52 protein-coding genes (1 of these 52 running past the window's edge) are annotated in these 57,671 nt (G+C 50.2%); 17 read left to right on the top strand and 35 right to left on the bottom strand.

Features of this window, described 5'->3' with window-relative positions; all coding sequences use genetic code 11:
• The 4 genes in view from BZG20_RS12405 to BZG20_RS12390 are tightly spaced (at most 32 nt apart) and all read right to left on the bottom strand, a layout consistent with a single transcriptional unit that may run on beyond the window.
• On the bottom strand, positions 1-298 hold the 5' portion of the coding sequence (locus BZG20_RS12405) for a Slp family lipoprotein (protein ID WP_158010043.1). It extends 248 nt beyond the left edge of the window; 298 of the gene's 546 nt are visible here — the first part of the coding sequence; it begins with the start codon at positions 296-298; its stop codon lies beyond the left edge, outside the window.
• 22 nt (positions 299-320) lie between these two features.
• Positions 321-623: a hypothetical protein gene (locus tag BZG20_RS16280; RefSeq protein ID WP_046073539.1), complete on the bottom strand. Its 303-nt coding sequence runs from the start codon at positions 621-623 to the stop codon at positions 321-323.
• Positions 624-655: 32 nt separating this feature from the next.
• Complete coding sequence (gene tsaB / locus BZG20_RS12395; RefSeq protein WP_077579209.1) at positions 656-1,351, bottom strand: tRNA (adenosine(37)-N6)-threonylcarbamoyltransferase complex dimerization subunit type 1 TsaB; 696 nt, start codon at positions 1,349-1,351, stop codon at positions 656-658.
• The gene (locus tag BZG20_RS12390) at positions 1,352-3,316 is read right to left on the bottom strand and encodes an ATP-dependent DNA helicase (RefSeq protein WP_046073541.1); all 1,965 of its coding nucleotides are present in this window, start codon (positions 3,314-3,316) and stop codon (positions 1,352-1,354) included.
• A 159-nt stretch (positions 3,317-3,475) separates the two neighbouring features.
• Here BZG20_RS12390 and purU point away from each other — a divergent pair, with 159 nt between their 5' ends.
• Positions 3,476-4,309, top strand: a complete 834-nt coding sequence (gene purU, locus BZG20_RS12385) for a formyltetrahydrofolate deformylase (protein WP_046073542.1) — start codon at positions 3,476-3,478, stop codon at positions 4,307-4,309.
• 26 nt (positions 4,310-4,335) lie between these two features.
• Here the strand turns inward: purU and BZG20_RS12380 are convergent, their stop codons facing one another.
• Positions 4,336-4,881, bottom strand: a complete 546-nt coding sequence (locus tag BZG20_RS12380; protein WP_158010042.1) for a VOC family protein — start codon at positions 4,879-4,881, stop codon at positions 4,336-4,338.
• A gap of 314 nt (positions 4,882-5,195) precedes the next feature.
• Between BZG20_RS12380 and argS the strand changes: the two genes are divergently transcribed.
• The gene (gene argS, locus BZG20_RS12375) at positions 5,196-6,926 is read left to right on the top strand and encodes an arginine--tRNA ligase (RefSeq protein ID WP_046073544.1); all 1,731 of its coding nucleotides are present in this window, start codon (positions 5,196-5,198) and stop codon (positions 6,924-6,926) included.
• Between the two features lie 74 nt (positions 6,927-7,000).
• On the opposite strand, the gene BZG20_RS12370 is transcribed toward argS, so the two are convergent.
• Positions 7,001-7,606, bottom strand: coding sequence for a DUF924 family protein (locus tag BZG20_RS12370; RefSeq protein ID WP_046073545.1), 606 nt, complete (start codon positions 7,604-7,606; stop codon positions 7,001-7,003).
• Between the two features lie 180 nt (positions 7,607-7,786).
• Between BZG20_RS12370 and BZG20_RS12365 the strand changes: the two genes are divergently transcribed.
• On the top strand, positions 7,787-8,215 hold the full coding sequence (locus BZG20_RS12365; protein WP_077579207.1) for an HIT domain-containing protein: 429 nt from the start codon (positions 7,787-7,789) through the stop codon (positions 8,213-8,215).
• A 306-nt stretch (positions 8,216-8,521) separates the two neighbouring features.
• Here the strand turns inward: BZG20_RS12365 and BZG20_RS12360 are convergent, their stop codons facing one another.
• From BZG20_RS12360 to znuA, 3 genes are all read right to left on the bottom strand, one after another.
• Complete coding sequence (locus BZG20_RS12360; RefSeq protein ID WP_158010041.1) at positions 8,522-11,164, bottom strand: AraC family transcriptional regulator; 2,643 nt, start codon at positions 11,162-11,164, stop codon at positions 8,522-8,524.
• A 188-nt stretch (positions 11,165-11,352) separates the two neighbouring features.
• A complete protein-coding gene (mepM, locus tag BZG20_RS12355) occupies positions 11,353-12,687 on the bottom strand; it encodes a murein DD-endopeptidase MepM (RefSeq protein WP_077579205.1) in 1,335 nt (444 codons plus the stop codon).
• Positions 12,671-13,567 carry a zinc ABC transporter substrate-binding protein ZnuA gene (gene znuA, locus BZG20_RS12350; RefSeq protein WP_231637394.1) on the bottom strand — a complete coding sequence of 299 codons (897 nt, stop codon included), beginning with the start codon at positions 13,565-13,567 and terminating at the stop codon, positions 12,671-12,673. The genes mepM and znuA overlap by 17 nt, the downstream gene beginning before the upstream one ends.
• An 80-nt stretch (positions 13,568-13,647) precedes the next feature.
• Between znuA and znuC the strand changes: the two genes are divergently transcribed.
• Entirely contained in the window at positions 13,648-14,412 is a 765-nt protein-coding gene (gene znuC / locus BZG20_RS12345; protein ID WP_077579204.1) for a zinc ABC transporter ATP-binding protein ZnuC, read from the top strand.
• On the top strand, positions 14,405-15,193 hold the full coding sequence (gene znuB / locus BZG20_RS12340) for a zinc ABC transporter permease subunit ZnuB (protein ID WP_077579203.1): 789 nt from the start codon (positions 14,405-14,407) through the stop codon (positions 15,191-15,193). The genes znuC and znuB overlap by 8 nt, the downstream gene beginning before the upstream one ends.
• Before the next feature lie 81 nt (positions 15,194-15,274).
• Here the strand turns inward: znuB and sucD are convergent, their stop codons facing one another.
• The 8 genes from sucD to sdhC form a co-directional block, all read right to left on the bottom strand.
• On the bottom strand, positions 15,275-16,147 hold the full coding sequence (gene sucD, locus BZG20_RS12335) for a succinate--CoA ligase subunit alpha (RefSeq protein WP_046073551.1): 873 nt from the start codon (positions 16,145-16,147) through the stop codon (positions 15,275-15,277).
• A gap of 2 nt (positions 16,148-16,149) precedes the next feature.
• Positions 16,150-17,316 (bottom strand): ADP-forming succinate--CoA ligase subunit beta, encoded by a 1,167-nt coding sequence (gene sucC / locus BZG20_RS12330; RefSeq protein WP_046073552.1) that lies wholly within the window; start codon positions 17,314-17,316, stop codon positions 16,150-16,152.
• Positions 17,317-17,423: 107 nt separating this feature from the next.
• Positions 17,424-18,632, bottom strand: coding sequence for a 2-oxoglutarate dehydrogenase complex dihydrolipoyllysine-residue succinyltransferase (gene odhB, locus BZG20_RS12325; RefSeq protein ID WP_046073553.1), 1,209 nt, complete (start codon positions 18,630-18,632; stop codon positions 17,424-17,426).
• Between the two features lie 28 nt (positions 18,633-18,660).
• The gene (gene sucA / locus BZG20_RS12320; RefSeq protein ID WP_077579202.1) at positions 18,661-21,471 is read right to left on the bottom strand and encodes a 2-oxoglutarate dehydrogenase E1 component; all 2,811 of its coding nucleotides are present in this window, start codon (positions 21,469-21,471) and stop codon (positions 18,661-18,663) included.
• 114 nt (positions 21,472-21,585) lie between these two features.
• Positions 21,586-22,296, bottom strand: a complete 711-nt coding sequence (locus BZG20_RS12315; protein WP_046073555.1) for a succinate dehydrogenase iron-sulfur subunit — start codon at positions 22,294-22,296, stop codon at positions 21,586-21,588.
• 14 nt (positions 22,297-22,310) lie between these two features.
• Entirely contained in the window at positions 22,311-24,077 is a 1,767-nt protein-coding gene (gene sdhA, locus BZG20_RS12310) for a succinate dehydrogenase flavoprotein subunit (RefSeq protein WP_046073556.1), read from the bottom strand.
• Complete coding sequence (gene sdhD / locus BZG20_RS12305) at positions 24,078-24,428, bottom strand: succinate dehydrogenase, hydrophobic membrane anchor protein (protein WP_046073557.1); 351 nt, start codon at positions 24,426-24,428, stop codon at positions 24,078-24,080.
• Complete coding sequence (gene sdhC / locus BZG20_RS12300) at positions 24,422-24,814, bottom strand: succinate dehydrogenase cytochrome b556 subunit (RefSeq protein ID WP_046073558.1); 393 nt, start codon at positions 24,812-24,814, stop codon at positions 24,422-24,424. Before sdhC ends, sdhD begins: the two co-directional genes overlap by 7 nt.
• A 399-nt stretch (positions 24,815-25,213) precedes the next feature.
• On the opposite strand from sdhC, the gene BZG20_RS12295 reads away from it, so the two are divergent.
• Positions 25,214-26,503, top strand: coding sequence for a citrate synthase (locus BZG20_RS12295; protein WP_046073559.1), 1,290 nt, complete (start codon positions 25,214-25,216; stop codon positions 26,501-26,503).
• 112 nt (positions 26,504-26,615) lie between these two features.
• On the opposite strand, the gene BZG20_RS12290 is transcribed toward BZG20_RS12295, so the two are convergent.
• Both BZG20_RS12290 and BZG20_RS12285 read right to left on the bottom strand, forming a co-directional pair.
• The gene (locus BZG20_RS12290; RefSeq protein ID WP_077579201.1) at positions 26,616-27,374 is read right to left on the bottom strand and encodes a Nif3-like dinuclear metal center hexameric protein; all 759 of its coding nucleotides are present in this window, start codon (positions 27,372-27,374) and stop codon (positions 26,616-26,618) included.
• Between the two features lie 176 nt (positions 27,375-27,550).
• Positions 27,551-27,748, bottom strand: a complete 198-nt coding sequence (locus BZG20_RS12285) for a DUF2517 family protein (protein WP_046073561.1) — start codon at positions 27,746-27,748, stop codon at positions 27,551-27,553.
• A gap of 147 nt (positions 27,749-27,895) precedes the next feature.
• On the opposite strand from BZG20_RS12285, the gene BZG20_RS12280 reads away from it, so the two are divergent.
• Positions 27,896-28,705 carry a DUF1853 family protein gene (locus BZG20_RS12280; RefSeq protein ID WP_077579200.1) on the top strand — a complete coding sequence of 270 codons (810 nt, stop codon included), beginning with the start codon at positions 27,896-27,898 and terminating at the stop codon, positions 28,703-28,705.
• 55 nt (positions 28,706-28,760) lie between these two features.
• Here BZG20_RS12280 and pgm read toward each other — a convergent pair whose 3' ends face one another.
• Together pgm and seqA are read right to left on the bottom strand one after the other, a co-directional pair.
• Entirely contained in the window at positions 28,761-30,407 is a 1,647-nt protein-coding gene (gene pgm / locus BZG20_RS12275) for a phosphoglucomutase (alpha-D-glucose-1,6-bisphosphate-dependent) (protein WP_077579199.1), read from the bottom strand.
• A gap of 28 nt (positions 30,408-30,435) precedes the next feature.
• Positions 30,436-30,981 carry a replication initiation negative regulator SeqA gene (gene seqA / locus BZG20_RS12270; protein ID WP_046073564.1) on the bottom strand — a complete coding sequence of 182 codons (546 nt, stop codon included), beginning with the start codon at positions 30,979-30,981 and terminating at the stop codon, positions 30,436-30,438.
• A gap of 99 nt (positions 30,982-31,080) precedes the next feature.
• On the opposite strand from seqA, the gene BZG20_RS12265 reads away from it, so the two are divergent.
• From BZG20_RS12265 to fldA, 3 genes are all read left to right on the top strand, one after another.
• On the top strand, positions 31,081-31,854 hold the full coding sequence (locus tag BZG20_RS12265) for an alpha/beta fold hydrolase (protein WP_077579198.1): 774 nt from the start codon (positions 31,081-31,083) through the stop codon (positions 31,852-31,854).
• A gap of 60 nt (positions 31,855-31,914) precedes the next feature.
• The gene (locus BZG20_RS12260; RefSeq protein ID WP_021022467.1) at positions 31,915-32,136 is read left to right on the top strand and encodes a DUF2788 domain-containing protein; all 222 of its coding nucleotides are present in this window, start codon (positions 31,915-31,917) and stop codon (positions 32,134-32,136) included.
• A 111-nt stretch (positions 32,137-32,247) separates the two neighbouring features.
• On the top strand, positions 32,248-32,775 hold the full coding sequence (gene fldA / locus BZG20_RS12255; protein WP_046073566.1) for a flavodoxin FldA: 528 nt from the start codon (positions 32,248-32,250) through the stop codon (positions 32,773-32,775).
• A 70-nt stretch (positions 32,776-32,845) separates the two neighbouring features.
• Here the strand turns inward: fldA and BZG20_RS12250 are convergent, their stop codons facing one another.
• Positions 32,846-33,346: a DUF4442 domain-containing protein gene (locus BZG20_RS12250; protein WP_046073567.1), complete on the bottom strand. Its 501-nt coding sequence runs from the start codon at positions 33,344-33,346 to the stop codon at positions 32,846-32,848.
• A gap of 184 nt (positions 33,347-33,530) precedes the next feature.
• Between BZG20_RS12250 and fcrX the strand changes: the two genes are divergently transcribed.
• Positions 33,531-33,977, top strand: coding sequence for a ferric iron uptake transcriptional regulator FcrX (fcrX, locus tag BZG20_RS12245; protein ID WP_046073568.1), 447 nt, complete (start codon positions 33,531-33,533; stop codon positions 33,975-33,977).
• Positions 33,978-34,029: 52 nt separating this feature from the next.
• Here fcrX and glnS read toward each other — a convergent pair whose 3' ends face one another.
• Positions 34,030-35,697: a glutamine--tRNA ligase gene (gene glnS, locus BZG20_RS12240; protein WP_046073569.1), complete on the bottom strand. Its 1,668-nt coding sequence runs from the start codon at positions 35,695-35,697 to the stop codon at positions 34,030-34,032.
• A gap of 211 nt (positions 35,698-35,908) precedes the next feature.
• On the bottom strand, positions 35,909-37,417 hold the full coding sequence (gene nagE / locus BZG20_RS12235) for an N-acetylglucosamine-specific PTS transporter subunit IIBC (protein WP_046073570.1): 1,509 nt from the start codon (positions 37,415-37,417) through the stop codon (positions 35,909-35,911).
• A 317-nt stretch (positions 37,418-37,734) separates the two neighbouring features.
• On the opposite strand from nagE, the gene nagB reads away from it, so the two are divergent.
• The 5 genes from nagB (at position 37,735) to asnB (ending at position 44,719) form a co-directional block, all read left to right on the top strand.
• Complete coding sequence (gene nagB / locus BZG20_RS12230) at positions 37,735-38,535, top strand: glucosamine-6-phosphate deaminase (RefSeq protein ID WP_077579197.1); 801 nt, start codon at positions 37,735-37,737, stop codon at positions 38,533-38,535.
• Positions 38,536-38,546: 11 nt separating this feature from the next.
• The gene (nagA, locus tag BZG20_RS12225) at positions 38,547-39,683 is read left to right on the top strand and encodes an N-acetylglucosamine-6-phosphate deacetylase (RefSeq protein WP_077579196.1); all 1,137 of its coding nucleotides are present in this window, start codon (positions 38,547-38,549) and stop codon (positions 39,681-39,683) included.
• A 7-nt stretch (positions 39,684-39,690) separates the two neighbouring features.
• Positions 39,691-40,905 carry an ROK family protein gene (locus tag BZG20_RS12220; RefSeq protein WP_046073573.1) on the top strand — a complete coding sequence of 405 codons (1,215 nt, stop codon included), beginning with the start codon at positions 39,691-39,693 and terminating at the stop codon, positions 40,903-40,905.
• A 297-nt stretch (positions 40,906-41,202) separates the two neighbouring features.
• Entirely contained in the window at positions 41,203-42,783 is a 1,581-nt protein-coding gene (locus BZG20_RS12215) for a cation:proton antiporter family protein (protein WP_077579195.1), read from the top strand.
• Positions 42,784-43,051: 268 nt separating this feature from the next.
• Positions 43,052-44,719 (top strand): asparagine synthase B, encoded by a 1,668-nt coding sequence (gene asnB / locus BZG20_RS12210; RefSeq protein WP_046073575.1) that lies wholly within the window; start codon positions 43,052-43,054, stop codon positions 44,717-44,719.
• A gap of 74 nt (positions 44,720-44,793) precedes the next feature.
• On the opposite strand, the gene BZG20_RS12205 is transcribed toward asnB, so the two are convergent.
• The 9 genes from BZG20_RS12205 to BZG20_RS12165 form a co-directional block, all read right to left on the bottom strand.
• Positions 44,794-46,095: an inosine/guanosine kinase gene (locus tag BZG20_RS12205; RefSeq protein ID WP_046073576.1), complete on the bottom strand. Its 1,302-nt coding sequence runs from the start codon at positions 46,093-46,095 to the stop codon at positions 44,794-44,796.
• An 89-nt stretch (positions 46,096-46,184) separates the two neighbouring features.
• The gene (gene hemH, locus BZG20_RS12200; RefSeq protein ID WP_077579194.1) at positions 46,185-47,159 is read right to left on the bottom strand and encodes a ferrochelatase; all 975 of its coding nucleotides are present in this window, start codon (positions 47,157-47,159) and stop codon (positions 46,185-46,187) included.
• 205 nt (positions 47,160-47,364) lie between these two features.
• Positions 47,365-48,009 (bottom strand): adenylate kinase, encoded by a 645-nt coding sequence (adk, locus tag BZG20_RS12195; protein ID WP_046073578.1) that lies wholly within the window; start codon positions 48,007-48,009, stop codon positions 47,365-47,367.
• A gap of 157 nt (positions 48,010-48,166) precedes the next feature.
• Complete coding sequence (gene htpG / locus BZG20_RS12190; protein WP_046073579.1) at positions 48,167-50,062, bottom strand: molecular chaperone HtpG; 1,896 nt, start codon at positions 50,060-50,062, stop codon at positions 48,167-48,169.
• 322 nt (positions 50,063-50,384) lie between these two features.
• Positions 50,385-50,993 (bottom strand): recombination mediator RecR, encoded by a 609-nt coding sequence (gene recR / locus BZG20_RS12185; protein ID WP_046073580.1) that lies wholly within the window; start codon positions 50,991-50,993, stop codon positions 50,385-50,387.
• 3 nt (positions 50,994-50,996) lie between these two features.
• The gene (locus tag BZG20_RS12180) at positions 50,997-51,326 is read right to left on the bottom strand and encodes a YbaB/EbfC family nucleoid-associated protein (protein ID WP_046073581.1); all 330 of its coding nucleotides are present in this window, start codon (positions 51,324-51,326) and stop codon (positions 50,997-50,999) included.
• Between the two features lie 24 nt (positions 51,327-51,350).
• Positions 51,351-53,615, bottom strand: a complete 2,265-nt coding sequence (gene dnaX / locus BZG20_RS12175; RefSeq protein WP_077579193.1) for a DNA polymerase III subunit gamma/tau — start codon at positions 53,613-53,615, stop codon at positions 51,351-51,353.
• A gap of 57 nt (positions 53,616-53,672) precedes the next feature.
• On the bottom strand, positions 53,673-54,218 hold the full coding sequence (gene apt / locus BZG20_RS12170; RefSeq protein ID WP_077579261.1) for an adenine phosphoribosyltransferase: 546 nt from the start codon (positions 54,216-54,218) through the stop codon (positions 53,673-53,675).
• Between the two features lie 37 nt (positions 54,219-54,255).
• Positions 54,256-54,663, bottom strand: coding sequence for a YbaN family protein (locus tag BZG20_RS12165; protein ID WP_046073583.1), 408 nt, complete (start codon positions 54,661-54,663; stop codon positions 54,256-54,258).
• 423 nt (positions 54,664-55,086) lie between these two features.
• Here BZG20_RS12165 and BZG20_RS12160 point away from each other — a divergent pair, with 423 nt between their 5' ends.
• Positions 55,087-55,470, top strand: coding sequence for a hypothetical protein (locus BZG20_RS12160; RefSeq protein WP_046073585.1), 384 nt, complete (start codon positions 55,087-55,089; stop codon positions 55,468-55,470).
• Between the two features lie 134 nt (positions 55,471-55,604).
• Here the strand turns inward: BZG20_RS12160 and BZG20_RS12155 are convergent, their stop codons facing one another.
• Together BZG20_RS12155 and BZG20_RS12150 are read right to left on the bottom strand one after the other, a co-directional pair.
• The gene (locus tag BZG20_RS12155) at positions 55,605-56,249 is read right to left on the bottom strand and encodes a DUF2057 domain-containing protein (RefSeq protein WP_077579192.1); all 645 of its coding nucleotides are present in this window, start codon (positions 56,247-56,249) and stop codon (positions 55,605-55,607) included.
• Between the two features lie 88 nt (positions 56,250-56,337).
• Positions 56,338-57,345, bottom strand: a complete 1,008-nt coding sequence (locus BZG20_RS12150; protein ID WP_077579191.1) for a porin — start codon at positions 57,343-57,345, stop codon at positions 56,338-56,340.
• Between the last annotated feature and the right edge of the window lie 326 nt (positions 57,346-57,671).

The following is a 57,671-nucleotide window of genomic DNA, read 5'->3' as shown; positions in this document are numbered from 1 at the left end:
CAATAAAGCCAGTAAAAATCGCTTTGAAGCGCCCAAGCGACGAGGCATCGATATCGGGCCGACCCGCTGTCGACGTTGGCACCGCCACTATTTCAACCACAGAGTCCTGTTCACGGTTATTCACCCCAACGATCAAGCCACCAAGGCGCACCTCTTCCCCTTGGTTTGCCTCTGTCATTTTCGCGACCACCGGGTATTCGGTCACGGGCTGGTCCATCCGGCCTTTTAGGGACTCAGGCAAACTTGTACAGCCACTCAGTAGTAACATGCCGCATAAAACTAACAGGTAAGACTTCATATCAGGCTCCTTTCGCGCCACATCACACATAGATATCGACGCCTACTAAGTTGATCAGTTCCTCTCGCCTGGCTTGATTTAACACCGCGAAGTAGGAAGCCATCGCTTGACGGCCGCGGCCATCCGGCAAATCATATTGCACGTACGCTTGTTTCGCCTGTTCTGCTTGCGCAATCGCGGCGGGGTCGACACGCTGGCGAACCGCCTTAGCCACTTGCGTCGTCTTGGGCGTTTGTTTGCGCGTCGTTTGCGGCTTTTTGCCCGCACGCTGGGGATGGTTAGGCCGGTTTGTCTGTGGGGAGGATACACCGTTAATCGATACCATATTCACGTCCTATGCTGCCGGCCTCATGGTGGTTATTCGCGCCCGGGTAACTTTTTCCAAGTGACTTTATCCCGCAGATACGTGGGGCTAGCAAGCTCCGCAGCGACTGTGTCTCCCGCACGATACGCCTGCTTAGCAATCTCCAGCATATCTTGTGCTTGGGGGTATAACACCTCTGACGGCGCTGTCTGCAATGCTAAGCGTGTTGCCAGATCAGGATAGGCTGCCCATCCGGTTCCTGCCAATGTCCACACCCCCTCGGTGCACTCAGGGGTGAATGCGTCCGGGGCGACGACCCTCTCTTCACCGACACACTGCCATACGCCAGCGTCAGTCCGCAGATATTGGCCAACATAGAGTTCACCCATACGCGCATCAATCGCCGTCAATACGCGCGTCGCATTATGTAAGCGACCGCTTTGTGCTGCCATCGCTGCCAATGTTGAAACGCCAATCATTGGGAGATCTGCACCAAACGCTAGACCTTGTGCAATTCCGATGCCAATACGGACGCCTGTGAAACTCCCCGGCCCGCGGCCAAACGCGAGTGCATCCAATTGCGTCAATGTTAGGCCCGCTTCTGCCAATACCTCGTCGACCATGGGTAGGATCTTGTTGGTATGCTCACGCGGTGCAATTTCGCTGCGTGTGATAATCTGATCATCACAGCACAGTGCGACAGAGCAGTTTTCGGTCGCCGTATCTACGGCCAATATTCGTAGCGTCATTTAACCCTCTATCGGTTGATCTAATAAATGCGATTGCATCGTGTTGCTGTCGGTGTCACTGCCCGACAAAAAATCGTCAATGTGGTGTAAATCCCGCGTGCGAGGGATCGCCGGCAAGCTGCGCAAAAAGGTTGCGCCGTATGCGCGGGTCACCAATCGGTTGTCACAAATAACCAGTGCACCAAAATCTTGTTGATCCCGAATGAGACGCCCCACCCCTTGCTTTAGGGTGATCACCGCTTCGGGGATCTGTACCTGAGCAAAGGGATCGCCCCCTTGCAGTTTACAATCTTCTATTCGTGCTTTTAATAAAGGATCATCGGGGGAAGCAAACGGGAGTTTATCGATGATCACACAACTGAGCGCTTGTCCACGCACATCAATGCCTTCCCAAAAGGCGCCCGTCGCCACCAGCAACGCATTGCCCAACGACAAATACTCCGCCAATAAGCGCTGCTTGGGCATCTCTCCTTGCATGAGGACGGGCAATGACAGCTGCTCACGAAACAAGGCTGACAGCTCTCGTACCATTTGATGTGACGTACACAGGAAAAAGCAACGCCCTTGGTTACGTTCAATCACCGGTCCCAATAATGCGGCAAGTTTGTTGGCACGACGAAAACTATTGGTTTCCGGTACATGACGAGGCACGCAAAGCCTCGCTTGATTGGGGTAGTCAAAGGGGCTTTCCAATGTCATTTGTTGCTTAGCATCAATCCCGAGACGGTGATTAAAATGCGCGAAGTCGCCCTCAACGGCCAAGGTAGCGGAGGTAAAAATCCAAGCGCCGCCCTGTTCGGCCATTTGCTCACGAAAACGATCCGCCACCGATAAGGGGGTAATATTGAGGCTAAAGTGGTGACGAGTACACTCGTACCAATAAGAGTACCCGGTGATTGAGGTATCTTTTAAGCGTGCAAGCCGCGCTTTAAATAAGGTGATGCGATCAAATGCAGCGTCAAGCAATTGACTGCGGCCGAGTGATAATTTCACCACGTCATGCGCAAGATCGAGCGCATCTGATAACCGTACCAGTTCTTTCTCTACGCTGGGCGACGTCTGTAATTCGCGCCAGTTACCTCGGTATCCAGGCTCGCCCATCACCAAGCGCATATCCATCGCAGCTTGCGAGAGGCGATCAGCAACTTTTTCCAGTTGACGCGTGTCTCGTAACTCAGTGCGATAGGCGATATGAATGTCTTTGGCAACATCTTGCAGCTGCCGGCTAGATAGAGATTGGCCAAAATACTGACTGGCAATGTCCGGAAGCTGATGCGCCTCATCAAACACCATCACGTCTGCTTCTGGGATGAGCTCGCCAAACCCCGTTTCTTTGATGGCAACATCCGCTAAAAATAGGTGATGGTTGACCACCACCACGTCGGCATCCATCGCACGACGCCGCGCTTTGACCACATAACAGTCTTCATAACTTGGACAGTCTTTACCAAGGCAATTGTCATTGGTGGACGTCACCACAGGGATCAGTGGGCTGTCTTCAGCCAGTGCGTCACATTCACTCAGATCACCCGACTCGGTATAGGACGACCACTCGCGAATTTTAACCAGCTGACTCAATTGCCCAGGCTCGCTGTCGGGGCGGTGGCACTCACTAATTTGTCGCTCGAGTCGCTCTGGGCACAGGTAATTGACTCGGCCTTTCAATAAGGCGGTGGTTCCTGTATAGCCCAAGGCTGACTTCATCAGCGGTAAGTCTCGATGGTAGAGCTGCTCTTGCAGATTTTTCGAGCCCGTGCTGATGATGGCCTTTTTACCACTTAATAAAACAGGCGCCAGATAGGCATAGGTTTTCCCGGTTCCTGTGCCCGCTTCCACCACGAGCTGGCCTTGGTCACGAATTGCCGCATCAACAGCAATCGCCATATCTGTTTGCGGCTGGCGAGGCACAAAACCATCAATCGCTTTGGCCAGCGCACCGGTGTCTGAGAAAACCTTACGGATCATTGTATAAATACACAGGGGGAAAGCCGCCATTATGCCAAACCCCTCTTCGGGATGAAACCACTCCCCTGAGAAACCGATGGCGCATCGTAAAATCACTTTGACCTTGCGGCTGAGACAGGGTACAACCGAGGGTTTAGTCATCAGCAGTACACGACCAACATGGAACGAAAAACACTTCTCACGGACTGTCCTGACGCCCAAGGGCTCATCGCGACCATCACCAACATTTGCTATAAACATCAGCTCAACATTATTCACAACCGAGAGTATGTCGATAATGTCACTGGGCAGTTTTATATGCGCACTGAGCTGGAGGGGATTTTTAACGATCACACCCTGCTTCTCGACCTTGACCATGCGCTACCACCTGGCAGCCAGCGCCAGCTGATTAGCTCGCGCCGCAAACGCGTCGTCATCATGGTCACCAAAGAATCCCACTGCCTCGGCGACATTTTAATGAAAGCCTATGATGGCTCGCTCGAGATTGATATTGCAGCGGTAGTCGGTAACTACGACAAACTACAACATCTGACTGAGCGCTTTGATATCCCTTTTCATTATGTCAGCCATGAGGGCCTAAGCCGAGAAGAGCACGAGCAAGCCATGCTCAAAGCGATTCAACCCCATCAGCCTGACTACATCATTCTAGCGAAATACATGCGGGTTCTGACGCCTGACTTTGTTGCCCAATATCCGCATCGCATCATCAATATTCATCACAGCTTTTTGCCCGCATTTATCGGTGCCCGTCCATACCATCAAGCGTTTGAGCGTGGGGTCAAAATCATTGGTGCCACCGCCCACTTTGTCACCAATGACTTGGACGAAGGGCCGATTATTGGCCAAGACGTGATTCATGTTGATCACAGCTTTAGCGCACAAGATATGGCCAAAGCAGGCCGCGACGTGGAAAAAAGTGTGCTAAGTCAAGCAATTGAATGTGTTGTCGAAGACCGGGTATTTGTCCATGGCAATAAAACCGTGATCTTGTAAAACGACAACATTGGTTGAGCCAGTGCTCAAGCACTGGCTTCGCTAGCAATAATTTGCGCGAGTGAATAAGGATGAAACTTCACGCAAACACCATTTTGCTTAAACGCGATGGTTGGATTGGCCAACCGCTCTCCCGCAACCTGTGGCTCACTGTGTTTAACCGTTATCTCGCTCAGCTTTGCTGCGCGCGCGAGTAAGCCTGGAAACTGCACGTGTAACGCGTCTTCAAGCCCTGATAGGGTGGCATGGCGGCAAGGAACCACAAACTCCATATGTTCCCAGTTTTGAAAAGGATAGGTTTTGTGGTGAGGAAACGGCAATTCCACTAAATCAGTTTGCCAGACACCAAAGTGTAATGGGGTATCAAGCTGATAAATATGGATCGGCCGCTGGTTGACCATCGCCTGTGATATTAATTGCCCCTGTTCGCTTAGATGGCCGGCAAGCGATTGTGTTAACACGCTATCATTGGTACGGATCGCAACGTGATCAAGCGTTAACTGGGTACAATCAATCGCCAGCGTTTCCAGCAACTGATTGATTTTATCTGTAAAAGTTGCTTGATCTCGCATCAGGGATACCCAATTGCTGGCATCATGCATAGTGACCTCTCAAGGTTTTATAGTGCTCGTTGTCTTCCAGTCGCGAAAGATATCAAGGATGGCGTTGAATAACTATTGCCAATGCCTGCTGTTTTATGGGTATCATTAGGGCTAATCCGCGTCGATTGACGTCATGGTTCGCAACAATACAGCATCCCGCCAACACTGTGTTTGCACGCTTGGTTACGTGGCAGTGCAGTGTTGGCGGATTCTTGTATTAATAAGCTGGAAGCCCACATAACGGGTCGTTCATAATCAGCCCGGCTAGTAGTAAAGGTAAGCAAGTGAATATTCAAAGTCTTCTTAACGAAAAAGTGTCTGCCGCGATGGTTGCGGCGGGTGCGCCTGAGGGCACACCAGCGGCAGTGCGTCAGTCTGCGAAGCCACAATTTGGTGACTATCAAGCGAATGGAGTCATGGGAGCAGCCAAAAAGCTCGGCACGAACCCCCGTGAGTTTGCTCAACACGTTTTGGATGCGCTCGACCTCGGTGATATGGCGAGCAAAACAGAAATTGCCGGCCCAGGCTTTATCAATATCTTCCTTAACGATCAGTGGTTAGCCAAACAGGCAGATGCCGCCCTGTCGGACGCACGTTTAGGTGTCGATAAACAAGACACACAAAACATTGTGGTGGACTATTCAGCCCCTAACGTGGCAAAAGAAATGCACGTTGGCCACCTTCGCTCCACTATCATTGGTGACGCCGTTGTACGCACCCTAGAATTTTTAGGCCACAACGTGACCCGTGCCAATCATCTCGGTGATTGGGGGACACAGTTCGGTATGCTCATTGCCAACCTCGAGTTACATGAGTCACGCGGTGACGATGTCTCCATGGAACTGGGTGATATCGAAAACTTCTATCGTGAATCCAAAGCCCGCTACGACGAAGATGAAGCTTTCGCCGCCACAGCGCGCGACTACGTGGTTCGCCTGCAACGCGGTGACGCCTACTGCAAAGAAAAGTGGGAAAAGCTTGTCAAAGTAACGTTGGAGCAAAACCAACGTAACTATGATCGCCTGAATGTCTCATTGAGCAATAAAGATGTGATGGGCGAAAGTCTGTATAACGATATGCTGCCCGGTATTGTTGAAGACTTAAAAGCCAAAGGGATTGCCGTAGAAGATGATGGCGCACAAGTTGTCTTCCTTGACGAGTACAAAAACAAAGACGGCGAGCCAATGGGTGTGATCATCCAAAAACGTGATGGTGGCTATTTGTACACCACCACTGATATTGCTTGTGCCAAATATCGTTACGAGCAATTCAACGCTGACCGTGTGCTCTACTTTATTGACTCACGTCAGCACCAGCATCTCATGCAAGCTTGGACCATTGTGCGCAAAGCGGGCTATGTGCCGGATTCGGTCAGTCTTGAGCATCACGCGTTTGGCATGATGCTCGGCAAAGACGGTAAACCTTTCAAAACCCGCTCTGGGGGCACAGTCCGCCTCGCTGACTTACTCGATGAAGCAGAAACACGAGCCAAGGCACTGATCGCAGAGAAAAATCCAGATATGGATGCTGATACGCAGCGAGATATCTCAACCACGGTCGCGATGGCAGCCGTCAAGTATGCCGATCTGTCAAAGCATCGTACCACGGATTATATCTTCGACTGGGATCATATGCTGGCCTTCGAGGGCAACACCGCCCCCTATATGCAGTATGCCTATACCCGTGTGGCGTCAGTCTTTGCCAAGTCTGGGGTTGACCGTGATGCACTCGACGGTGAAATGCTCATTGAGCATGAGAAAGAAAAAGCGCTGGTCGCCAAACTGCTTCAGTTTGAAGAAGCGGTTAAATCAGTCGCGCGAGAGGGTCAGCCTCACTTAATGTGTAGCTACCTATTTGAACTGGCTGGTCTATTCTCAAGCTTCTACGAAGCATGCCCTATCCTGCTTTCTGAAGGGAATACGCGCCAAAGCCGCCTAAGAATGGCTGCATTGACGGCCAAAACCATCAAGCAAGGCCTAGATCTGTTGGGTATCAACACGCTTGAGCGCATGTAACAAGGTTAGATGATCCTTGTTGTGCGGATAAGCACAGAAGAAGGGCGCCCACTGGTTGCAAGTGGGCGCCTTTTTTATCCCTGACCAAAATGCTGATCCGTTTCGCTAAGCCACAATCGTTCCTCGGGAGTCGATAACCGTCCCATCACCGCATTGCGATGAGGAAATCGACCAAAGGTAGTAATAATGTCGTAGTGCTGGCGTGCGTAATCAAAGCATTGCTCGTACCAAGCTTTTGCCTCCCCACTCACTCGCTGACGCAGTTGATCAAACCGAAACAGTGCTTCTTCTTGGTCTGCTTCTTCTTCAGCATGCTCCAAGGGAAGATAGAAAAACACCCGTTGAAGCGGGGTCAAGACTTGGTCGTCACCTTTCGCAAGCCCTGCCTTACAGAGAGCCAATGCCAAGGCATCATACCGATATGCTGCCGCCAACCCGCGATATAAGTTTCGGGGGAATTGATCGAGCAGAATAATCAATGCCAAACGCCCCTCTGCGGTCTGGGCCCAGTCATTTAATGCGCCCGCGCCGGCCGCACTGACCCAAGATTGGAATCGCTCGCGAATCGCCTCATCAACGTCTGGACTACCGCCAAACCATCGTGCCTGCGAGGCGGACGAAGGAACCCACTCACTACGCTCGTCGCCAAACCAAAAAGCTAGGACGTCTTGATAATGCATGCCACCTCCTCTCGCGTTCGTCGACACATTTGGCTTCAACATTGTGTTAAGCGTACTTGGTGTTAAGCGTACTTGCTTTTTGTTTCTTATGAGGCGAATCCTCCTATTCGGTGAGGAGTTTGTGACCCAAAAGCAAGTTGTGATGTAAGCTATGTGCTCGCATTGCAATAAGGAGTCTGTATGTCCTTTGTTCTCCACTCACGATTAGCCGCCGATAGCGCTTATGTCGGTGATTTCTCACTTTGTCAGTTGCGCCTTGCGCATGCCGATATTGGTCCATGGCTCTTGCTGATCCCACGTAAGCAGGACATCGAAGAAATTCACCACCTTGACGATACTGAGCAGCACTCGCTGTGGCAAGAGTCGGCCATAGTGGCGCGCTGTCTTGAGCGTCTATTCTCCCCTGACAAGCTCAATATCGCCGCAATCGGCAACCTAGTTCCCCAGCTCCATCTCCACCATGTTGCTCGGTTTAAAACGGATCCGGTATGGCCAAATCCGATTTGGGGCCACCTACAAGTGGGGCATCGTCCTCACGAGCAAGCACAGCCCCTCATCCAACAGCTGAGGGAGACACTCGCCGCCAGTGGGTTAGTCGTCAATGGGTAAGTGCACTTCGTTATTTTCGTCAAAATCAGAAAAAAGGAAATAAAAGCAATAATTATCAATACCTTAACCTTAATCCTGTCAAGATGCGATTGGCGGTTTAGTCATAACGACTCAAGCGCAAATTACGGTATATTGATGCCGCTGGTTGAGACAATACACGCCTGACCAGCCCGTTTTTTACCAGGGCGGGCTCCCCGCCCTCGGCAGCAAGCGAAGGTGTCGTTGACACCCGTGGCATGGCTCCCCGGCTATGCCACGTTTTCTTTTACGCGCATTTCCCCCTGGGTTTCAGGTCAACAGCCCAACCTAATCACGTATATCTGCCACGGTCATATCGGTCGTCGTGCGTCGATACTGCGAAGGACTGACACCAAAGTAGCTTTTAAACCGTTGACTAAAGTAAGCCGGATCGCGATATCCGCACGCCTCAGCCACATCCGCAACCGAATACCCGTGCTGCAAGCGCGCAGCGGCATCACTCAGTCTTTTCTGCGTCACATAAGCGGTCACTGTCACACCAAAATACTGTCGACACTTACGTTGCAAATTACGCTCAGACATCGCTAACGCGCTTGCTACCTGAGCCATTGAAAAGTCAGGATCTTGGTACTTGGCCGCGATAACTTTCTCAAACTCGGCTGTCCATCGCTGATTGGCTTGGTCTGAAGCCAGCGCCAGTGATGAGGGCGATTCAAATCCGATAGGATATGTGACATCCGAGATTTCATCCAGCGGCCCGGAGATGGGCACGCTCGATGTCTCTATGTGCACCGCCGACAAGTGACGTTGTCTCAAGGCTAAGATGACAGCCGCAAGAACCAGGCTCACAAAGCAGGCCAGTACCATGCCATTGATAATGTGAGGCAACAGAGGAAGAGAGACAGAGATATCTAACACAGTATGGGAAGCACCATCACGCGGGATAGCAATACGTAATTGATAGTGCCCTCCCACCATATTGGCCAAAGAAATCGTATCACTGCCGGTCTGCTGCCAAGCGGCCAGTTTGTCAGCCATTGGCTGGCCAGCGTGCTGATAAGGCACGAGCTGGTAATGCACGCGTGTCACTTGTCGTTCTGGTGGCCAACTCCCCCACGCTAGATAGGCGGGGCTTTGCTCTAGTAATGTCACCGCTGTTTGCTGTCGAGGGCCAATACGCCAACGCTTGCGTTGCTGCCAAACCGCACCAATCACAACACTTGGCGGTTTACGCAGAGAAAACGCCAATTGGTCAGTATCTATCTGGTAGGTATAATCCCCTGCCAACAGAGTGAGTTGATGGGGTTGGGTCGCGTAGCAGGCCACTTTTTCTGCATCAGATGGGAGGCGAAATGTGCGCACGAACCCTCGTGGGGCAATGTGTACCAATGCTTGGTTACTGTACGCCCATACGCCGTCGCGGTTACCAGTGACACAGTGGAATCGCTCATCGGGTAGCGATAAATAAACCAATGACGCGGCGTCTGGGGCGCTAGGATCGTATTGATACACACCGCGCGCACTGGTGAGCCATAAACGACCTCGTTCATCGGTATACATATCCTGCACAGGCAGTCGGTCTTTCGCCAAGGGGACCGGCTTAAAATGACCGTCTCGATAACGGGTTAAGCCATTCTGGTCACGGATCCATACACTGCCGCGACCATCATCGTAAAAGCCTAACACCTCACCCGCGTGATGGGTCTGCCATCGCGTGCCATAACTGACCAATGTCTGTGTGTCCGGCCAGTAGCGCATCACCTGATCGTCAACCGATAACCAGATGGTGCCCTCGGCATCAGTATACAAATGCTCAGCGGGCAAGGTTGCCAACTGGTCGGGTATGACGATGCTTGCCCCTGTTTTCGTATTGATCCCTTTTGTACCTGACGGTGTTGACCACCAAAGGCGCTGACCGTCTCGGGTGGCACTGAGGTATTCACCACTTGGTGCATCCGAAGTCCATGGTACAGTGCGATACCCACTTAAATCGCGCCAACTGCCTCTCTCTAGCCCCCAAGGGTTACTCTGCGCCATAAAACCATGGGTAAGCACGCTGGGAAACGCACGGTGTTGATGAGTGATCCAACGCTGGCCCGGCGCACGATAACGTGCAGCCTGATCGGTTGAAAACCAGATCCCCCCTTCAAAATCTGCCCATAAAAAAGTGATGCTTTGGCCTGCTATGCCCTGAGAGCCTGGCTGCCAAACAGGCGTCGCGACACCGTCTAGGGAAAGTCGAAATAACCCGTTATGATTGGCGGCCCACAACCCGCCCGAGCCGACCGTCATTCTTTGGTAGCCTCCACGCGTATTCAACACGTGTTGTGCTTTTACTTGATCGCCCGATAATGCCAGTAGATAAACACGCTTTTCGGTACTGATCCATGCTCTGTCTTGTTTCGCCGTGATCGCTGTAATCGGCGTAGAAAAGCGTGTCAGTTGACGCACACCCGCGTCACTGAGTTGGTATAAGCTTGTCCCGACCGCAAACAATCGATGACCCGCAGTAAACCAAACACTATCAGCACGCCACGGACCCGTTCGCCACACGTGAAATGCCTTATCTTCCCGTTGATAGACGCTTATCTGGCCGCTTTGGATGTGCCATAGCGTATTATTGATCGTCGCCAGTCGTGGCGATTGGGGGGGACGAGGCCCATGATCAGCGCTTGTCTGTGCAACGGCATCGGGCAACGGGAAAGCGGTAAGCGTATTGGTACTTGGCTGGAAACGATAAACATGTTGCCTTCCTGCCATCCAAAGCGCCTGGTGAGCATAAGCAATGGTCAGGATCTTTTCATCAGGCAAGGTCAGGGCGTCGTTGAGTGGATGGCGCTGATGACCATCAAAAAAATGAATGCGTCCTTGGTTATCCAACAGCCACATACCACCAGATGACTGCACCGCCACATCGCGAACATCACCGAGGCCATTGAGACCGCCGTATGATTGAAACGATGTGAGCAAGGGATCATGCGCCTGCAAAGGTAGGCAAGGAAAGATGAGAGCCAGCCATAACAAACAGAGACATCGGCGTTTCATGTACGAGAAGAGAGACAGGTTGCAGGATTCAGTAGCGTAGTGTCCTGCGACCTGCCCCTAAATAAAACCCTGCAACCCTAAATGTGAGCTAGGCCTCACATAATTGATACCCATTACCCATTTAATCGCTGCGCCAACGCCTGATGTGCACGTTTAGCTTGACGCTGGAACCCATTACGCTCGCCATTAGGAACGGGGTGCGCCTCAGGCAGCGGTACCTTCATCGCGTTGACCGGGTGACCGTATTTGAGCAATTCAAAATGAAGATGAGGCCCCGTTGAGCGACCGGTATTACCACTTAATCCGATTCGTTGTCCCATCGACACATGATCGCCCGGCTTCACTAAAATCCGATGCAAATGTAAATATCGCGTTGAATACTCACGCCCGTGTTTAATCACCACGTAATTACCCGCTAGCGGGTGTTTACGCGCTTTAACGACAACACCATCACCGGCGGCCAATACTGAGGTACCCACTGGCGTCGCGAAGTCAGTGCCATTGTGCGGTGAAATACGCCCGGTGATCGGGTGTTTACGATGTGGGTTAAACGATGAGCTAATACGATAGCGCTTGGCAGTGGGGTAACGACGGAGCGCACGATCAAGGCTTTGCCCCTTCTGATCATAAAAGCGTCCATCATGATGACGATAGACAAAAATGTCTCGACTGCCCGATTTGTAGAGCATGGCCGTGACCTTACCCGATGACACGGGTTTATTGTCGATGAACTCTCTGTTTACTTGTACCGCAAACTGATCGCCGCGACGAGATTGACGTCCAAAGTCAAAACGCCACTGTAACGCCGAGACCAGATTTTGAATCTGATTAGGTGTGAGCCCAGCTTGGCGCGCCTGCTGATAAAAGCTACTGTTCACCCGTCCAATCAAGGTCACACTCTCAAACTCGCCTTTGGTTTCCAAGCGCTGATAGTCAACGGTACCTTGATCGAACTGGTAATAGTCGCGGTATTTAATCGATTGATAAACGGTGAACGTCAGCAATCGACCTTCCTCGTCAACTTGCCATTCCATTTTTTGTCCGCGGCGAATATCGCCGGCTTTATCGTTCACATCCAGCATTTGGTAGAGCTGACCGATAGCGAGACCATACTGTGAGAAGATCTCACCGAGTGTATCCCCTGCCGCGACGGTGTGGTGATGGACACGCGGCGCCTCAGATGTGATGTCTTGCTCGAGCGCATCTTCAGGCACACTCAAGGCAGGATCGTTTGCATCCATGCCTTGCTCAATCGGTTCACTGTGATCCACTGTCGCCGGCGCTTGGTGTTGGTTGACCGCCGGCAACGGTTGCCGTTCTTTGGGAGAAAAAGGATGGGGCTGCCACATGAGGGCAGCGCCAACCAAAAGAGATAATGAAGCCAGGGCCAGCTTGTGCTGGCGAGGAAGTCTGGCTGTCACAGCGAGCCAGTTAGTCAGTAGTTTCATGCTTTAAACAACGTGTGAAACGATTTCCTAAATCTTTTAAAAACACCTGATAGCTATCAGGCGCTACCGGAATTGATGTCGCCAATGGATCTAAGGCAAGTACATTGACGTCATTATGTCGTGTCACAGCATCAATCAGTGCGGGATTAAACTGCGGCTCAGTGAAGATACAGGTCGCATCATGATTAAGCAAACCTCGGCGAATCGTCACCAGGGTTTTCGCCCCAGGCTTTTGACTTGGATCAACCGTAAAATGTCCTGTTTTTTCGAGGCCAAAAGCATCCTCAAAGTAACCATAGGCATCATGGAAGACAAAATACCCTGACTGAATACGGGTGGCGAGGTCTTGCTGAATATCGGCAACGGTTTGATCGAGCTTATCATTGAAACGAGTCAGGTTGGCTTGGTATTGCTCTGCTTTACCGGGAGCGGCTTCAATCAATGCCTCTGTAATAGCTTGTGCCGCCACTCGAGTCGTTTTGGGTCCCAGCCAAAGGTGCGGGTCAATATTGTGCTCGCCATGATCGTGTCCATGATGATGATGGTGCCCGCCATCAAAATGGCGCAACGGCATATTCTCGACCTGTGTCAAGGTCAATACAGAAGGTTTATCCGCCAACAATTTAGAAAGAAAAAGCTCTAGCTCGGGTCCCACCCAAATCGTCACATCCGCTTGATTTAAACCGCGTATGTCCGATGGCTTTAGCGCATAGCTATGCGGTGACGCCCCCGGCGGCAACAACACATCGACGGTATCATCTTGTGTCACAAGTCCTGCCGCGATCAGCTGTAAAGGCTTAATCGATGTCATTACCGACGTGGCTTGCGCGGGCAATGCCAGTAGTAGTGCAATAAATACCCCAATAATACGCGCCATCATCTTTCCTCTCATTCTTATGTTTTCTCACTGGCTATAAATGTTATAATATAACAATTCCAATTCACAATGCTTTTTTCACTATGACTGACTCGCTAGTCTCGCTCGATGCGGTGACGGTGACCTTCAATGGCCGCCATGTGCTGGATAAGGTTTCGATGCAACTAAAGCGCGGGCAAATTACCACGCTAATTGGCCCCAATGGCGCCGGGAAATCGACGCTTGTCAAAGCACTGATCGGTTTAGTTAAGCCGAGCGCCGGCACAGTACAAATAGCCCGAGACGTAAAAATCGGTTACGTACCTCAGAAGTTGCAGTTAAATCAAACTCTGCCGCTAACGGTTGATCGGTTTATTCGTCTGGGAACACGCTATACCAATGCGCAGATTAGCCAGGCGCTACATACGGTCAATGCCGAGTCCTTGCAATATGCGAATATGCATACCCTCTCCGGCGGTGAAACGCAACGCGTCCTACTCGCCCGCGCCATTTTAAAGCACCCTGATGTGTTGGTGTTAGATGAGCCAGTGCAAGGGGTTGATGTCAGCGGTCAATTGGAGATGTATAGCCTGATCAGTCAATTACGTGATAGCCTTGGGTGCGCGGTACTCATGGTGTCGCATGACTTGCATTTAGTAATGGCTAAAACCGATGAAGTGATTTGTTTGCAGCATCATGTCTGCTGCTCCGGTGAGCCCGATGCCATTTCGCAGCACCCTTCTTATGTGGCGATGTTTGGTCGCCAAACCAGTGAGCAACTCGCGCTATATCACCACCACCATCATCATAAACATGATCTTGCAGGGCAACCTGTAAGCTGCGAACACCAAGAGCATCATCATGATTGAGTTCTTACTTGCCCCTATCATGGGCGGCTTATTGATCGCCGCCATTGCCGGCCCTTTGGGCTCATTTGTGGTCTGGCGACGTATGGCCTACTTTGGCGATACCCTCGCTCACGCCTCACTACTCGGTTTAGCGTTAGGCTTTCTGCTGCAAATCGACTTAAACCTCGCACTCGTGATCACCTGCTTACTCCTGGCGGTTTTATTGGTGGGACTACAGCGCCAACACCTGGTCTCGACTGATACCTTGCTCGGTATATTGGCTCACAGTGCCCTGTCATTGGGGTTAGTGTCAGTAAGCTTTTTGGACAACATGCGCGTCGATCTCATGGCCTATTTGTTTGGCGATTTGTTGGCGGTCTCTTTTGCCGATCTCACTTTACTCGCCATTGGCGCGTGCTTAACACTCGGGGTACTCGCGTATTTCTGGGAGCAGTTACTGTCGATGACAGTCAGCGAAGAGCTTGCCAAGGTAGAAGGTATTGCAGTAGAAAAGCTGCGGCTGTTATTGATGCTACTGATTGGTTTGGTCATTGCGTTGGCGATGAAATTTGTCGGGGCATTAATTATTACCTCTATGCTAATCATTCCCGCGGCAACGGCACGGCGCATCGCCTCAACACCAGAGCAAATGGCCTCGTTTGCTAGCCTCATTGGGATGGCTGCGGTGCTGCTAGGTATGGCAGGCTCTTGGTTTTATGATACGCCCGCTGGCCCATCTGTGGTGGTTGCAGCAGCCAGTGTCTTTATGTTGGCGCAGTTATTGCCGAATCGCTCGCACTAAGCCCTAACCACTTATTATGTTTTCTATATCAAAAAGCCGCTCATATGAGCGGCTTTTGTTTATGCGATTACTTTGTCTGGCTTACCAGCTGGTTTTCTCGCGCAATGCTTTACCAATATCAGCAAGACTTTTAACCGTCGTGACACCCGCTGCTTCAAGGGCAGCAAATTTATCGTCTGCGGTTCCTTTACCACCAGAAATAATTGCTCCCGCATGACCCATGCGCTTACCTGGAGGTGCTGTTACCCCGGCAATATATGCCACTACGGGCTTGGTCACATTGGCTTTGATGTAAGCCGCCGCTTCCTCTTCTGCAGTCCCGCCAATCTCACCGATCATCACGATCGCCTCGGTCGCCGGATCCTTTTCGAACATTTCTAAAATGTCGATAAAGTTTGAGCCTGGAATAGGGTCCCCACCAATACCAACACAGGTGGATTGGCCAAAGCCTTCATCAGTGGTTTGCTTAACGGCTTCATACGTCAGTGTGCCCGAGCGCGACACAATGCCCACTTTACCAGATTGATGAATGTGCCCCGGCATAATGCCGATTTTAGACTCATCCGGCGTGATCACACCTGGACAGTTAGGCCCAATCATACGCACGCCTGCTTGGTCCAGCTTCACTTTTACTTCCAGCATATCCAGTGTTGGGATACCTTCCGTAATACATACAATAAGCTCAATACCAGCATCGATCGCTTCTAGGATCGCGTCTTTACAGAAAGGGGCCGGAACATAAATAACTGATGCTGTCGCACCCGTCGCCTCGACCGCATCGGCCACCGTGTTGAACACAGGTAAACCTAGGTGAGTCGTACCGCCCTTACCGGGGGATACACCGCCGACCATTTGTGTTCCATACTCAATAGCTTGCTCTGAGTGGAAAGTACCTTGTCCACCTGTAAAACCTTGGCAGATCACTTTGGTATCTTTATTAATCAGCACTGACATTGTTATTTACCCTCCGCGGCAGCAACGACTTTTTGAGCGGCTTCGGTTAGCGATGTTGCCGCAATGATATTCAAACCACTATCGGCCAGTTTCTTGGCACCTACATCAGCATTATTTCCCTCGAGGCGAACCACCACTGGAACTTTAACGCCAACTTCTTCGACTGCGCCAATAATGCCATCTGCGATCAAGTCGCAGCGCACGATACCGCCGAAGATATTCACCAAGACAGCCTTTACGTTGCTGTCAGACAGAATGATTTTAAACGCTTCTGTTACACGCTCTTTGGTCGCGCCACCGCCAACGTCAAGGAAGTTAGCTGGGCTGCCACCGTGCAAATTAACAATGTCCATGGTGCCCATTGCTAGGCCCGCACCGTTAACCATGCAGCCAATATTGCCATCTAGCGCGACATAGTTGAGTTCCCATTGCGCGGCATGCGCTTCACGCTCGTCTTCTTGGCTGGGGTCGTGCATCGCGCGCACTTTGGGTTGGCGGTAGACAGCGTTGCTATCAATGGCCAATTTAGCATCCAAGCAGTGCAAGTTGCCTTGGTCAGTAATAACCAAAGGGTTAACCTCAACCAGTGCAACATCTTTATCCAAAAACAGCTGGCCGATACCCACAAAAATTTTGGTAAATTGCTTGATTTGCTCACCTTCTAGACCCAGTTTAAAGGCCAGTTGGCGACCTTGATAAGGCTGAGGGCCAACAAGGGGATCAATCGATGCTTTGTGGATAAGCTCAGGGGTTTCTTCCGCCACCTTCTCGATTTCGACACCGCCTTCAGTCGATGCCATGAAAACAACGCGGCGTGAACCACGGTCGACAACCGCACCCAGGTAAAGCTCTTTGGCGATATCGGTGCATGACTCCACCAAAATTTTGCTTACCGGCTGACCGTTTTCGTCGGTTTGAAAGGTCACCAAGTTTTTACCAAGCCATTGCTGAGCAAACTGACGGATCTCCTCTTTGGAGTTAGCCAGTTTTACCCCGCCTGCCTTGCCACGCCCACCAGCGTGAACCTGGCATTTAACGACCCATTTGTTTCCGCCAATTTTATCGGCTGCTTCAGCAGCTTCTTGTGGTGTGTCGCAAGCATAGCCCTCTGAAACTGGTAGACCATATTCAGCGAACAGCTGCTTTGACTGATATTCGTGCAGATTCATGATGTTCTATCCGTGTTAGTGTCCATTATTGTGTCTTTTTGCTTTCCAAATGAGGGGACCTCCGTCCCCTCTAAAATGGCTCCCCTCAAAAACAGGGGGTAGCGCCATTAAACGTCCAGAAGCAGACGTGTTGGGTCTTCTAGAAGTTCTTTGATGGTCACCAAGAAGCCTACCGATTCACGACCGTCAATCAGACGGTGATCATAAGAAAGCGCCAGGTACATCATCGGCAAGATTTCGACCTTGCCATCCACCGCCATTGGGCGGTCTTGGATCTTGTGCATGCCAAGAATGGCTGCTTGAGGGGGATTAATGATCGGCGTTGACATCAATGAGCCAAAAACACCGCCATTGGTGAGGGTGAAGTTGCCCCCGGTCAGTTCATCGACGGTGAGCTTGCCATCACGGCCTTTAATCGCCAAATCACGGATACCCTTTTCAATATCCGCAAAGCCCAGCTTGTCGCAATCGCGCAGCACAGGGGTAACCAGACCACGCGGTGTAGATACCGCCATGCTGACATCGAAGTAGTTGTGATAAACGATATCATCACCGTCGATGGATGCGTTGACTTCTGGGTAACGCTTCAAGGCCTCGACGACCGCTTTCACATAGAAAGACATAAAGCCGAGACGAATATCGTGACGCTCTTCAAAACTATCACGGTATTGCTTACGCAAGTCCATGATGGGCTTCATGTTCACTTCATTGAAGGTGGTCAGCATCGCGGTACTGTTTTTCGCTTCTAACAAGCGCTCAGCGACACGTTTACGCAAGCGCGTCATAGGAACACGCTTCTCACCGCGTTCAGCCACAGGTGGCACATCTTGGCTTTGTGCTTTTTGCTCACCCTGCTCAGGCTGACTCTTAAGGTGTGCTTCAACATCTTCTCGCGTAATGCGTCCACCCACACCTGTGCCTTTCACGGCGTCAGGAGAGAGGTCATGCTCAGCAAGCAGACGACGTACCGCAGGACTTAACGCGTCGTTCGTCTCTTCTTCTAGTGAGGCGGTGTGGCGCTTGTCAGGTGAAGACTCTGATTGTGCAGGAACATCTTTGGTTGGCTCACCTGCGACGGCACCTTCTTTGATTTTAGCGATGGCCTGTTTCGCTAATACGGTTGACCCTTCATCTTCAATGATGGACTCCAACACCCCATCAGCAGGGGCAGGCACTTCCAGCACGACCTTATCTGTTTCAATATCAACCAGTACTTCGTCACGGGTTACCGAGTCACCTGGCTGTTTGTGCCATGTGGCAATGGTTGCGTCAGCCACAGATTCGGGTAAATCGGGAACCAGAATTTCGATTGTCATATCGTATTTATCCTTAATGTTCTAGTTCTTACTTTAGGGTCAGAGCGTCTTGAACTAACGCTTTTTGTTGTTTCTGGTGTACAGACATATAACCTACCGCAGGTGATGCGGATGCCGAGCGTCCGGCATAGGTCAATGTGGCATCTTGCGGTAAGGCAGCACGGAAGTTGTGCTGGCTGCTGTACCACGCCCCTTGGTTTTGTGGCTCTTCTTGGCACCAAACAAAGTCTTTCGCATTGCTATAAGGCGCAATCGCGTCTTTAACCGCGTCCAGAGGGAATGGATAAAGTTGCTCAATACGGACAATGGCAACGTCATCAATCTCTTGCTCTCGGCGTGCTTGTAGCAAATCATAATAGACTTTGCCCGAGCACATCACGACGCGTTTCACCTTGCTTGGCTCAAGATCGTCCATTTCACCAATCGCTGGTAGGAAATCACCCTCGGTTAAGTCTTCCAAGTTAGACACACACAGTGGGTGACGTAACAGCGACTTCGGTGACATAACGATCAAAGGACGACGCATTGGGCGCACCACTTGCCGGCGCAACATGTGATAAACCTGCGCGGGGCTTGATGGCACCACAACCTGCATATTTTGCTCAGCACACAGTTGCAGATAACGCTCTAAACGTGCTGACGAGTGCTCGGGGCCCTGCCCTTCATAGCCATGAGGAAGCAGCATGGTCAGGCCACACATGCGGCGCCATTTTTGTTCACCAGAGCTGATGAACTGATCAATCACCACTTGCGCACCATTGCCGAAGTCACCAAATTGTGCTTCCCACACGGTTAAACCGCCTGGCTCAGCGGTGGCGTAACCGTACTCAAACGCCAGTACCGCTTCTTCCGATAACACGGAATCGAAGATCTCGAATGGTCCTTGTTTGTCATGGATATTTGCAAGTGGCAAATACGTGCTGCCATCTTCTTGGTTGTGGAGCACCGCATGACGGTGGAAGAAGGTGCCGCGACCTGAGTCTTGACCCGTAATGCGGATACGTTTGCCATCATCAACCAAAGTGGCATAAGCAAGGGTCTCAGCCATCCCCCAATCAACCATCTTTTCGCCTTCTACCATCGCTTTGCGATCTTTGTAGAGCTTGGCAACACGGCTGTGGAGTTTATGGCTATCCGGCAACTGGCAAATGCGATGACCCAGCTCTTTCAGACGCTTAGCATCGAACTTATTCGCCCACTCTACCGTCCAATCGTGGCCTAGATAGGGCGTCCAGTCGACAGAATGCAACACCATTGGGCGCCACTCTTTCACCACACACTCACCACTATCAAGAAGATCACGATACTCATTGATCATCTCAGTGGCTTTTTCGAGATTAGCGACCCCTTGTTGATCCAATATATCGGCGTACAACTTACGCGGAGTAGGATGCTTTTTGATCTTTTGGTACATCATCGGCTGAGTCGCGTTGGGCTCATCCGCTTCGTTGTGGCCATGGCGACGGTAACAGACTAAGTCAATCACCACATCACGCTTAAACTCGTTGCGAAAATCGAGCGCCAAGCGCGATACAAAAGCAACCGCCTCGGGATCATCTGCATTGACGTGGAAAATCGGCGCCTGCACCATCTTAGCGATGTCTGTACAGTATTGCGTCGAGCGTGAATCAGCCGGGTTCGACGTGGTAAACCCAATTTGGTTATTGACCACGATGCGCACGGTGCCGCCTACTTGGAAGCCTCGCGCTTGCGACATGTTGAAGGTCTCTTGTACCACCCCTTGCCCGGCGATAGAGGCATCACCGTGGATGGTGATAGGGAGAACACTCGAGCCGGTATTATCTTCCAGTCGGTCTTGGCGAGCACGCACTGATCCCATCACCACCGGGTTCACAATCTCAAGGTGTGAGGGGTTGAACGCCAACGCAAGGTGAACATCCCCCCCCGGTGTCGCGAAATCAGACGAGAAGCCTTGGTGATATTTCACATCCCCGGTTCCCCAACTCTCGTCTTGTTTACCCGCGAACTCATCAAAAAGCTCGGACGGTTTCTTACCTAATACGTTTACCAACACATTGAGGCGCCCACGGTGAGCCATTCCGACCACCACTTCTCGTGCGCCTTCGCTACCTGCGTGGCGAATCAGCTCTTTCAGCATCGGGATCAGCGAATCACCGCCTTCAAGAGAGAACCGCTTAGCGCCGGGGAATTTGGCACCAAGATAGCGTTCGAGGCCTTCAGCTGCGGTGAGCTCTTCTAAAAAGGTGAGCTTTTCTTCTTCGCTAAACTGCGGCTGTCCAACCACAGATTCCAGGCGACCTTGGATCCAGCGCTTTTCTTCGGTATCGGTAATGTGCATGTATTCTGCACCGATAGACCCACAATAGGTCTTCTCAAGCGCATCATACAGCTCGCCCAATTGCATATTGTCTTTACCAATCGCAAATGAGCCGACATTAAAGGTTTCGTTGAAATCCTGCTCATTGAGAGAGTGAAAAGCAGGTGACAGATCAGGTACAGGTTTACGTTTCCATAACCCGAGAGGGTCTAGGCTGGCCTGTTGGTGGCCGCGGAAACGAAAAGCATTAATCAGTTGAAGAACTTTGACTTGTTTCGCGTCTACATCTGGATCATTGACTGAAGCACTTGCACGCGATGTATCGGTAGCTAAGCGTCGAAAGTAATCACGAACACGAGAGTGAGGTTGTTCTACCGCGGTATCACTTACCACTGGCAGCTGGTCGAAAACCGCTCTCCATTCTTGATCAACTAACTCCGGGTCACTGAGGTACATTTCGTAGAGGTCTTCTACGTACGTTGCATTGGCGCCAGCCAAATGAGAAGACTCTAACCAAGCCTTCATCACGCCATTTTGCATTGTTATCCCTTAACCACTAGTTATTTATCCAAACACCGGTCTGAGGCCGGGTTACCTGTTATTAAGCCCCGTCCGAGGACGGGGCATTTTTTTCTACGTTATTGGTTCAGCGTTTTAAACGCCGCGCTGAATCAGCATAGACTTGATATGCCCAATTGCCTTGGTTGGGTTCAGTCCCTTTGGACATACACTGACACAGTTCATGATCCCGTGGCAACGGAAGACACTAAAAGCGTCGTCTAGATCAGATAACCGCTCTTCGGTCGCTGTGTCACGGCTATCCGCCAACCAACGGTAAGCGGCAAGCAAGCCCGCTGGACCAACAAACTTGTCAGGGTTCCACCAAAATGAAGGGCATGCGGTACTACAACATGCACACATAATGCACTCATACAAGCCATCAAGTTCCGCGCGATCTTCCGGCGCTTGCAAGTTCTCTCGCGACGGTGGCGTTTCATCATTCATCAGGTAGGGTTTGACACGCTCATAGTTCTCATAGAACTGCCCCATATCAATAATAAGATCACGCACCACCGGTAGACCGGGTAGCGGACGAATCACGATTTCGGACTTGTCCATCAGTGAGGACAGCGGCGTGATGCATGCCAGACCATTTTTACCGTTCATATTGACGCCGTCAGAGCCACAGACACCTTCACGGCACGAGCGACGGAAGGCCAAAGTAGGATCTTGCTCTTTAAGCTGGATGAGCGCATCTAGCAGCATCATGTCAGACCCTTCAGGCACATCCAGCGTGTAGTCTTTCATGTATGGCGCATTATCTACATCTGGGTTGTAGCGATAGATAGAAAACTTAACATTCATCGTTCTCGACCCCCTTAGTAACTGCGGACTTTCGGTGGGAAAGCCTCACGGTGCACTGGCGCCATATTGACGTCGCGCTTCGACATGGCTTCGGTTTCTGGGTTATAGATGGAGTGGCATAGCCAGTTTTCATCATCGCGGTCTTGATAGTCGAAACGCGCATGTGCGCCACGGCTTTCAGTACGATAATGGGCTGATACCGCCGTTGAGTACGCGGTTTCCATCAAATTCTCCAGCTCCAAACATTCGACACGCTGGGTGTTGAACTCGGTTGACGTATCATCAAGACGCGCCGACTTAAGGCGTTCGCGAATTTCCTTCAGCTCTTTCAGCCCTTTTTCCATCGCCTCGCCTTCTCGGAACACAGAGAAGTTTTCTTGCATACAAGCTTGCAAATCTTTGCGGATCTCAACCGGGTCTTCACCCTGCTGGGTGTTATTCCAACGATTAACCCGTGCCAGTGACGCCTCAATGTCTGACTCGCTCGCATCGCGCGCTTCTACTTGCGCGGCGAGTGTCTCGCCAAGGTGCAGGCCGGTCGCTCGGCCAAAGACAACCAAGTCGAGCAATGAGTTGCCGCCCAAGCGGTTGGCACCGTGAACAGACACGCTGGCAATCTCGCCACAGGCAAACAAACCTTGTACTTCAATGTCATTGCCGAGCGGGTCTTGCTTGATTGCTTGGCCAGACACTTGTGTTGGAATGCCCCCCATCATGTAGTGACAGGTTGGGATCACCGGAATCGGTTCTTTGATAGGATCGACGTGCGCAAAGGTACGCGACAAGTCAAGAATACCGGGGAGACGAGACTCGAGCACATCTTTGCCAAGGTGATCGAGCTTCAGTTTGAGGTGTGGGCCCCATGGGCCGTCACAGCCACGCCCTTCTCGAATCTCGATCATCATCGAACGCGCCACCACGTCACGCCCTGCCAAATCTTTCACATTGGGGGCGTAACGCTCCATAAAGCGTTCACCATCTTTATTGAGCAGATAACCGCCTTCACCACGACAACCTTCCGTCACCAATACACCCGCTCCAGCAATGCCTGTGGGGTGGAATTGCCACATTTCCATATCTTGCATTGGCACGCCTGCGCGCAGCGCCATACCAACACCGTCACCGGTATTGATATGCGCATTGGTGGTTGATTGATAGATACGACCAGCGCCACCTGTCGCCAACACGGTTGCTTTGGATTTGAAGTAGCAAATCTCCCCAGTTTCCATACACATGGCCGTGGCACCAACGATTACACCGTCTTGGTTTTTAACCAAATCAAGCGCATACCATTCAGAGAAGATCGTGGTCTTGTTTTTAATATTCTGTTGATACAAGGTGTGCAGCAGTGCGTGCCCGGTCCGGTCAGCAGCCGCTGCCGTTCTCGCTGCTTGCTCGCCACCAAACTCTTTGGACTGGCCACCAAACGGGCGTTGATAGATGGATCCGTTTTCGAAGCGAGAAAATGGCAGCCCCATTTTTTCAAGCTCAATCACAGATTGAGGGCCTGTCTTACACATGTACTCAATGGCATCTTGGTCGCCAATATAATCCGACCCTTTCACCGTGTCATACATGTGCCATTGCCAGTTGTCCTTGTGCGAGTTACCCAGTGCTACCGTAATCCCACCCTGCGCGGACACAGTGTGCGAACGAGTTGGAAACACTTTAGATAACAGTGCACAGGTTAGGCCCTGCTCTGATATTTGCAGTGCGGCGCGCATACCTGCGCCACCTGCGCCAATGACAATTGCGTCAAATTCGCGAACTGGAATACTCACTTACACACCCCACAATACAAAGAAACCGGCGAAAACATAGATCAGTAGCATGGCCACAACGCCCAGTTGCAACATGCCACGCAGCAAGGCTGGCTTGATATAATCAGTCAATACTTGCCACATTCCGATCCAGCCGTGAATCAGCACGGAGACCAGGGCTAACATGGTAAAGACTTTGGTACTGGTCTGGCCGAAAAACGCTGTCCATGAGGCATACGTAATCTCAGGACCAAAAACGGCAAAACCGACCATATAAAGTGTGTAAAGTGTGATGAGAATCGCAGTGGCGCGAATCAGCACATAGTCGTGCACACCATTGCGCCCGACCGATGAGATGTTTTTAGTTACCATACTAAAACCCCCGCCAACACAGACAACACGCCAGTGATAACAAATGCAACCTGCGCACTTTGCGCGCCAGACTCCAGCTCTTCAAAATAACCCATGTCTTGGATCAAATGACGGATCCCGCCAACAATGTGATACGCCAGCGCCGTCAAAATGCCCCAAAGGATCAGTTTGACGAAAAAGCTATCGACAATGGCAGCAGCGGATTGAAATCCATCAGGAGAAGAGAGAGACAGGCTAAGCAGCCATAGGAGGATGGCGATCGAGACAAAGGTGATGACACCTGCCACTCGATGCAATATAGACGCAATCGCTGTTATCGGGAAACGAATCGTCTGGAGGTCGAGGTTTACGGGTCTTGACTTTCTTTCTTTCACGATATTGCCCACTCAGCTCCATTGAGCATTTATAGTTATTACACTCTCTGAACCTCAGTACTCAAAGCGTAAGACCTGCAACATCTGCGTAACGCGCTTCATGTACCTTATTGCTTATAACTGCAATTCTTGGCGAATGGATCACGTCAGTTAGGAAAGGTGTTTGAGCCCCTAAACGCTCTAGGATACTGATTTGCCCAGAGACCTCGAAAAAGTATACGTGGCGTAACAGACAATTACAAACGCACAAAATTGACCGGAATCTCACAACAGATATTTAACTCGCATTGCAAATAAGTTATTAACTGACGCACACATCGATAGGTTAAAAATTGACATCATTAGGGTCGATCGGTACAACGGTCGAGTCCGTATCCTGGATGGGATTATAAAATAACAAAGGAGATTGTTATGGCAGAGAAGAAAGCTACCCTACATATCGAAGGGAAAGCACCAATCGAACTGCCGATTATCGAGGGCACCGTCGGTCCAGAAGTCATTGATGTGCGCCAGCTGGTAAACGAAGGCTATTTCACCTTTGATCCTGGCTTTGTCGCAACGGGTTCGTGCAATTCGCAAATCACCTACATCGATGGCGCAGCCGGCGTATTGCTGCACCGCGGTTACCCGATAGATCAACTTGCCAATAACGCTGATTATTTAGAAGTCTGTTATATCCTGCTCTACGGTGAAGTCCCTACCCAAAAGCAATACGATGAGTTTCGCTCAATGATCGTGCGCCACACCATGGTGCATGAACAGATTGCAAGCTTCTTCCACGGCTTCCGCCGTGACGCTCACCCAATGGCCGTAATGGTCGGGGTTGTAGGTGCACTGGCCGCGTTCTATCACGACTCTCTCGACATCAACAACGATCAACACCGTGAAATCACGGCGTTCCGTTTACTGTCGAAAATGCCAACATTGGCTGCAATGTGTTACAAGTACTCGATCGGGCAGCCATTTATTTATCCACGTAACGACCTCGACTACGCGGAGAACTTCCTACATATGATGTTCGCCACGCCATGCGAAGAGTATGAGGTCAACCCTGTGGTTGCGCGTGCAATGGATAAAATATTCACGCTGCACGCCGATCACGAACAAAACGCATCCACATCAACAGTACGCCTTGCGGGCTCGTCAGGTGCGAACCCATTTGCCTGTATTGCGGCAGGGATTGCCTCGTTATGGGGACCCGCCCACGGCGGTGCGAATGAAGCGTGCTTGCGTATGTTTGAGCAAATCGGGCATGTTGATAACATTCCTGAGTATATTGCTCGCGCGAAAGACAAAGATGATCCATTCCGCCTGATGGGCTTTGGTCACCGCGTCTACAAGAACTACGATCCTCGCGCAACCGTGATGCGTGAAGCCTGTCACGAAGTGCTCAATGAGTTACAAATACAGGACCCACTGCTTGACGTAGCGATGGAGCTAGAGCGCATCGCATTGTCAGATGATTACTTTATCGATAAGAAACTTTATCCGAACGTTGATTTCTATTCAGGCATTATCCTGAAAGCGATCGGGATTCCCACGTCGATGTTTACAGTGATCTTCGCGATGTCTCGTACCATTGGTTGGATTGCTCACTGGAATGAAATGCATACCGACCCACACAAGCGTATTGGGCGCCCGCGTCAGCTTTACACAGGCTATACGCAACGCGAGTTTACGCCGATGGACAAGCGCAGTTAAGCCGCGAATGTCATATAACAAAGCCGCCAAAAGGCGGCTTTTTCTTTATCATCAGCAGGTTATCACATTGCTGCGTCTACCTTTTATCGCGCTTAGCCTCAACGCCTAGGCGTTACGCTGGATTGTCGATATCGATAAAGTGCACATTCAAACCATGCTGCTGGGCAAGCCACTCCCCTAGCGCTTTCACGCCATAACGCTCGGTCGCGTGATGCCCTGCCGCGATATAATGCACACCCTGCTCACGCGCCGAAAAGGTTGTGCGCTCAGAAATCTCACCCGACAGATACGCATCCATCCCTTGTGAAGCGGCCAAGTCGATAAAATCTTGAGCGCCACCAGTACACAGCCCGACGGTTTCAATCCGCGTTTGTTGGCCACCGTCAATCACAAGGGGCGTCCGGTTAAGCACCGTGGCCACTTGTTGCTCAAACTGTGCCAATGTCATGGGTGTTGAAAGCTTTCCATAAACAGGAATCGAGACAGGGTTGTCAGGCTCCAGTCCCCCAAGCAGCTCAATGCCTAAACGTTTGGCAAGTTGCGCGTTGTTACCCAGCGTCGGGTGAATATCCAAAGGCAAGTGATAACCGTATAGATTGATGCCATGTTCAATCAACATCTTGATACGTTGATACTTCATGCCGCGAATTTGCTGTGGTTCGCCGCGCCAAAAGTAACCATGGTGCACCAGGATGGCATCCGCATTCTGCTCAATCGCTGCATCAATAAGATCTTGGCAAGCCGTCACCCCTGTGACGACGGTTTGAACCTCATCACGCCCTTGCACTTGCAGTCCGTTCGGGCTGTAGTCTTTGATGCTATCCGGTTTTAGTTCGGCGTTGAGCAATGCTTCCAGTTCAAAATTATTCATAGCATTCACATCCACTTGCGAGACAATGGCAACAGTGTAACCTGACAAGCAAAAATAAAAAAAGCGGCGAGCACGAATGGCTCACCGCTTATCTAATCGCTACCTATCTGTTCGGCTGCATCTATACGTATTTATGGCTTATACGATAGGCTAAGCCTTGATGAGGTAAAGGTGGGTTAGAAAAAACCACCGACCTTTTCCGACTCAGCTAACCAGACTGGCTTGGTGCTGTCTTTAAGCCAGACTTGATGTAAATGGCTATATAAACGCGATGCCATGGGCGGCACAATCAGTGTTGGCAGGCAAGTGATGCCCGCGATCACAACCGCGCAGCGGCGCAACACAACACGGGTTTTATCGAACGGTGTATACATAATCAACCTCACTCATCTGACCAGTTTGCAAGTATGGACGTAGTGTACCACCCATTTTGTTTTTTTACTACATAAATGGTTATGTTTCACCCAAAAATCACCAGATTCAGCTTTAACAGTCTTTTAACAAGGTAATAAAATTACATCATGAGTGACACCGATCCGCTATTTAGCAACCAAGATCAAATCAATGCCGACTTTAGCTGGTTACAAAATCAGTTCTCACTACTCAGCGACAAGCACTTCCCGGTTGTGCCTCATCATCTTTGGCAACACAAATTACTGCCATCTCCCTCGCCCTATAAGGGACCAAAGCGTATCGGCTTTTACTATCAGTGGCTGCTCACTCAGCTCATTGATTGTCACCCGCATTTGGGGTTAGAAGCTGAGGAAATACAAATTAATGAGGGCGGCAAGACGCGAGGTGCCATCGACTTTTTAGTCAGATATCAGGGGCAACTAGAGCACTGGGAGGTGGCGGTAAAATTCTACCTCGCCTATGACAACCGTTGGTTAGGCCCCAATGCCAAGGATGCGTTGGATATCAAAGTGGCGCGAATGCTTGACCACCAATTGGCGCTGTCCAGCCACCCAAGCTTCTGTCAGCAATACCCACACTGGCAACCGAGTGAGAAACGTTTGATGGTGCAAGGAAGGTTGTACCGCCATTATCATCATGGCGAGCAGCCCCTACCAGAGTGGCCCCCCGTCAATCATGACAGCATTGGGGGATGGTGGTGTTGGCCAGATGCATTACCAACAGACAGGGAATTTGCCGTATTGGCCCGCGACCAGTGGTTGTCACTGCCCGCTTTCGCTGATTTGCCCAAGCTCGAACGCGCATCACTTGATGAGCTATCTCGCACCTGTCACTTGTTAGATGACTCACTCACCCCTTGGGTCGTGGTACCCCGCGACTGGCCAGAGACGATACCCGCGTTACCCGCTTTGAAATAAAAAACGCGCACATTGTCTGTACGCGTTTTCGACTACAGCGTCACGACGGGACGCGCTAAACGCCTTGAGCGTTGAACACGCGGTCAACAATTTGTTGCGCTTCTTGCTCAATCAAACGCAAGTGATCATCACCTTTAAAGCTTTCACAGTAGATTTTATAAATATCTTCTGTCCCTGATGGGCGCGCAGCGAACCAACCAAACTCCGTGACCACTTTCAGTCCTCCGATGGCAGCGCCATTCCCCGGCGCATGCGTCAGTTTGGCGGTGATGGTATCGCCCGCCAAGCTCTCTGCCGTCACCATCTCGGGGCTGAGCTGACTGAGCACCTGCTTTTGCGCTGCATTGGCAACCGCTTGTAATCGGTTATACGACGGATCACCGTGCTTGTGGGCAAGTTTTTGATAATACGCCTGCGGCGTAAGCCCCGTTACCGCCAGGATTTCTGCTGCCAGTAAGCAAAGAATGATACCATCTTTATCTGTTGACCATGGCTGCCCATCAAAGGTTAAGAATGAGGCACCGGCACTTTCTTCCCCGCCAAAGCCAAGCGTTCCTTCACTCAAGCCAGGCACAAACCATTTAAAGCCGACGGGCACTTCAACCAGCGGACGAGCGAGATCGCCAACCACCTTATCAATGATCGCACTGGACACCAGGGTCTTACCCACGCCTAAATCGGCTGACCACTGCGGACGGTGGCGGAACAAATAATCGATGCACACGGCTAAATAGTGATTCGGGTTCATCAGTCCTTCGGGAGTCACGATGCCGTGGCGATCAAAGTCTGGATCATTGCCAAATGCCAAATCATAATCATCTTTGTACGCCAATAGTCCGGCCATTGCGTATGCAGACGAGCAATCCATACGAATCACGCCATCGCTATCGCGCGGCATAAAGCCAAACGTTGGGTCGACATGATCGTTAATCAGGGTAATATCCAGTTGATAATGCGCGGCAATTTGCTGCCAATAGCGGATCCCTGCGCCCCCCAAAGGGTCAACCGCAAGTTTTAAACCCGCTTTTTGAATAGCCTCGATATCAACAACCTTGGCCAGCCCAGAGACATATGGCGTCACAAGATCTTGCGCTTGGTAATAGTCACTGTGCATCGCCGCATCAATCTCCGAGCGTTTAACACCCACGAGATGGGTTTCAATATAGTGATTCGCTCGCGTTTCTATTGCTTTCGTGATTTCGCCTTCGGCGGGTCCACCATGGGGCGGGTTGTATTTGATGCCCCCATCTTGCGGTGGGTTGTGCGAGGGAGTGATGACAATCCCGTCCGCTTTCGCGTCATGCGCGCGGTTGTAGGCGAGTATCTGCTGCGATACCCCTGGGGTGGGTGTATACCCTTGCTCAGCTTGGCCAATCACCGTAACGTGATTGGCCGTTAACACTTCAACCACGGCATCGAATGCTGGTACTGAAAGCGCATGAGTGTCTTTTCCCACAAAGACAGGGCCAGAAATGCCGCGCGCGCTGCGCTCATCACAAATTGCTTGTGCAATCGCCAAAATATGATCGCGGTTAAACGTCGTGTTCAACGCGCTTCCACGGTGTCCTGACGTCCCAAACGCAACACGTTGCGACGGATGACCTGGACGTGGTTGAGCCTGGAAAAAACGCGTCACAAGCGCCGGGATATCACACAAATCTTGCGGATTCGCGCGCTGTCCGGCTTGAGGATGCACTGCCATAATTCTCTTCTCCCATGAGTGGCATAGATTAAATCGCGTTCACAACCTTCTCAGTCAAATCACTCGGGAACTGCATTTTTTCCATAAGCTGCTCCACCATCTGACGCTTACGGCCAGTATTCGTGTTGGTGATGACCCAAAAAGGGGTGTCTGGAATCTGCTTGGGTTTGGTGGTTTTGCCGCTTTCTAATAAAGTTTGTGGATTATCGGCAAAATACAGACGGGTACGCCCTTTTAGCGCCATACCATCTGCGAATCCTTGTTGGTCAACACGGTATAAGGTGGTGAGGATCAGCATAAAACGACCAATAGCTCGTTCTTGAGCCGCAAACTCATCTGAAATCAATAACGTTCGCATCGCTTTGACACGATCAACGGACGCACTGCGCCCAGCGTCTTTACTGACAACAATACCGCTAGAACGAGAGGGCGTCGTCGGCGCAGCCTGGGTTGGCTGCGGTGCCGAGTCCGACAGCAGTAAGCGACGCAGGATGTCTGATGCGCTTTCGCCAATATGCTGGGTTTGGCTGGCAATATACCGGTATAGATCGTCGTCAACCTCTATCGTCTTCATTGTTTTTCATCGCGTCCTGTTTATCGTTTAACGGGGCGATTATACAGAGATAGATAGGTATACTCTACGTTAAAGCCAGTAATCTGAGAGAAAAGCAACGTGTTGTTAAACGGAAAGTCTCGCGGTGAGGGCTCACCGCTCGTATTGATCCACGGTTTATTCGGTGATCTCGATAATTTAGGCGGGCTCGCTAAGACACTGTCCGAGCATTTTTGTGTTTATCAAATTGATCTACCTAACCATGGTCGCTCCTATCATACACAGAACACAGATTATCAAAGCCAGTCCGATGCCGTGGTCGCGTGGATGGATGCACAACAGCTTGAGTCAGCCATTATCGTTGGTCATTCAATGGGTGGCAAAGTGGCGATGGCCCTCGCCCAGCGTTTTCCAGAGCGCGTAGAACAATTGGTGGTGATGGATATTGCCCCAGTCGATTATCAAGTTAACCGACATGACAATGTTTTCAGGGCATTGCATCAGACACAAAGTGTGACACTGGAAAGCCGCCAACAAGCGCAAACCATTATGAATGAATCGATTGAAAATCCAGGCGTGAGCCAATTTTTATTGAAATCACTCTATAAAACCGATCACGGTCACTACGCCTGGCGCTTCAATATTGATAATCTTTATCACGGCTATCGTGACATCATGGGATGGACAGAGTTTGGCCAGTATTCGGGCCCAACTCTGTTTGTCAAAGGGCAGAAATCTGAATACATTCTGCCAGACCACCGCGAGGCCATTGTTGCTCAGTTCCCGCATTCAAAAGCGCATATGGTGGCAGGCACGGGTCATTGGCTACATGCTGAAAAACCGGCGGTGGTTGCCAGCGTCATAGAACGTTTTTTAATGCCGAGCGAGCGTTAACAGTTAAGTGACCCTTGTGATATATTGCGCCGCATAAGTCGGTGCTCAATGGAGGCACGCATGCTTTACGAGCACTTTCAATTGCTCGAGAAAATAGGTCTAGATCTCGTCTTCGCCGCGATTTTCTTTTTTATCGGCATGGCAATTAAAGACGTGTTACGTGAGGGCAATGTGCCAGTATTCGGCCGACGGATCGTCTGGTTTGTGCTCACACTAGGCTGTGTCGGCTTTATCGTAAAAGGTGTGATTCAGTTGGTTTGGGAAGGGGTCGGCATCGGCTAACCCTAGCACTGAAGTCACTGGTTAATCATATAGGTTTGAAAAAGCGACGCTTTTTCTTTAATTCGAGTTAGTTGCAAACAGCAACCCACTGACAAAACGGGTGTTTTTTATATGGCGAGTGTAGGTCTCTTCTTTGGTAGTGACACGGGAAACACGGAAGCAATTGCAAAAACCATTCAAAAGCAATTAGGCAAGCAAATGGTTCACGTGCAGGATATCGCGAAGAGCAGCAAAGAAGATATTGATAACTTCGATTTGCTGCTGATCGGTATTCCAACATGGTATTACGGTGAAGCACAGTGCGACTGGGATGACTTTTTCCCAGAGTTAGAGCAAATTGACTTCTCAACAAAACTCGTGGCTATTTTCGGCTGTGGCGACCAGGAAGATTACGCAGAATACTTCTGTGATGCCATGGGCACCGTCCGCGACATCATTGAAGCGAAAGGCGCGACCATCATTGGTCATTGGCCAACTGAGGGGTATGAATTTGAAGCCTCACAAGCATTGGTTGATGACAACCATTTTGTTGGCTTGTGTGTGGATGAAGATCGCCAGCCTGAACTGACCGACGAGCGTGTGAGCAAGTGGGTGAAACAAGTTTACGAAGAAATGTGTCTCGCAGAGCTTGAAGACTAAGTCTGGCTTATCAAACGCCAAGGGGACTCAACCTTGGCGTTTTTTATCTAACCGGCGCACAACGGGCCGATCATGCGGCTTGTTTGCTGGCTGTATCTCGATACTGGCGTTTTTTTCTCACATAAAGTGTACGCCTTACTTCAGCAACCACCTCGCCATGCGCGTCTTTGACGTGGACAACAAACTCGGGCAATACCTTATCGCCTCGTCCTGCTTGTTGTTGGATATCGGTTAACACCGCATCACTGATCACAAAATCTGCGTACAAGTCCGTGGTTCCCGGCTTAATAAAATTGATATCTGCTTGTTTGTCCCAGACATGGTACTGAGGGCCGAGAATCCCCATTAACATGAGTGCATAGACAGGATCGGTTAAGGAGAAGATGCTACCGCCATACTGGGTACGATTGGCATTTTTATTCCACCAGCGGAGTTTCAAACGCATGTTGACGCGTTTAAAATCCTGGCTAATCGCGTCAATATGGATCCCTGCGCCCCAAAACGGTGGCCAGCTGTTAAGTGCCCACTTAACAATACGTGGTTTGTAGAAGCGATACATGTAAGTTGACATCCTCATCTGGTCTAACCAGATAATATTCACATCTCGTAAACATTGATGCAACCACAAATGATCAAATTTCGTCCTAAGAACGCATGTCGAGAGTAGCGAGAGCAGTGCAATTTTGATAGGCTTATAAGATATTTTCCTTGCTAATCCAACTGTCTTAACTCAGGCAGAAAACAGGTAGATACACATGTCAGACAATAACCAGGCGTTGAAGCAAGCTGGGCTCAAAGTCACCCTCCCACGGCTCAAGATCCTAGAAGTGCTGCAACAGCCAGATTGCCAGCACATCAGTGCCGAAGACCTGTATAAGAAATTAATCGACCTAGGTGAAGAAATTGGCCTAGCAACCGTGTACCGCGTACTGAACCAATTTGACGATGCAGGCATTGTCACGCGTCACCACTTTGAAGGCGGAAAGTCCGTATTTGAATTGGCGACACAGCATCATCATGACCATTTAGTCTGCCTTGACTGCGGTAAAGTGATTGAATTTTCTGATGATTTGATTGAAGAGCGTCAGAAAGAAATCGCCGCACGCTTTAATGTGCAACTGACAAACCATAGTTTGTATTTGTATGGTCACTGTAAGGAAGGCGATTGCAAAGCCGACCCATCCATTCATAACGCTGATTGATTCAGTGTGAACGTTCGAAAAAAGCCGGCGTGGTCATCACGCCGGCTTTTTATTATTTACCTTCTATCTTCGCCCAGGTATCACGTAAACTCACGGTCCGGTTAAAGACAAGTGCATCTTTACGGCTATCTTTATTATCTGCACAGAAATAGCCTGTCCGTTCAAACTGATAACCCTTCTCTACTGGCGCATTTTGCATACTTGGTTCAACAAACCCCTGTTGTACCTGCAATGACGCCGGATTAATCGTCTCAGCGAAGTTATCCGCACCCGCCGGATTTGGCACCGTGAATAAACGGTCGTACAAACGGAATTCAGCGGGTAACGCCTCAGCAGCAGAGACCCAATGGATCACCCCTTTCACTTTACGCCCATCGGCAGGATCTTTACCGAGGGTGTCTGGATCATAGCTGCAATACACAGTGGTAATATTGCCATCATCGTCTTTCTCACAACGCTCTGCTTTTACTACATAGGCATTGCGCAAACGCACTTCCTTGTCCAGCACCAGTCGCTTGTACTTCTTGTTGGCTGATTCACGGAAATCTTCACGTTCAATCCAGATCTCGCGCGAAAAGGGCACCTGACGCGTGCCCATCTCGGGCTGATTGGGATGATTTGGCGCATCAAGCCATTCGACATCATCGGCTTTGTTTTCAATCACCAGTTTAATCGGATCGAGCACCGCCATTGCGCGTGGCGCATTTTCGTTCAAATCATCGCGTACACAAGACTCAAGCGCACTCATCTCTATGGTATTGTCTTGCTTGGTCACACCAATGCGCTGGCAAAATTCACGAATCGAGGCAGGCGTGTAACCACGACGACGCAAGCCAGAGATAGTCAGCATACGCGGGTCATCCCAACCGTTCACTAACTGCTCTTCCACCAGTTGGTTCAGCTTACGCTTGGACATCACGGTATACTCGAGATTTAAGCGGCTGAACTCATATTGACGCGGCGTACAGTCGATGGTGATATTTTCCAACACCCAATCGTATAGGCGTCGGTTATCTTGAAATTCAAGGGTGCAAAGAGAATGGGTAATCCCTTCTAGTGCATCCGAGATACAGTGGGTAAAGTCATACATTGGGTAAATGCACCACTTATCCCCAGTCTGGTGATGATGCGCAAAACGCACGCGGTATAAAACCGGATCACGCATTACCATAAAGGGCGACGCCATATCGATTTTGGCACGCAAACAGGCTTTACCCTCTGCAAACTCACCAGCACGCATTTTTTCAAACAATGCTAAGTTCTCTTCAACCGAACGTTCGCGATAAGGGCTGTGCTTGCCCGGCTCGGTCAATGTTCCACGATACTCTCGGATCTCATCGGGCGTCAGCTCTTCGACGTACGCTAGCCCTTTTTCAATCAGTTCAACCGCGTAACCATAAAGCTTATCAAAGTAGTTTGAGGAGTAACGCACCTCTCCTGCCCAGTCAAAGCCCAACCATTGCACATCGCGCTTGATAGACTCAACGTACTCCACGTTTTCTTTTTCTGGGTTGGTATCATCAAAACGCAGGTTACATTCACCCTGATAGTCTTGTGCGATCCCGAAGTTCAAACAAATTGATTTGGCATGGCCGATGTGCAGATAGCCATTCGGCTCTGGTGGGAAACGTGTCACGATCGCTGTGTGTTTCCCTTCCGCCAAGTCTTTATCAATGATTTGGCGAATAAAGTTAGTGGGACGAGCTTCAGCATCACTCATCAAGGTTACCTCGTATCAAAAATGCGAATTTTAAAGCTACATAGATACTATGATCTCCTATTCCGCGCTGCGACTCAACCCGTTGTTGTCATTGTCATCGCGGTGTAGGCCTATTTGTTACTTTTTTGCGCGAAAGCGATGACACAAACCTAAAAAACGCCCAGCTGTTGGCTGGGCGCTTTGTTCAGATCATTGTCGTACAGTGCCTCGTTTATGGCAGCGCGACGTTTGACAAATCTTCATCTTCTGGAATTTGTTTCAGCTCACCGGCAATGATTTCTGCTAGAGGGCCAAGAATGACCTGCAAGTTGTTCTCGCCAAGCTTGACGACTCCCATCGCCCCAATGGCTTTCAATTTCGCTTCATCAACCACCTCGCGGTCGGCAACCGACAGACGCAGACGGGTGATACACGCATCAATCGATGTTAGGTTTTGATGACCACCAAGGGCTTTAAGGTACTTGCGTGCAAGCTCGCGATTATCGCTCGCTTCACCGGTATTGGCGCTCGCCGGTGCACTTTCTACTGCGTCATCTTCTCGGCCTGGCGTTTTCAGATTGAGCGCTGAAATCGCGGCGCGGAATGACACATAATAAAGCGCAAAGAATACAAGGCCCATGATAGGCAGCATGTACCACTGGTTAGCCACAGGGTTTTTCGACGACAACACCAAGTCAACTAAACCTGCCGAGAAGCCGAAGCCTGCCGTCCAGTCGAAAGTGGCCGCGATAAACAAGGAAACACCGGTTAATAGCGCATGCAACACGAACAACAAAGGTGCGACAAACAAGAATGAGAATTCAAGTGGCTCGGTCACCCCAGTAAAGAAAGACGCAAAACCAGCAGCAATCATGATAGACGCAACACGTGCTTTGTTCTCAGGACGCGCTGTGTGATAAATCGCAAGCGCTGCACCCGGTAGACCAAACATCATGACGGGGAAGAAGCCGGCCATGTACATGCCTGTGGTCCCTTTAATCGCTTCGCCTGTTTCAAGGCCTTGTGCCCCCATCCAGAAGCGGCCCAAGTCGTTAATACCGACCGTATCGAACCAGAATACGGCGTTAAGCGCGTGGTGCAGACCAACAGGGATAAGTAAGCGGTTAAAGAAGCCATAAACACCGGCACCCGCGGCACCTAGGTTGGTGATGCTTTCACCAAAGTGAACCAAGCCGCCAAATAACACAGGCCAGACAAACATCAATACAAACGAGATGATGATCGCCACAACAGAGACCAAAATAGGCACCAAACGCCGGCCACTAAAGAAAGCCAAGGCTTTAGGCAGCTCAACACCGCTATAACGGTTGTACAGCTCAGCAGACACCACACCGATCAAGATACCGATAAACTGGTTGTTGATTTTGCTGAACGCAAGCTCATTGTTGCCCACTGAAATATCGACCAAGCCAATTTGGCTTACCGCACCCGGCGCACACAGCGTGGTGATCACCATAAAGCCAACAAAGCCTGCCAGAGCGGCGGCGCCGTCTTTATCTTTTGACATGCCATATGCCACACCGATGGCAAATAACACTGACATATTGTCGATAATCGCTGCCCCTGATTTTATCAAGAAAGCAGCTAGGGCACTGTTGCCCCCCCATCCAGTTGGGTCAAGCCAGTAGCCGACCCCCATCAAGATCGCAGCCGCTGGTAATACCGCAACCGGTACCATCAGCGCACGACCTATACGTTGTGCATAACCAAGAATATTCACCGTCGTTCCCCCTTTATATTTTTCAGTGCCCCACCACGCTAGCGCTTGCTCCGCGGCTGGGCATCTAACTTGGACGCTTGCCCAAGGACTTTTGTTAAATCACTTCTTTTGTAAAGCAATGTTAGTCAATTGCAGTTTATGTCAATAAATTCGCCTCGCAAATTAAACCCGCGTTATTTGTGAGAATCATCACCAAACCACCCCATATACAGAGAAAATTGTTAGCCTGATCATAAAACTTATTTTATGATGAAAATAAATGAGCATATCCGTTATGCTATGGCCACGAACTGAGCATTGATAGAACGAGGTGACCGATGCGACTCATTCCTTTACAAACCAGCCAACAAGTCGGCCTATGGTCGGCTCGCTATATCGTCGATACCATCAACACGTTTTCGCCGACTGCCGATAACCCCTTTGTCCTGGGCTTACCCACAGGGGGGACGCCACTCAACACCTATAAGCAACTCATTAAGCTCCACCAGCAAGGCGAAATCAGTTTTGAGCACGTGGTGACCTTTAATATGGACGAATACTGTGGGATCCCTGCTGATCACCCACAAGCGTATCGTACCTTTATGTACGAAAACTTTTTTAACCATATTGATATTCAAGAAAGAAACATCAACTTGCTTAATGGAAATGCGACCGATGTCGATGCCGAGTGCCAACGCTATGAAGAAAAAATCAAAGCGTACGGCAAAATCCATCTCTTTATGGGTGGTGTAGGAAACGATGGTCATATTGCGTTTAATGAACCCGCGTCATCATTAGCATCAAGAACACGGATCAAAACCTTGACCGAGGATACCCGTGTGGCAAACTCTCGCTTCTTTGATAATGATATCAATCAAGTACCTAAGCATGCGCTCACCATTGGTGTCGGCACCTTGTTAGATGCAGAAGAAGTCATGATCCTAGTCACAGGACACAATAAAGCCCAGGCACTTGAGGCCGCGGTAGAAGGGTCAGTGAACCACTTATGGACAGTATCAGCGCTACAACTGCACCCAAAAGCGATGATTGTGTGCGATGCGCCTTCAACAGCAGAACTAAAAGTAAAAACTGTGAAGTATTTTCAAGAGCTTGAAGCCCAAAATATACACCATTTATAAGGAATTGAAGCATGTATGCGTTAACCCACTGCCGGATTTTTACTGGCCATGAGGTGTTGGATGATCATGCCATCGTGATTCGAGAAGGCCTGATTGACGCCGTCTGTCGACAAGACGCCCTGCCCAATGATATTGCCACGCGCGCGCTCGACGGTGCATTAGTCAGCCCAGGCTTCATTGACCTTCAGCTTAATGGATGTGGCGGCGTGATGTTTAATGATGCCATTACCCCTGACACCATCGCGACCATGCATCAGGCTAACCTTAAATCAGGTTGCACCAACTTCCTCCCCACCCTGATCACTAGCTCTGATACCGATATGCAAGCCGCCATCAACGCCATGCGTGCTTACCAAAAACAGCAGCCCCATCAGGCGCTGGGGTTACACCTTGAAGGCCCTTATTTGAATATCGAAAAAAAGGGGATACACAGCGCTGACTATATTCGCCCAAGCAACGATGAGATGATCAACTACTTATGCGAAAATGCGGATGTGATTGCCAAAGTCACCCTCGCGCCTGAACTGGCGCCCGCGTCGCATATTCAAGCCCTGAAGCAAGCTGGTATCGTGGTCTCTGCTGGCCATACCAATGCCACTTACGCACAAGCTAAGCAAGGCTTTACCCACGGCATTTCCTTTGCCACGCACCTGTTTAACGCAATGACCTCTATTTCAGGCCGTGAGCCAGGTGTCGTCGGTGCCATCTACGATACACCTGATGTCTACACTGGTGTAATTGCTGACGGCTTTCACGTCTCGTACCCTAATATTCGTCTCGCACATAAAGTAAAAGGTGAGAAATTAGTGTTGGTTACGGATGCGGTTGCACCAGCAGGAGCCGACATGGATCACTTTATTTTTGTAGGTAAGAAAGTATATTACCGTGACGGTAAGTGTGTTGATGAAAATGGCACGCTTGGCGGCTCGGCACTGACGATGGATCAGGCGATTTATAACAGTGTTGAGCATGTAGGGATCGCCTTGGATGAAGCTTTGCGGATGGCTACGCTCTATCCCGCTCGCGCAATCGGTATCGAACAACACTATGGCAGCATTCGTCCGGGGAAAATTGCGAATCTTGCCATTTTCGACCGTGCAATCAACGTTCAAGCGACGATCGTAAACGGACAATATCTACAAAGCTAGGACACCTATGACTGGCGGAAAAATCGGGAATGTCGATCTTGTAAAGCAACTTAACGGAGCTGCCGTTTATCGATTAATTGATCAACAAGGGCCTATTTCACGCATACAAATTGCCGATGTAAGCCGATTGGCGCCGGCAAGTGTGACCAAAATTACCCGCCAACTGCTAGAAAGAGGCCTCATTAAAGAGGTGGCACAACAAGCATCGACAGGTGGACGTCGTGCCATTTCTCTCACCACCGAGTGTGCGCCCTTTCATACCCTTGCGGTACGATTGGGTCGTCATTTTATTGAGTTGTCTTTGTATGACTTGAGTGGTGCCTCTTTGGCCGAACACGGCGAAACCTTCCACTACCATGATCAGGACGAGCTTGTTCAAGGCTTGATTCATATCGTTAGCCAATTTTTGGAAACGCACCAACACGCACTCCGAGAACTGATTGCGATATCCGTGGTCATGCCTGGCTTGGTTGACCCTGATTCAGGGGTGGTCGAATACATGCCCAACATCAATATCAAACAACTTGCACTTGCTGATACCTTGCGCGAAGAGTTTGGTGTGCAGGCTTTCGTTGGCAACGATATTCGCGGTCAAGCGCTGGCGGAGCACTACTTTGGGGCGAGCCAAGACTACTATGACTCTATGCTGGTCAGTGTGCATCATGGTACTGGCGCGGGGATCATCGTCAATGGGCAAATTTTTCTTGGCCATAACCGCAATGTCGGTGAGCTCGGCCATGTGCAGATCGATCCACTGGGTAAAAAATGTCAGTGTGGCAACTTTGGCTGCTTAGAAACCGTGGCCTCAAACGAAGCCATCATTGAGCACGCCCAACAACTGCTTGCGCAAGGGCATCCCAGTAGCCTCAGTTATGATCAAAGCCTAACCATCGAAGCCATTTGCCAAGCCGCAGAGCAAGGTGATGAGTTAGCACGCCAAGTGTTGGTTAAAGTTGGCAATCATCTGGGTAAAGCGATCGCGATGACCGTAAACCTGTTTAATCCACAACTGGTGGTGATTGCTGGCAAAATTACCGCGGCAAAAAGTGTGGTGTTTCCTGCCATTGAGCGCTGTGTAGAGAATCAATCACTGCCAAGTTTCCACGAGAAGCTGGCGATTGTTAGCGCAAATCTGGAGGCTCAGCCTACAATGGCTGCGTTTTCCTTAGTCAAGCGGGCGATGCTTAATGGTGAGCTCCTACAAGAGCTGTTGGAGGAGTAGTTTTTCACTACTTGGATTGACATGTTGAGTGATTAAAACATGTCAGTTAAAGCATCGCCGTTAAACCTAGCCGAAACGTTAATCCCTAACCGTTGGTCAGCCAGCGGTTAGGAGAGCGGGCATCTTCTCTCGCAACGTCAGTCTTCTCTGCAAATGTCGCCTTGCCTCATCTTATCTTCACCGGCCTTTTCTCACGCTTCCTTATTTTACATTCACATACTGACCACAAAACGTGTACATTATAGCCACGTTACCGACAATGCCTTGTCTCACTCAACTTTAGAATAAGTACAAGATATGGAACTGGTTTTTATTTCCGCTGCATTTATCAGTGGCTATGCATTAATGCGCTGCCACCTCCCGCCATTGGTTGGCTTTCTTATCGCTGGCTTTGTTCTCCATGCCATGGGCTACCAGTCGACACCGGTGATCACGCAGCTGGCCGATCTGGGTGTCACATTGCTGCTGTTTACTATCGGCTTAAAGCTTGATGTCAAAACCTTGCTTGCGAAAGAAATCTGGTTTGGGGCTACTGCCCATAATGTCCTGACAACCGCGTTTTTTACTCTCGCGCTAATGGGCCTTAAAGCACTGAGCATTCCTATGCTGTCAGGCATGAGTATGTCTGAAATGCTGCTGCTTGGCTTCGCGCTTTCGTTTTCTAGCACCGTCTTTGCCATCAAAGCGCTGCAAGAAAAAGGTGAGCTTAATGCCACCTATGGCACCTTGGCCATCGGCATGCTGATCATGCAAGATATCTTTGCCGTGATTTTCCTCACTGCCACATCAGGAAAAACCCCCGAACTCACCGCCCTCCTCCTCTTTGGTTTACCTCTGCTAAAACCTCTATTGGGTAAGCTTTTGGACAAGGCAGGTCACGGTGAAATGTTGGTTCTTTATGCCGTGTTCCTCGCCCTAGTGGCTGGCGCTGGATTGTTTGAGGCGGTGGGGATTAAACCTGACTTAGGCGCACTTATTCTCGGTATGCTGCTTGCCAGTCACCCACGTGCATCCGAAATGGCCAAGTCACTGTTTAATATGAAAGAGCTTTTTCTAGTTTGCTTTTTCCTCAACATTGGCTTGTCCGAACAGCCTACCTGGCAAAGCTTTAGTTTTGCCCTGATCTTGATGTTATTACTGCCCATCAAGGGCGTACTCTACTATTGGATCGTTAATGGATTCCGTTACCGCGTCCGTACTGCCTTATTCACCACGCTCACCTTATTCAACTTCAGTGAGTTTGGACTCATTGTGGGTGGCTTGGCGTATAAAACAGGACTGATGCCCGGCCCGATCTTGGTCTCCATCGCCATCGCGGTATCACTCAGTTTTGCCTTTTCCGCCCCGCTCAATACATTTAGTAACCAGCTGTATGGTTGGGCATCACGCTGGCTACCTGAGCGTGCACCCGACAAACTTCACCCCAGCGATCAACAAATCAATCTCGGTGATGCCAGTATTTTGGTATTGGGGATGGGACGTATTGGCTCAGGCGCCTACGACGAACTCGCCACCACACACCACCAACCCATTGTGGGAATTGACACACGAGAAGACTCTGTCACTCGTCATCAGCAAGAAGGAAGACGTGTTATTTTAGGCGACGCGACTGATCCCGACTTTTGGTCACGAGCCGTGTCTGATGGCAATATCTCGCTCATTTTACTGGCCATGCCTCACAGCCACGCCAATACGTTGGCACTCGAGCAAATTCGACAAACACAATTCAGTGGTAAGGTCGCCGCCATTGCCAAATATCAAGATGAGCTCGACCAACTCAAAGCACTTGGCGTGGATGAAGCCTTTAATATCTATCAAGAGGCAGGTAGTGGCTTTGCGCGTCACGTAAGAGACCGCTTCTCACATCCGGATCCCTAACCACTCTGCCACCCTCCTCACGCACAAGTGATGCTTCACTTGTGCTTTTTTGTATAAAAACTGCGCCATTTTTGAATTATATTCATTTTTCATGGTTTTTATTAAATAATATTTACCACAAGGTCAGTTTGGATAACGAATTTGTTTTATCTACTTGTGTCTTTCTCTGCCACAGGGCAGAGTGTGATTAACAGGTCGCCACCAGTGGTCCTATATCGCAGACATGCCACGGCGAAAACACCGTATAACACAAACAGAGAGGAAGATTATGTGTTCAATTTTTGGAGCGCTTGACATTAAAACCGACTCGCAACAATTGCGGGAAATCGCGTTAAAAATGTCGAAGACCATGCGTCACCGAGGTCCGGACTGGTCAGGGATTTATTCGTCTGAAAAAGCCATTCTCGTTCATGAGCGCCTTGCGATTGTCGATCTTAACAGTGGGGCACAGCCACTTTATAACCAAAACCAAACCCAAGCCCTCGCAGTCAACGGTGAGATCTACAATCACAAAGAGCTCCGCGCTGAATTCGCCGCCGATTATCCGTTCCAAACAGAGTCAGACTGCGAAATCATTCTCGCCCTATATCAAGAGAAAGGGCCAGAACTGCTCGATTATCTCAACGGTATCTTTGCCTTTATTTTGTATGATGAAGAGCAGGATGCGTATTTAATTGGTCGCGATCATATCGGCATTATCCCGCTTTATCATGGACACGATGAACATGGCAACTACTACGTTGCTTCGGAAATGAAAGCACTGACGCCTATTTGTAAAACCATCAGTGAGTTCCCTCCGGGTCACTTTTTATGGAGTAAACAAGGTGAGCCTGTTCGTTATTACAAACGCGCATGGATGGAATATGACGGGGTAAAAGACAGCACCACGGATAAAGCAGCACTCAAAGAAGCCCTAGAGAAAGCGGTTCACCGTCAACTTATGACCGATGTACCTTATGGCGTTCTGCTATCTGGCGGGTTGGATTCATCGGTGATTTCCGCAGTGACCAAGCAATATGCCGCCAACCGTATCGAGGATGACGATCAAAGCCAAGCTTGGTGGCCACGTTTGCACTCGTTTGCTATCGGCCTGGAAGGCGCGCCGGATTTGAAAGCCGCCAAAGAAGTCGCCGACCACCTTGGCACCGTGCACCACGAGTTTACCTATAGTATTCAAGAAGGCTTGGATGCCATCCGCGACGTGGTATATCACATCGAAACCTATGATGTGACCACTATTCGAGCATCAACCCCCATGTATTTGATGTCACGTAAGATTCGTGCAATGGGAATTAAAATGGTGCTATCGGGAGAAGGCGCCGATGAGGTATTTGGCGGCTACTTATATTTCCACAAAGCGCCCAACGCTCAAGAATTCCACGAGGAAACCGTTCGCAAGCTGCTCGCACTCAACATGTTTGATTGTGCTCGTGCGAACAAATCAATGGCCGCATGGGGCGTTGAAGCGCGTGTCCCCTTCTTGGATAAAGAATTTTTGGAAGTGGCGATGCAAATCAAACCGGATGATAAAATGTGCGGTGAGGGTAAAATGGAAAAGCACATCATTCGTGAATGCTTCGGGGATCTGTTGCCAGAATCGGTGGCATGGCGTCAAAAAGAGCAGTTTAGCGATGGCGTCGGTTACGGCTGGATTGATACCTTGAAAGCCATTGCCGATGAAAAAGTCAGCGATCAACAGTTGGCAACGGCAGCCTTCCGTTTCCCATACAACACGCCGACCACCAAAGAAGCGTATATGTATCGTGAGATTTTCGCCGAACTCTTCCCTCTGGAAGATGCCGCGAAGTGTGTTCCTGGCGGCCCGTCGATCGCCTGCTCAAGTGCCAAAGCGATTGAATGGGATGAATCGTTCAAAAACCAAGCTGATCCATCAGGTCGTGCGGTCCGCAACGTACACGAAAAAGCGTATCAATAAGCCCATCCCTCACGACCAATAATAAAAAACCGCCAACAGCAATTGGCGGTTTTTTATCTTTTATGGCAATGAGATTAACGTTCCCAGTAAGCCTCTTCCAAGCTATCTTCGCGCTCCGGCAAGCCACGTGACAAACGCGGAGAATGCTGCGCCAGCACCTCATAGCTAACACGGTTGGCGTATTTGCACACCTGAGAAAACGATGAGTAAGTTAAAAATGGGTACTGGTGTTTGCTCGAATTGGGCACGTTATCACGGTGGTAACGATTCGCTGACATATCGTGCAGCAACGCAGACAGTGCACCGTCCCCCGCGCCATTGGTGTTTTTGATCCGTTCCGGCCCACCCATGTATGGGGCAATGTGCGAATAAATTTTGATCGGATTTTCGCAATCGGCTTTGATCATTGGACGGCTGAACTCATACATATTGAATTCGGGAATGGCGCCGGGTAATAAAGGCAGTGAGGTTTCGCGTTTGGCTTTATCTTCACTATAACCCGCCATGTAGAGGCCAATCGGACCGGCCGTGCAAAGCACCATATCTACCCATTGTAAGGCGGCGTCGGCCGCGAGCAGCGGGTCACTTTCACCCGTGAGCGCTTCGCCCTCATCTTCGTTCATCGCCACCACACTGACGTGCTCAGCCAGAAAATCACGCCACCACTGTGGATTTTGTTCAATCACATACTTGGTGCCCAACGTCATCACCACAGGCACGTTATGCTTTTTGGCATACTCGATGGCACGCATGGTCGCATCCGGCATCGGATCACCGTCCTTGCAACGTACCAGATAGGCTGTCAGGACTAAGGCAGACGCATGCTCAAAGATATGTTCCGGAATCGACTCAGGACGCAGCTGATTCATTAAGCCTTCGTTGATGGCAAAAGTACGTTCGCCACAATCGCCAATCAGTGCATAGCAACGGCCAATCGGGCCTTCGACAGGTTGCAGATAATTGAGGTCCATACGGCTGGACGTGTTGCATAGGTAGCGATAAGAGTAGCTCCCAATACGAATATCCTGACTCATCACGCCAAGCAGAATCGATTGGTCGTCCGCTAAAGCGGAGTAGTTGTGCAAGGTATTGCCAATGGTGCCGCCGGCAAATTCATGCGTCACCAAATTGTTGTCTTTGAGCTCTTGATACAAGGCTTCAGCGCGCTCATCGTCAATCACTAACGAGTGGCCTTTGCTCAAACCATAGCGCTCCAGGAAGTCATCACTCACTTTTGCTTCTATGTCCACCAAGGTTTGGTCTATGCCAATCACATGAGGGCGTTTAAAGCCACGCTCACTGGCAGGGTTAAGCAAAGGATCCCGGGCGTGAACCGGAAAGTAGTGTTTAGACTTACGTTGTCCTGGAAATTTCATGGTTCGTGTAACTAGCTAATGGAAGGGAGGCGCGAATTCTACCACAGAATTTGCGCCTGCATAGCGTTGGAGAAACGAATTTTATCCGTCTACCACCCTTGGGTATGCTCTGCCACCAGCGTCGCCATTAACTCAATATGCGCCTCGTCATCATTCAAGCATGGGATAAAACGAAAGGCTTCGCCACCCGCTTCTAAAAAGATATCCCGACACTCGCCAGCAATTTCTTCCAAGGTTTCCAAACAGTCAGAAGAAAAGGCTGGTGTCATGATATCGAGGGTTTTAACCCCTTTTGCGGGTAGTGCTTCCAAGGTTTTATCGGTATAGGGCTTAAGCCATTCTTCACGCCCAAAACGCGATTGGTAGCTCATCATGATCGCTTGGTCGGGGAGCCCAAGTTCCGCCTGCAACAATGCCGTGGTTTGTTCGCAATGTTGCGGATACGGGTCGCCATTATCCGCGAAACGTTGCGGGATCCCATGGTATGAACACAGTAAGAGATCGCCCTTGCCGTGTTTATCCCAGTGGCGCCTGACGGAGTCTGCCAATGCGGATTGATACGACGGATGATCGTGATAGTGATGCACAAAGCGAAGCTCAGGAAGCAAGGGGCGTCCTTTTAGGGATTTGGCGACTTTATCAAATACCGCGGCGGTGGTGGTCGCAGAGTATTGTGGATACAAAGGCAAAACCATGACCTTTTCGCAACCTTGTTGCTGCAGTTGCTCAATACCATCCGTCATCGAAGGTGAACCATAGGTCATTCCTAAAGCGACAGGTAATCCCGTCTTGGTGGCTAAGGCATCACGCTGACGTGTAGCGTACACCATCAAAGGCGATCCCTCGTTCATCCAAACACTTTGATAGAGCTTAGCCACCTTGGGAGAGCGTACCGGGAGAATCACACCATGCAGCAGTGGGCACCACAACCAACGCGTTAAATCGACCACTCGATGATCATGCAGAAATTCAGATAAAAAGCGCTTTACAGAAGAAGAAGTAGGCGCATCTGGGGTTCCCAGGTTGACCAGAAGTACGCCAACTTGGTTATGCTTTTCGGTCATGTTTGTTGTCCTTGGCTTATTCGCGAGCCGATTATTTTTGTTGTACCTTTCCAATTTAACGTTATCTGATTAAATGGCTTGGAGAATGACGCGTAGCTTGCCATAAAAAAACCGGAGCGACTAATCGTCAGCTCCGGTTTCTGGCATCAGTCATACCGATGAGAATCGGTGTCAGCGCCTGAGCACTGACCCTTTAAACAAAAAATTAGCCGAGAACCTTTTGGATCTCTGCGCTGACTTGCTCAACCCCTTGAGTACCATCGAAGGTCACAAACTGGGTGTTGCCAGCATCGGCTTCTTTTTTATAGTAAGCAATCAGTGGTGCAGTTTGATTATGATAAACATTCAAACGCGCGCGCACCGTCTCTTCTTTATCATCATCACGTACCACTAGCGCTTCGCCAGTCACGTCGTCTTTCCCTTCCACTTTCGGTGGGTTATAAACAACGTGATAAGTACGGCCTGAAGCAAGGTGAGCACGGCGACCACTCATACGCTCAACAATAACGTCATCCGGAACATCGAACTCGAGTACGTAATCGATCGCAACACCGATCTCTTTCAGTCCATCAGCTTGTGGAATGGTACGTGGGAACCCATCTAGCAAGAAGCCGTTGGCACAATCATCTTGCGAGATACGCTCTTTAACCAAGCCAAGAATGATGTCATCAGACACCAATTCGCCAGCATCAATAACCGCTTTGGCTTGTTTGCCAAGCTCAGTGCCCGCTTTAATCGCGGCGCGCAGCATGTCACCCGTAGAAATCTGCGGAATCCCGTATTTTTCCATGATGAACTGCGCTTGCGTCCCTTTACCCGCGCCCGGTGCACCCAACAGAATGATGCGCATAGTGATCCCCTTTATGATTATTTAGGTTTCGTTAAACTGCGTCTATATTCGCAAAGACACGAAACATACACGCTTAACTAAACGCTATCAAGCCCGGCAATCCGGCCGGGCTTGTTCGATAGTCATTCAGTATGTGGTCTCGACAATCGCCTGTCGATTATACCTTAGTCAGAAGCTGGTTGACCGAGGCCAAGAAGTCTGACGGATCGTCCATGCTGCCTTTCTCTGCCAGCATCGCTTGACCCAGCAGCATTTCTACCCAAGTACCGAATTTCTGCTCATCGCTTTCATCTGCCATGCGCTTAACCAGAGCGTGCTCTGGGTTCAGTTCAAAGATGTACTTCACATCCGGCGCTTGCTGGCCAGCGGCTTCTAAAAGCTTCGCCATTTGCGTGCCCATTTCAAACTGATCGGTCACCACCACCGCCGGTGTGCCAGAAAGTTTAAAGGTGGTACGTACATCTTTAACACGATCACCCAAGTGCGATTTTACTCGCTCAATCACAGACTCAAACGCTTTTTCGGTTTCTTCACGCTCTGCTTTTGCTTCTTCATCATCGAATTGGCTCAGATCGAGATCTGCCTTGGTGATTGCTTGGAACGACTTACCATCAAACTCGGTCAGGTAGCTCATCAACCACTCATCGATGCGGTCATACATCAAGATAACTTCGATGCCTTTGGCTTTAAACTGCTCCAAGTGCGGGCTGTGTTTGGCCGCATTGTAGCTATCCGCGGTGATGTAGTAGATTTTGTCTTGCTCTTCTTTCATGCGCGACACGTAGTCGGCCAAGGAGACGGTTTGCTCAGCGCTGTCTTCATGCGTTGAGGCAAAGCGCAGCAAGCCAGCAATTTTTTCTTTGTTGCTGAAATCTTCCGCCGGCCCTTCTTTCATTACTAGGCCAAATTCACGCCAAAATGTCTGATATTTTTCAGCATCGTTTTTAGCCAGTTTTTCTAGCATTGACAACACACGCTTGGTGCACGCACCGCGCAGTGACTGGGTGATCTTGTTGTCTTGCAGGATCTCACGCGAGACGTTAAGCGGCAGATCGTTAGAGTCAATCAAACCACGAACAAAACGCAAGTAGCTTGGCATGAACTGTGACGCATCATCCATGATAAAGACGCGTTGTACATAGAGTTTCAGTCCATGTTTGTGCTCGCGGTTGTATAGATCCCAAGGGGCTTTTGACGGGATATACAGCAAGCTGGTGTAGTCGTTTTTACCCTCTACACGGTTGTGGCTCCACGTCAGCGGCTCGGCAAAGTCGTGAGACACATGCTTATAGAACTCTTTGTATTCGTCTGCCGAGATATCTGACTTAGCACGAGTCCAAAGCGCTTGCGCTTTGTTAACTTGCTCCCACTTGCCTTCTCCCGTCTCGTTACCTTCCTCGTCTTTCTCTTGCGTCCACATTTCTACCGGAATACCGATGTGGTCGGAATATTTACCGATCACCTCACGTAGGCGCCAATCATTGAGGAATTCTTTCTCGTCGTCTTTAAGGTGCAGCGTAATCTCAGTGCCACGGTCAGCTTTGCTGATAGGCTCTAGGGTATACTCACCTTCTCCGGTTGATTCCCACTGCACTGCCTCGTCGGCCGCAAGACCCGCCGCTCGAGTGCTTACGGTTACCTTGTCAGCCACAATAAAGGCAGAGTAAAAGCCGACCCCGAATTGGCCAATGAGGTTCGAGTCTTTGCTTTGATCTTCGTTAAGCTGTTTAAGAAACTCTTCTGTGCCTGATTTTGCAATGGTGCCGAGGTTAGCGATGACATCGTCACGGCTCATACCAATACCATTGTCTGAGACAGTTAACGTACCGGCTTCGCTATCAAAAGAAAGACGGACACGCAGGTCACCGTCATTTTCGTAAAGCTCAGGCGCTGACAATGCTTTAAAGCGCAACTTATCGGCGGCATCCGACGCGTTTGACACTAACTCTCGCAGGAAAATCTCTTTGTTTGAGTAGAGAGAGTGGATCATCAACTGCAGCAATTTGGAGGTATCAGAACCAAACTGATGTTTTTCTGGGGTTTTCACGCTCATGTCAATCTACCTAACACTATGAGGATTAATGGCGACGCGGACAATCTGCCCGCGTCACAATGAATTCGTTGTTTCCGTCTCCTTGGATATAGGGATCCGGTACCACGCTTTCAAGGCCTAAGTGGTCAAATATAAGTCAGTTAGTAGTAAGTCGATAGACAATAAAAAAGAAAAGCCTAACCAGAGGCTAGGCTTTACACGTCAGTCGTGTGATTGACATCGCTGCTTTGACGGTGGATGTTGCCACATTGTCTTGCCGCCCCTCGCGGTGGAAGACAATGTCACCAACGGTAGCTGCGGTCTCAGGACACGTCAGGCGCTTCTAGCGATATTTCAACTGTTGGCGACCGATAATTGAGTGAGATAGCGTGGTACCGTCCACCAGCTCTAGCTCGCCTCCCATGGGGACGCCATGTGCAATACGGCTCGCACCCACTTGGTGCTCTTGGCATAGCTCAGCGATGTATTGCGCCGTTGCCTCGCCTTCCACTGTCGGGTTGGTCGCCAAGATAAGCTCTTGGATCGGTTCGTGTTGCAGACGCTTTTCCAACACATCAAGGCCAATGTCTGCCGGACCAATGCCATCAAGGGGTGACAGGTGTCCCATCAAAACAAAATACCGCCCTGAGTACTGACCCGTGGCTTCCACGGCTGCAATATCTGCCGGGCTTTCAACCACACAAATCAACCCTGTTTCTTGGCGTTTCGGGTTATCGCAAATCGCGCACACGTCTTGCTCGGTAAAGGTTCGACATTGGCTGCAGTGGCCAATGTCAGTCATTGCCGTACTCAGTGCTTGCGCGAGGGCCAGCCCGCCTTGGCGGTTTCGTTGCAATAAGTGGTAGGCCATCCGCTGCGCTGATTTGGGGCCAACGCCTGGTAAACAACGCAGCGAGTCCATCAGTTGTTCAAGTAACTGGCTGGTGCGCATAGATTAAAAGGGCATTTTCATGCCTGGTGGTAACTGCATACCACCTGTCACTTCCGCCATTTTCTCTTTTTGTTGCTCCTCGACACGACGGGCAGCATCGTTGAATGCAGCCGCAATCAAGTCTTCCAGCATGTCTTTATCATCTTCCATCAAGCTATCGTCGATGTCGACACGACGGATGCTGTGGCTACCTGTCATGGTGACTTTCACCATGCCTGCGCCCGCTTCGCCTGTCACTTCCATGCTGGCAATTTCTTCTTGTACTTTTTGCATGCGCTCTTGCATTTGCTGCGCCTGCTTCATCATGTTACCCATGCCGCCTTTACCAAACATAATTCTCTCTCTTGGTTAGGTGTCTTAAATTGGTCGAATGCTATCTTCTTCTAACTCCGCCGCAAAGCGTTGAAGAATAAAAGTCACATTCGGATCATTATGCAGGCTGTGTGTCGCCTGCGCTAATTTTTGTTGATAGAGCTGCTCGCGCCGCTCTAAAGGTGTGATTCCCGCTTCCCCGAGCTGTACCTCCAAGGTTATGGGGGCGCCCAGCGCCGTCGTCAAGGCCTGAGTCAATTGCTGCTGCGCTTTTTCGGTATTAAGGTGCGATTGATCCGGGCGCAATGTAAGCTGTACGCGCTCGCCTTGCTGGGACATCGCCGCATTCAGTGCCATTTGTTTAACCAGGCGCTCTACCTCTAAACTGTCTGCCAAGGCACACCAAGGATCTTGCGCGTTGGTTTCCTGCACCAGTTTGTCGCGCATGGCGGGCGTTTTTTCATGTTCTAACCCCTGTTTCAACGACTTAGGTGTCAGTGAAGGCACCGTCTCGGGCTCCGGTGACACAGGTTGCGTAGAGCGCCACTGGTAAGGCTCTGACGACCCGTTAGTAGGTTCAGTCACGGGTGACAACGACACACTCGGTGTCTTTTGTTCAGGCGCGGACACAGGCGATGCACTCTCTGCCGCCGTCGCGACGCGATCGAGCACAGATAACGCATCAGTCTTGGCCGGTGTCCGTTCCGTCTTTTTTGCTCCACTCCCCGATTGTTCGGATTGACGTTTCATACGACTACGCAACTGATTACGAGCCTGAATAAGACTAGAGGCAGGCGAAGAGGCAGACGGCTGATTCGCAAGTGATGACGCGGCATCTGGCGCCGAGTCATCGACTGCTGGTTGGTTCAGCTCGGAAACACTCGCTTCATGTGCCCCTCTGCCGGATGCACCTGCGCTAGGCACCTCCGCGCTAGTCTTTGCCATCGCCTGCTGAGGAGCTGGCGCGCGTGTGTCATTGATATCTTGGGGACTTTCCGGCGTGTCTCGGTCATTGCTCTCCGGGGTATCGCCCATGGGCCGGTTCTGTTGTACTTCGTGCCCCTGGCTTGGTGACGACTGGTTTGGCGACGCCGCACTGGCCGATGAGACCTGCGCTTTCAACGCGTTCAGTGCTTGCGAGGGATCTTTTTTGACCGGCTGTTGTGGTGAAGATGCGGGATCGTGTGTCGGCACCGATATGGTAGCCGGTTCATACGGTACCGTTTTCACCGGCTGAAACGCCAACATACGCAGCAAGACCATTTCTAGACCGGCCCGCCCATCAGGGGCATAGGGCAGGTCTTGCCGTCCTTGCAGTGCCATTTGGTAACACAGCTGCACATCTTGTGGCGCAAGCCGCGAGGCCAAGGCGTGAATCCGTGCTTGCTCCCCGCTGTCATCATCATGGGTCTGAGGCAGTGCTTGGGCAAGCGCCACATGGTGAAGCTGGCTGGCTAACTCTTTGAGTAAACCATCCCACTCCACCCCGACGTGCGCAATCTGCGCCAGCATATTCATCAACTCGACCGCATCATGATTCGCCAAGGCTTCAAGGAGCAAGAGTGCGTTATCGGTACTCAAGGTCCCCAGCATGTCAGCGACAGCTTGGGTGCTGATGTGGCCATTTCCCAGCGCGATGGCCTGGTCGGTTAAGCTCAAGGCATCACGCATACTGCCTTCCGCAGCCCGTGACAATAGCATTAAGGCACGTGACTCTGCCTCGACACCTTCTTGACCAAGGATATGCTCTAGCTGCGTCTGAATCTGGCTCGCATCAAAGTGTTTTAGGTGAAATTGCAAACAACGCGATAAAATGGTGACCGGCAGCTTTTGTGGATCCGTGGTCGCCAATAAAAACTTTACGTACTCAGGCGGCTCTTCCAGCGTTTTTAGCAGCGCATTGAAGCTGTGTCGTGACAGCATATGGACTTCATCAATGAGGTACACTTTGAAGCGGCCACGTGCGGGCTTGTACTGGACGTTATCGAGCAGCTCTCGCGTGTCTTCCACCTTGGTCCGGGATGCAGCGTCAATCTCCAGCAAATCAACGTAACGTCCCTCGTCAATTTCACGGCAGGTTGCGCACTGACCACATGGCGAAGAAGACACCCCTTGTTCGCAATTGAGCCCTTTGGCAAAAATGCGCGCAATGGTGGTTTTGCCCACACCGCGAGTACCACTGAACAAATATGCGTGGTGCAAGCGGTCATGATCCAATGCATTGGCTAAGGCCGTGAGCACATGACTTTGACCGGCAACAGACTCAAAATTATGGGGTCGCCACTTGCGAGCGAGGACTTGGTAACTCATGTCAATCCGCTTCCTGTATGCTTATTGCTAACGCGGGACCCTGCATATAGCCTGGCATTAATGGCCTGCAAATTCGCACAAGCTATAAACGTTGATCCCAAGCGCGGCCAGCTTTTCTTCACCGCCGATATCCGGCAAGCTTATCACAAACCCAGCATGCGCCACGGTGCCGCCTAAACGGCGTACCAGCTTCACGGTGGCTTCTATGGTGCCGCCTGTCGCCAGTAGATCATCAATCACCAGTACTTTATCCCCCTCAGCAATCGCATCACGATGGATTTCCAGGGTATCTTCACCGTATTCTAGCTGATAGTTTTCGCTGATCACCGCGCGTGGCAACTTGCCAGGCTTACGCACTGGCACAAACGGGAGCCCTAGCGCAAGCGCCAATGGTGCACCAAATAAAAATCCACGTGACTCGGTACCAATCACCTTGGTAAATCCATGATCGCGGTATTGCGCAACCAGGGCATCAATGGTGGCTTGGTAGGCAGCAGGGTCTTCCATTAAGCTGGTGACATCGCGAAATAAGATGCCAGGTTTGGGATAGTCTGGGATGGTTTGAATACTTTGTTTGATGACATTCAAGCTGTCGGTGCTCATGGCCAATTCTCGCCGGTAAAAAACGCAAACCGTCATGTTATGAATTTTCGGCCGAACCAGCAACAGATTCCGTTTCAGGTAGGCGGAGAAACCAGCATAAGAGCACAATTAGGCAGGTAACCAGTAACGCTTTCAGCCACATCGCCCCGACGATATAAATCGAAAAGCTAAAACTTGCCACTATCATGACGGTCGCGCGTCGTTTTACTTTGCGACTAATCGCGCGCTTTTGGTACCAGTCCGTCAATATCGGCCCGAACGTAGGATGGGCGTGTAGCCAGTTAGCGATACGAGGAGAGCCTCGCATAAAGCAACCACTGGCGAGCAGCAAAAACGGCGTGGTCGGGAGTACCGGCAAAAAGGCGCCCGCCGCACCCAGCGCGACCCATAACCAACCTAACCCATTCCATAACCAACGCCATGCGGCTGTCGGTGCTTGTTGCATAGTCTCTATTACCCTTCGATTCGAGATGGTCGCGCTTGTTCACTCACGCTAAGTGTAGTGTCAGAGACGATGGAGGTACAGGGTGGCGAATAAGGAATGCCGCACGGCGAGTGAATAAGGCGGTGATTAGCCGCCAAAAATAATGCCAAGCCAAGTGAGACTGGCAGGTAAGGTCGGGATCAGTAATACCAGCAGGAAGCCGATGAAGTATTTGACGTTATAAGGCTCTTTAAAATCATGTTCCATTTTGTTACTTCACTCACAACAGCATAACAACAGTGAGCAGGTACTATAGCTCAGGTCAACACCGCTAAAAACGGACTCTTTGTAAGGTTTTAGCCGGTTCATTGATTTACATCAGGGTAACAACTTGTGTGACTGCGTCATGATAAAAGTCATTTTAGCCAATCAAGCGAACTGACCATGGATAAAACAACCCTTGCTCAGCTGGGGCGTGAACTTAACCGCGAACGCACTGAGCTAGTAGCAACATTAACCACGCGATTGCGTGAAGACTGGGACAAGCATTGCGAGAACCTCACCATTTCGGATCTGATTAAAGAAAGCCAAGGGGTACCTGGCGCCATCCGATGCCTCGGTGAACGTTTAGAAAAAGTCGATGCGGCTTTATGTGCCATGGATTTGGAGATTTATGGCTTGTGTGCCGATTGTGAAAGTGAAATTCCACTGGATGATTTAATGAAAGACGCCGCCGAGCAGCGCTGCCCACAGTGTCGCGCGTCGAATTATTATCATCACGATCCAGCCACTCGCCGAGCCACAGCAGGAGCACGTAAAACCGTGTGATCGCGAGGTTGACTTTCGCTTGTCTCATCGTGGCTTAAACGGAACGCGCCCAGCATCAGCTGGGCGCGTTTTTTATTGACTATTTAAAGCTGACAAGCGGGTGATACTAACGATCACACATCATCCTGAGGCGTTTAATCTTGGTCAATAATCCAACGACGGAACGACTTACGCTCTTGGTCACTGGCTTTGGTATACCAAAGCTTTAACTGCGACAAGGCATCACCTTTAATAGAGGCTTTACCTTGATCATCCACCTCGACCAATACATCGTTGAGGTTCTTGCTTTCACCTTGGTCGATAATGATACCATTCTCACGGTTATACTCCGCCACCAGCGCTTCCATGTCGGCATAGGCGGCAAAGCCATCCCCTTTTAACTCGACGGCATCTAAAGGCATCACATCACCGTTATCGAACTCGGCTTGCCATTGAGCATCGTCAAAATAATGCTCTGCTTGGACTTTTGTTTTTAGTCGAGTATCGAGATCAATCGTCGTATCACGCCCATCAACGTTGAGTTCAAAGAGGTACGGTCGTGATGTAAAGACAAGATCTCGACTACCTCGCTTAACCTCACCCTCAAACCGCACCACAATTTGATGGTTGCCATCCGGCAACTCAATCGTCTGAGTTGGAGACCAGTTGTCAAACGTCACTTTTTCGCCATCAACAACAACGAATTCGATATTGCGTGCTGAGGTAATTTCTGCGGCATTAGTCACACTCGATGCCATGAGAGTACATAGCACCAAGCCCACACCTACTACTTTTTTCATCTTTTCTCCAAACCGTGATAATAAAAAAGCCGCCCTAAGGCGGCTTTTGTAACCAGTGCTACATTTAGCAATGATGGTATAAGCTCAATTAGAACTTAACTTCCATACCAGCTACGTAACCCCAATCTTGCTCGTCACCGTCGCTGTCACCCACTTCAGCGTATACTTTTGCATTGCTGTGCAGTGCGTAAGTAACGTTAGCGTAGTAACCGTTTACGTCGTCTTGTTGACCGTCAACGTCTTGGTTATCAAAGCCGATTGCGTAAGTAGTTTTACCCATAGTGTAGTCAGCAGCGATAGACACATAATCAGTGTCAGTATCTACACCTTCCAAGTCTGCTGATTTACGACCAACAGATGCTGCAATACCTACGTTTTCGATACCTGCGTACTCAACTTCGAAGTTGTAAGTATCAACTGAGTCATTGCTATCACGGTTGATGTTGTCAGCTTTTTGATAGTAAACACGTGCGTCTACGTCAGCTACACGGTAGCCTAAACGGCCTTCGTAGATTGCGATGTCATCGCCGCCGCCGTAGTAGCCTTTATCTGTGTCTTCAGCTTCACCGAGAGAGTCATCTTCAAAGCCGTCGCTCTTGTCAGTATAAGTCGCTGCTGCATAGAAAGTACCGTTATCATAAACGTACTTGCCTACTTGTTGCGCGTGAGTGTAGTCAGAGCCAAACGAGTTTACAGATAGCTCGTAGTCTTTAGTGATACCAGCGTCATCCATCAGCAATAGCTGACGACCCGCGGTGAATTGACCCCAATCACCTTTCAGACCAACGTAGAGCACGTTGTTTTCAACATTACCGTTTGTGTCAGTGTCTTCGTCCGCGCCTTCGAATTCGAAATCAACAGCAGCGATTGCACTCAGTTTGTCAGAAACGGTTACTTCAGTATCAAACTGAACATCACCGTCGTCTAGACGCCATGCACCGTCACGGTCGTTACCGATTTTCTGGATGTACTGAACTTCAGCTGCACCAGACGCGTCTACTTTAACGCCTTCTGCGTCATACAGGTTGATGCTTGCTGATGCTGAGCCAGCAGCCAGCAGAGCTGGTACTGCCATTGCTAGAATAGTCTTTTTCATGGTTAATCCACTGCCTTTTCTATTTAGTCATTATGAGTTCCTTCTTGGAACTCTGTTTTATGGTGACTGTCACTCTATTACCAGCAGCAAAAACGCTGCGAAGAACAAAATGCCAGTTCACTGAAACTTCGTGGCTAATCGTGCAGAACATTTGTAGTTCTGTCAACTCGCCGGAAGCGCATTACAATCTAGACAAAAACCGCTTAAAAACAACAATATAGTAATATTTGTTGAACTGAGATCACAGTTTAATTGACTCAACACCCGCCTTTTGATGAAAATAAACAACAAACACTAACAACATAAAACACCAAAAATTACAGTAT

Origin of the sequence: Salinivibrio sp. IB868 (genome assembly GCF_001995655.1) — a bacterium.
GTDB lineage: Bacteria > Pseudomonadota > Gammaproteobacteria > Enterobacterales > Vibrionaceae > Salinivibrio > Salinivibrio siamensis.
Note: the sequence above shows the minus strand (reverse complement) of the source record. Positions and strands in the feature narration are given on the sequence as shown.

Excerpts from the sequence above, each read along its gene's own strand:
- BZG20_RS12285 (WP_046073561.1), bottom strand. The coding sequence starts at position 27,748 with ATGTATACACCGTTCGATAAAACCCGTGTTGTGTTGCGCCGCTGCGCG.
- nagB (WP_077579197.1), top strand. The coding sequence starts at position 37,735 with ATGCGACTCATTCCTTTACAAACCAGCCAACAAGTCGGCCTATGGTCG.
- BZG20_RS12215 (WP_077579195.1), top strand. The coding sequence starts at position 41,203 with ATGGAACTGGTTTTTATTTCCGCTGCATTTATCAGTGGCTATGCATTA.
- recR (WP_046073580.1), bottom strand. The coding sequence starts at position 50,993 with ATGCGCACCAGCCAGTTACTTGAACAACTGATGGACTCGCTGCGTTGT.
- BZG20_RS12250 (WP_046073567.1), bottom strand. The coding sequence starts at position 33,346 with ATGTCAACTTACATGTATCGCTTCTACAAACCACGTATTGTTAAGTGG.
- htpG (WP_046073579.1), bottom strand. The coding sequence starts at position 50,062 with ATGAGCGTGAAAACCCCAGAAAAACATCAGTTTGGTTCTGATACCTCC.
- BZG20_RS12260 (WP_021022467.1), top strand. The coding sequence starts at position 31,915 with ATGCTTTACGAGCACTTTCAATTGCTCGAGAAAATAGGTCTAGATCTC.
- BZG20_RS12365 (WP_077579207.1), top strand. The coding sequence starts at position 7,787 with ATGTCCTTTGTTCTCCACTCACGATTAGCCGCCGATAGCGCTTATGTC.
- sdhD (WP_046073557.1), bottom strand. The coding sequence starts at position 24,428 with ATGGTAACTAAAAACATCTCATCGGTCGGGCGCAATGGTGTGCACGAC.
- asnB (WP_046073575.1), top strand. The coding sequence starts at position 43,052 with ATGTGTTCAATTTTTGGAGCGCTTGACATTAAAACCGACTCGCAACAA.
- sucD (WP_046073551.1), bottom strand. The coding sequence starts at position 16,147 with ATGTCAGTGCTGATTAATAAAGATACCAAAGTGATCTGCCAAGGTTTT.
- dnaX (WP_077579193.1), bottom strand. The coding sequence starts at position 53,615 with ATGAGTTACCAAGTCCTCGCTCGCAAGTGGCGACCCCATAATTTTGAG.
- BZG20_RS12280 (WP_077579200.1), top strand. The coding sequence starts at position 27,896 with ATGAGTGACACCGATCCGCTATTTAGCAACCAAGATCAAATCAATGCC.
- tsaB (WP_077579209.1), bottom strand. The coding sequence starts at position 1,351 with ATGACGCTACGAATATTGGCCGTAGATACGGCGACCGAAAACTGCTCT.
- BZG20_RS12390 (WP_046073541.1), bottom strand. The coding sequence starts at position 3,316 with ATGATCCGTAAGGTTTTCTCAGACACCGGTGCGCTGGCCAAAGCGATT.
- hemH (WP_077579194.1), bottom strand. The coding sequence starts at position 47,159 with ATGACCGAAAAGCATAACCAAGTTGGCGTACTTCTGGTCAACCTGGGA.
- BZG20_RS12295 (WP_046073559.1), top strand. The coding sequence starts at position 25,214 with ATGGCAGAGAAGAAAGCTACCCTACATATCGAAGGGAAAGCACCAATC.
- BZG20_RS12370 (WP_046073545.1), bottom strand. The coding sequence starts at position 7,606 with ATGCATTATCAAGACGTCCTAGCTTTTTGGTTTGGCGACGAGCGTAGT.
- BZG20_RS16280 (WP_046073539.1), bottom strand. The coding sequence starts at position 623 with ATGGTATCGATTAACGGTGTATCCTCCCCACAGACAAACCGGCCTAAC.
- BZG20_RS12160 (WP_046073585.1), top strand. The coding sequence starts at position 55,087 with ATGGATAAAACAACCCTTGCTCAGCTGGGGCGTGAACTTAACCGCGAA.
- BZG20_RS12290 (WP_077579201.1), bottom strand. The coding sequence starts at position 27,374 with ATGAATAATTTTGAACTGGAAGCATTGCTCAACGCCGAACTAAAACCG.
- BZG20_RS12205 (WP_046073576.1), bottom strand. The coding sequence starts at position 46,095 with ATGAAATTTCCAGGACAACGTAAGTCTAAACACTACTTTCCGGTTCAC.
- sucC (WP_046073552.1), bottom strand. The coding sequence starts at position 17,316 with ATGAATCTGCACGAATATCAGTCAAAGCAGCTGTTCGCTGAATATGGT.
- glnS (WP_046073569.1), bottom strand. The coding sequence starts at position 35,697 with ATGAGTGATGCTGAAGCTCGTCCCACTAACTTTATTCGCCAAATCATT.
- nagA (WP_077579196.1), top strand. The coding sequence starts at position 38,547 with ATGTATGCGTTAACCCACTGCCGGATTTTTACTGGCCATGAGGTGTTG.
- znuA (WP_231637394.1), bottom strand. The coding sequence starts at position 13,567 with ATGATGGCGCGTATTATTGGGGTATTTATTGCACTACTACTGGCATTG.
- BZG20_RS12315 (WP_046073555.1), bottom strand. The coding sequence starts at position 22,296 with ATGAATGTTAAGTTTTCTATCTATCGCTACAACCCAGATGTAGATAAT.
- znuB (WP_077579203.1), top strand. The coding sequence starts at position 14,405 with ATGATTGAGTTCTTACTTGCCCCTATCATGGGCGGCTTATTGATCGCC.
- BZG20_RS12155 (WP_077579192.1), bottom strand. The coding sequence starts at position 56,249 with ATGAAAAAAGTAGTAGGTGTGGGCTTGGTGCTATGTACTCTCATGGCA.
- pgm (WP_077579199.1), bottom strand. The coding sequence starts at position 30,407 with ATGGCAGTGCATCCTCAAGCCGGACAGCGCGCGAATCCGCAAGATTTG.
- fcrX (WP_046073568.1), top strand. The coding sequence starts at position 33,531 with ATGTCAGACAATAACCAGGCGTTGAAGCAAGCTGGGCTCAAAGTCACC.
- BZG20_RS12220 (WP_046073573.1), top strand. The coding sequence starts at position 39,691 with ATGACTGGCGGAAAAATCGGGAATGTCGATCTTGTAAAGCAACTTAAC.
- BZG20_RS12380 (WP_158010042.1), bottom strand. The coding sequence starts at position 4,881 with ATGCGAGATCAAGCAACTTTTACAGATAAAATCAATCAGTTGCTGGAA.
- fldA (WP_046073566.1), top strand. The coding sequence starts at position 32,248 with ATGGCGAGTGTAGGTCTCTTCTTTGGTAGTGACACGGGAAACACGGAA.
- mepM (WP_077579205.1), bottom strand. The coding sequence starts at position 12,687 with ATGAAACTACTGACTAACTGGCTCGCTGTGACAGCCAGACTTCCTCGC.
- znuC (WP_077579204.1), top strand. The coding sequence starts at position 13,648 with ATGACTGACTCGCTAGTCTCGCTCGATGCGGTGACGGTGACCTTCAAT.
- adk (WP_046073578.1), bottom strand. The coding sequence starts at position 48,009 with ATGCGCATCATTCTGTTGGGTGCACCGGGCGCGGGTAAAGGGACGCAA.
- odhB (WP_046073553.1), bottom strand. The coding sequence starts at position 18,632 with ATGACAATCGAAATTCTGGTTCCCGATTTACCCGAATCTGTGGCTGAC.
- BZG20_RS12150 (WP_077579191.1), bottom strand. The coding sequence starts at position 57,345 with ATGAAAAAGACTATTCTAGCAATGGCAGTACCAGCTCTGCTGGCTGCT.
- BZG20_RS12165 (WP_046073583.1), bottom strand. The coding sequence starts at position 54,663 with ATGCAACAAGCACCGACAGCCGCATGGCGTTGGTTATGGAATGGGTTA.
- purU (WP_046073542.1), top strand. The coding sequence starts at position 3,476 with ATGGAACGAAAAACACTTCTCACGGACTGTCCTGACGCCCAAGGGCTC.
- BZG20_RS12180 (WP_046073581.1), bottom strand. The coding sequence starts at position 51,326 with ATGTTTGGTAAAGGCGGCATGGGTAACATGATGAAGCAGGCGCAGCAA.
- sucA (WP_077579202.1), bottom strand. The coding sequence starts at position 21,471 with ATGCAAAATGGCGTGATGAAGGCTTGGTTAGAGTCTTCTCATTTGGCT.
- seqA (WP_046073564.1), bottom strand. The coding sequence starts at position 30,981 with ATGAAGACGATAGAGGTTGACGACGATCTATACCGGTATATTGCCAGC.
- apt (WP_077579261.1), bottom strand. The coding sequence starts at position 54,218 with ATGAGCACCGACAGCTTGAATGTCATCAAACAAAGTATTCAAACCATC.